This is a genomic window from Legionella parisiensis (assembly GCF_001467945.1).
In the GTDB taxonomy this organism is placed as follows: domain Bacteria; phylum Pseudomonadota; class Gammaproteobacteria; order Legionellales; family Legionellaceae; genus Legionella; species Legionella parisiensis.
Window position 1 is genome coordinate 1623431 of record NZ_LNYQ01000013.1, and the last position, 57671, is coordinate 1681101.

Below are 57671 nucleotides of genomic sequence, written 5' to 3' on the forward strand. Positions count from 1 at the left end.
AACAAAGAAAGATATGAACTCCTTTTTACATTGGTTTACTGAATCAGGTATTCCACAAATAACAGTTACAGACGAATACGATGCAGAAGCAAAACGCTACACTTTAAAATTTAAAACTAAAGGCGTAAAAGGAAGACCAATACCAATGGTTGTGGGGTTACTTAATAATAAAGGTAAGGAGATTCAAGGCGATACCATGTTAATAGTTAATCAATCTGACATGGAATTTCATTTTAATAATATTGATTCCCGCCCTATCCCTTCCTTACTACGTAGTTTTTCTGCTCCTGTAAATCTTGAGTATACATACAAGACAGAACAATTACGGCTGCTCATGCAACATGATAGTAATATATATAACCGTTGTGAAGCAGCAAATAAACTGATCACCCAAATGGTCAAAGATTATTGTTCTGGTAAGATCATTACATTTACCCCCGAGTTTTTTAACGCATACCGAAGCATTCTCAATGAGAAAAATGGTTCTTTAAACTATTGGTTACTTGCTGAACTCATGGCTATACCCTCAGAAGAAGTCTTATTTTCCAGCCTGCAAAATCAGGATTTTGAAAAAATAGCAGCAGCACGTCAATTGATTCAAAGTCAGCTAGCAATAGAGTTAAAACAAGATATATTTAGTATGCTAAAAAATCTGGATATAATACCTGTATCTCAGTGTTCTCCCTTTGAATCGTTTGATATCTTATCTGCGGGAGCACGACGTTTAAAGCAAGTTTGCCATGCTTATTTAGCTGCGATACAGTTCGAAAAAATAAAGCAACAATTGGTTGAGCAATTCAATAACTCATTAGGAAAAAATATGACGGACTGTATCTCGGCACTCAACCTGCTGCTAAGTGATAACTACAGTCAATCAGGCAAACTATTAGCATCCTTCTATGACCTCTGGCAAAATGATTCAAGTGCTATAAACTATTGGTTTAATGTTCAGGCAGCAGCCCATTCAGAGGATGTAGTGAACTTGGTAAAACAATTAATGCTACATCCTGCCTTTGACTTGTCTAACCCCAATAAAGTGAATGCTTTATTGGGAACATTCATTAATAATCCTTACGGATTCCATTCTATATCAGGAAAGGGTTATCAATTAATCGTCGATGCAATTTTGAAGTTAGAAAAAATTAATCCGACTTTAGCTGCCAATTTGACAGAAAAATTCAATAGTTGGGATAAGTACGATGAGAAAAGGCAAAAACTAATGCTAAGCCAATTGGAATTTATGAGTACAAATGCTTTATCTGCAGATGTGAGAAACATGGCAAAAAAGGGGTTAGAGAAGAGGAAGTTTGATCGGCCTCCTCTCATGCATTTCTAACTGCTACTTCGTCGGTTCTATCAACAATAAGAGGAGAAAAAGCGTAGTATTTTATCAGCTTTTCTAACAGTCATTTGTGTGAAATCATGCCTTTTTAATGTAAAATTAGCACTAATTTACTCAGATATGTAATTAAATGAATAGATATGTACTTTACTTAAACGGGAATGGAGATGGCTTCATTTGTAAGGTGTTTGAACATGGACTATTAAAACATCAAATACTAGAAATAAAACAAAGAACAAAAGCTTTATCATTAGTAACCGATTTTATGGGGCTAAGTAAAACCGGTGAAGATTTTTTCCTTGAGTTTTCTTTTTATAAAGATTTTGTGTTAGCTAATGAACAGGTTAAGCACAAAGTGAATTCTAATGATGTTCCTGAGTGTATAAAACAGGCCTTATCCTGTAAAAGCCGTAGGGAAGTAGAATCATATGTTAAAAGTTTTTTACTAGGATCTAAATTAAGTTCCCCAAAAAACCAATACTTAATTGAAAACTCTAATGGAACGCAGACAGAAATAGCTTTATATCATTCTCATTTTCATGAAAAAGAACCGGGATTGAATCGTCATTTCAGCATCAAGGGAGCTGCACACGAAGAAACTCCAAAGGAAATGCTTCAATTTGTACAAAACCGCAGTTCATTTTTCTTGAAAAACTATAAAACAGGTCGTAATTACCAAAATACTTCATGGATTAATCCTTCTTGGGTAGTCACTTGCTTAAACTATTATTTAGAAACTTTTAAAAACAGTTTGGCACATACATTAATTGGTAGTTTTGTATTAGGGATTGAGCCGACGAGCTTTTGTGAGGACTTTAATGCAGGATGTAAATCTTCCATTGATCTTGAGAGCAATGAGATAAATACATCGTTAGCCTTGTAGCTGTTTCAGCACGCTTAGATAACTATTCGTATAATAATAATCATGCGAACAGTTTTGTTCATAAAACCTCTTATATATAGGTGAATATAATCATTTTTTAAAGAAATTTTTAGTTTGATAAAGTTTGGGGTATCCTGGTAATAGCGATCTTATTTTATACAAAATTAGAACCCAAGTTCGCATATACCCCGTTTATGTAATTTAATCCAATGCTTAACTTCCTATTTACCTGTATTTGCTCTATCAATTGAATAAAAATTAACTTTTGCTATTCGTGCTCAGGATGCACTACAAAAATACCTGGTGCATTTCTTAGATATTCGTTGTAATCCATTCCATAACCAAATATATAATGATCTTCTACTTGTAAACCTACAAAATCAGCTTTTTTTAAGCCGTTAGGGACACGTTTGCGATATTTATCAACCAGAACAGCGCTGTATACTTTTTCTGCTCCTAAATTTTTTAGAGCATCAATAATTGCTGCCAATGTAATACCACCATCTAGAATATCGTCGACAACAAGAACTGTCCGTCCTTTCAAATTAGCGGATGGCTTCACTTTCCAAACAATATCTCCACCCGTTATATCACCACGATAACGCGTTGCATGGACATAATCGACCTCTAGTGGAAAATCCAGGCGTGGGAGTAAATTACCTAGAAGGACTAATCCTCCTACCATAACACAGACAAGCACTGGATTTTGATCTTGCAATTCCTTATGTATGTTAATCGCCATTCTATCGAGAGCGGCTTCAACTTCGTTAGTAGTAAACAAGCAAGTTGATTTTTCGTAAACTTCTTTGATTTTATCTGGAATCGTCATTATAAATCCTTGGGACAAAGGAACGGGTTATTGGGAAACATTCATTTAATCTTTTATTTTTCCTGTTCCAGGAAAGGGACTAACTTTACTTCCATAGCCCGGATTATCTTTTACTTTAGCAGTTCCTTGTTTTGTAACTTCATCAATACGATAAATTGAATGCATGGGAATAAAAGTCCGCTTTACACCATTAAACTCAATTTTTAATCGCTCTTCAGAGGGGTCGACAACCAATGCAGTTTGTTCACCAAACACAAGTTCTTCAACTTCGAGAAATCCAAATATCTCACTCTCTTTAACAGAACGTGCATAAACTTCATAAATTGCTTCTTGATTGGCAAAAGTGATTCTGAATATCGTTTTTTTATTCATAAAATTAACCTGTTCTTATGGCAGAACAAAGTATACAAAAACAAAGGGTAACTATTCAAATTAAAATTGGTAAGAATTGCTTCCTAACTCGCATTTCATGCCATAACTGCTAATCTTTAAACTATTAGGGTTTGCTAACAACCTTTGTGTATATTGAGTTAACGAGGAAATGTATCATGTCACAAAATAAACAGGAACAAGCTCCTGTTCAATTAGGCAAAATGATTTTTTTTCAAAATCTGGTTCCCGGTCAACAAAAATCTCCATTAATTGACCATTTTAGGTTGGAATGCATTGATACAGAAAATAATGAGTCGCTAAAAAAGCAACGTGAAGCCTTACTAATGGAAGCCCCCCCTATTCTTTCTTTTGTTAGTAAGAAACAGAAAGAGCAGTTTTATGAAAATGAAGCGATAAACTGTAAACAATTTTGTTGTGGTGGGTTGACGCCTATTAGCCCTTCATTTGTAAATGACATTGCTTTTACACCTTCAGATCACTATGTATTTTCTCCAGGGAGTGGCCAACTTTATGAAGGAAACCAGAAAACGATAGGTAACACTATAAAAGATGATATCGGTCAAGAACAATTTGGCAGCTTAAGCCAAAAAGCCTTGATGGATGGCTTGGCAACATTTGATAAGGCAGTTACTGAGCGAACCCAATCATCAGCTACAATCGAAGTAGAGTCCCCATCATTAACGGAAATGAAAAGTCCCAATCCATTTGATATGACACCCAAACCAAAGGAGTAGTAATGTCTATCTGCAATACTACTCTTTTGGCTCAAGATAGCCCCTAATACCTATTATTTTTTTTATCTCATGGCTTTGGGAAGAAAAAATAACCGGTTGTAATGGAGCTTCATAATCTTTTATTGAATCATCGGAGTTAATTTGCAGTTTAGGTTCTATAACTTGATACTTTTGGGCAATATAACAGTAAAAACCGGAAGGAAAAGGCCAGAGCATCTTGCCTATTTCATCCAGAAAAGTAAATTTTTTAATTAATGATGAATTATTTACTGGAGGTATATAACAAAAACTACTTAGAGAATACTGTCTATAACCTCTTTGCAAAAAAATTCGATTTAAATTGAATGCAGTACGCATTTTAACATTTTGATCACTATAACAATGCAACAACCCGATTTTCATTGCTCCACCCCAAAGGCTCCAAGGATTAATACTTAACAAAATAACAAAACCCATGGGGTTAAGAACCCGATCGATCTCATCAATCAAACTAAGACTGTTAGAAAAAGGCTCCAGCGTGAGGGGTGCTATAACACAGTCCACACTATTACGATCCAGTGGAAGCTGGTTTAAAGAACACTTAATTTGAATTTTATTAGCTAAAGAAAAAGGAGATGCGATCCATTTATGGATGTAATTAAATTTTTTTAACCAGATATTATCACCACAATTTCCTAATTGTAGCAGTGTTTCACCATGTAAATATTCGCTTTCATGTTCAAGATTAACTAAAAATTCATGGGCAGTAAAAAGCCCCAAGGGTGATTGAAACCATTTATTCAGGGCACGATATTGTTTTAATTGCCGTTCAATCAACAAAATAATACCTTTAGATAGTTAATCCTGAATTAAACTACAATACAACGAGTTTCACATACATACAATCCATTTTTTGAGTTTAAATAGCTTAGAAATTCTAAATAAAAGAATTTAAATCATTGCTTGCATAAATTCGCACATCTAAAAGGAAAATTAGAAACACTGATGTACATAAAACACGTGATTTTATGAAATAGATTAACTATAGTTACTATTATGATCAAAGCTGATTGGAACTTATGTTAGGAAGCAACGAATTTAAATTACATGGAATAGGACAGTTGTTTGTTCTTGAAAAGCTTTTGGATAAACCACAGGCGATAGAGTTCTGTAAGAATGCTTCTGCGGAAAAAATATCTCTGGTTCAATACCTTGTCAAAAACAACATTTTATCAGCCACACAAATTGCATCGACAGCCGCACAAAATTTCGGCGTTCCCATGCTTGATTTGGACTGTATTGATATCGATTCCATTCCTATGAGTTTGGTCAATGAAAAGCTAATTCGTCGTCACTCAATGGTTCCTGTGTTTTATCGTGGGAATAATTTATATCTTGCAACTGACGACCCAAGTAAACAAGCTTCTCTAAAAGAAATCCAATTCCATACGGGACTCAATACGCATGCAGTTATAGTTGAGGCAGATAAACTTAGTACACTAATTGATCATTTGCTCTCAGTGCAGGAAACTCAAGGGTTATCCGAGTTTGTTGGGGATGCTACGGAGTTTGATGGAATTATTATTAATGAGGAAGAGGAGCATGAAACAAGTATTGCGACCTCAATAACAGAAGATGCTCCTATAGTTAAATTCGTCAATAAAATACTTCTTGATGCAATTAAACAAGGAGCTTCAGATATCCATTTTGAACCTTATGAAAAAGAATATCGCATACGCTATCGACAAGATGGTATTTTACATGAAATCGCCACGCCTCCTGGAAGCTTAGCGACGCGCATTACGGCACGAATAAAAATCATGTCTAATTTGGATATTTCAGAAAGACGAGTACCACAAGATGGTGGTTTTAAGATGAAACTATCCAAAACAAGATCCATCGACTTTCGCGTAAGTACCTGCCCTACTACCTCAGGTGAAAAAGTTGTGATGCGGATATTAGATCCTGGTTCAGCAAAATTGGGTATTGAAGCTTTAGGTTTTAGTCCTACTCAAAAAGAGCATTTTATCCATGCAATTGAGCGTCCTCAAGGAATGATCCTGGTCACCGGACCAACAGGTAGTGGTAAAACCGTAACCTTGTACACTGCATTAAATATACTCAATACTAAAGAAGTAAATATTTCCACTGCTGAAGATCCAGTTGAAATTAAAGTACCAGGAATTAATCAGGTGAATATCAATCCTAAAGCTGGATTAAATTTTTCCAATGCCTTGCGGGCATTTTTACGTCAAGACCCTGACATCATCATGGTTGGGGAAATACGTGATTTGGAAACAGCTGAAATAGCGGTTAAAGCAGCACAAACAGGACACTTGGTACTCTCAACCTTACATACGAACAGTGCTGCTGAAACATTAAACCGGTTGGTTAATATGGGAATCGCAACATTCAATGTAGCCAGTTCAGTAACGATTATTATCGCACAACGCTTAGCCCGTAAACTATGTGAACATTGTAAGGTCTTAAGAGATGACTTCAACAAGCCGGGGTTGTTGGAATTAGGTTTTACAGAAACTGATCTAGAGGGAATTAAATTATATAAAGCAGGAGGATGCCCCAAGTGCACGAATGGATACCGAGGGAGAATAGGATTGTTTGAAGTATTACCTATGACTAAAAAACTTGGTCAAATCATCATGTCAGGTGGAAACTCCTTGGATATATTAAAAATTGCTCAAGAAGAAGGCATGATTACTATTTATCAATCGGGACTTGAAAAAGTGAAACAAGGCATTACCACTATAGAGGAAGTCAATCGGGTAACCGTTGATTAACCGCGAAAAAATGAAAAAAAATGCCAATACGACCTTAACCTTTCATTACACAGGCGTTAATAAAGCAGCCCAAAAAATAAATGGGGATATTGAAGCCAGAAGTCTTGCTTTAGCCAAAGTAGATTTGCGCAGACAAGGAATCATCGTTAGTAAAATTGCTAAAAAACGTGAACCTCTTCTCAGTTTGAAAAACAAAAAAATAAAGTCTGGAGATATTACGATATTTAGTCGTCAATTAGCGACAATGATTGAATCAGGAATACCTTTAGTGCAATCTTTTGACATCGTTGCAAAAGGACAATCCAATAAAAGGTTTAAAAAATTAATTGAAAATATTAAATGTGATGTTGAAACAGGATTAACGCTTGCTGAGGCACTGAAGAAATATCCCGCCCATTTTAACGAATTATTCTGCAATCTGGTAGACGCTGGCGAAAAATCAGGCTCTCTTGATATCATGTTGGATAAAATCGCTACTTATAAAGAAAAAATCGAGACGATAAAAAAGAAAATCAAAAAAGCCTTAACCTACCCTATGGCTGTATTGGTAGTTGCTTTTATTGTTACAACTGGCTTACTTATTTTCGTTGTCCCTCAATTTGAAGCTTTATTTAAAGGTTTTGGCGCAGACTTGCCTGCTATGACTCAAGCAGTGGTGAGTATGTCCAAATTTTTTCAATCCTATTGGTATTTTATTTTTGGAGCTTTGGCTGTTGGTATTTATGCGTTTATTTATGCGCTGAAACACTCACCTCAGTTTGCGCAAAATGTAGATAGAACTTTATTAAAACTACCTGTAATAGGTCCTATTATTGAGAAAGCTGCGATAGCTCGATTTTCAAGGACGCTGTCAATTACTTTTGCAGCTGGCCTGCCTTTAGTTGAAGCACTTAAATCTGTAGCAGGTGCTACAGGAAATATTATTTTTGCTAAAGCCACTGACATAATTAGAGAAGAGGTATCTACAGGACAACAAATGAATAAGGCCATGGAGAATACCCAACTATTTCCCAATATGGTGGTCCAGATGGTTGCCATTGGTGAAGAATCAGGAGCATTAGAGAGAATGTTAACTAAGGTTGCTGATTTTTATGAAGAAGATGTTGATAATGCTGTCGACTCGCTCAGCAGTTTATTAGAACCTGTTATTATGACTCTTTTAGGTGTTTTGGTCGGCGGACTTGTAGTCGCCATGTATCTACCTATCTTTAAACTGGGATCTGCAATATAAATACTTACATCTTTCAGCAGGATCATTCAATGATATACGACCTCATCACGAATCATATTTGGTTTATGTATACCGCGATCGCCCTATTCTCGCTTGCTGTGGGCAGTTTGCTCAACGTTATTATTTACCGCTTGCCCATAATGTTGGAAAGAGAATGGAAGCAACAATACAATGATTTGCTTGGAATCAAGAAAGACGATCAACATCCAATTAACTTATTTTTTCCAAGATCTTTTTGCCCATCGTGTAAAACAACAGTTAAGGCCTGGCAAAATATTCCAATCTTAAGTTATTTGTTGTTACATGGGCGCTGTTACCAATGCAAAGCCCCTATTTCTATACGCTATCCTTTAATCGAATTAGCTACAATGCTACTTTCATTATATGCGGCTTGGCATTTCGGTTTCACAATACAATTGATTTTTGCCATTATTGCAATTTGGATTTTAATTTGCTTAATTTTCATTGACTTAGACCATCAAATTTTACCTGACAGCCTAACTTTAAGTTTATTGTGGATAGGGCTTATTGCTAATACTGAATACTTGTTTACTCCCCTGCCCCAAGCAGTGCTTAGTGCTGCAGGGGCTTATATGGGGTTATGGATATTTATTAAAATATTTTATTTGTTCACTGGAAAAATTGGTATGGGCAATGGCGATTTTAAATTGTTTGCTGCATTTGGCGCTTGGTTTGGCTGGATATTTTTACCGTTAATTCTACTTCTTTCTTCAATTAGTGGTACAATTATTGGCCTATTGTATTTACGTTTACAAAATAAATCCAAAGATACCACGATTCCCTTCGGTCCATTTTTATGCATAAGCGGGCTAATTTCTTTATTTTGGGGACATAGTATAGTGAATTGGTACTTACATTTTTGGATATAAAATGAACAACAGGATTCATGAATGCCCTATCAAGTTATTTTATTTGATCTAGATGATACACTAATCGATTTTGCTTATTCTCAAAGAATGGGTTTAAAGAATATTTATGAAAAATTCTACCCCGCAATGGAATATCCTGTTTTTGAGCAGATTTATAAGGAAATTAACACCCTTTTATGGAATCAGGTTGGAGCCAAAGAAAACGCACTAATGCCAAGTGACGTGAGATTGCTACGATTTGTGCAATTAAATACAAAGCTTTCTTGCACTGTATCTGCGGAAGAAGTCGCAAATGAGTATGATAGGAATCTTTGCATCCATACTCATTGGATACCTAAAGTCAAAACTGCTATTGAGTTTTTACACCAAAAAGGACATATTTTAGGTATTATCACAAATGGTTTTGTCGAAGTTCAGGAGAAAAAACAGAAGCGGCTGCAATTAAATGATTGGTTTGATTGTTATATTGTTTCTGATGATGTTGGCGTAGCTAAACCAAATATAGAAATTTTTAATATCGCTGTGCAAGAAATTACGAACAGGCGCAAACATTCTATTGAGAAGCATTCGATGTTAATGGTAGGTGATTCCATTATTAGTGACGGTTATGGAGCAAGAGATTTTGGAATCGATTACTGCTTTGTTAATCCCCAAGCGTTAAATAATACATCCTCAGAAATCCCTGTTAAATATACCATTAGCTCTGTTGCCCATTTACCTGCTTGCATGGGATATGAAACTGAATTCATCAATTTTTTAAATTCATACGAGTTTGACGAAGTAAATTAAGTATATAGAGTAAAAAATCAGAGTTAAAATATGGAACAACTGATATAGAAAAAATAAAAAAGGAAACGCCAGGATGCGAGTATGTTTTGCATCTGTACACTATTACAATACTGAAACTGAAATTGAAATTTTTTGCTCAGAGCTTCACAAATTCTTAAGTTCATAGCGAAAATACTTTAAGCCCACATTTAAACTTTAAAAAATTGGTAAATAATAATTTCAGGATTTACAATCTAAATATAATCGAAAGAAAATAATAGTTATTTTGTTCAGCCTGAGTTAAAGGATTAATATGGATATTAGTTTAATAGTATTTGCTGCGCCTATATTCTTGATTTTAATAGGTATTGAGTGGACTTTCGCCTATTATAAAAAATCAAATGTATATCAATTCAATGATTCTATAAATAATTTCACGACCGGTATATTTGAGGAAATTGCCACTTTGCCGGTAAGAGGGCTCGTAATATTCGGTTATTATTATTTATACGAACACTTCGCTTTTTTTTCTATTGACCCGCATTCGATTAGTTCATGGTTTATACTGTGGCTTAGTGCTGATTTTTGTTACTACTGGTATCATCGAGCAAGCCACCGGTGTACTTTTTTTTGGATAGGTCATTCTGTTCATCACCAAAGCGAATGTTTTAATCTATCGGTCGCGTTAAGACAGGGATATTGGCAAACACTAACGTCCTGGATTTTTTATCTCCCTCTAGCCTTAATTGGTTTTCCAACTTGGATGTTTGTCATCGTTTCTTCGTTAAATACTATTTATCAGTTTTGGATCCATACTGAATCGATTAAGCGCATGGGGTGGTTTGAAAAAATATTTAACACGCCGTCTCATCATAGAGTACATCATGGGAAAAACCCGCAATATATAGATAAAAACTATGCAGGAAGTTTAATTATTTGGGATAAGCTCTTTGGAACCTTCGAACCAGAAAACTCTCCTGTAGAATACGGAGTAACCGAGCCTTTAGATTCATGGAATCCCTTTTATGCCAACATTAAAGTGATTAAAGATGTAGTGTATTACGGGAAAAATCTAAAAAACAAACTAGACATGATTAAAGCTTTTTTTATGCCCCCAGAATGGATAATTTATCATTTACAAAACCAAAATCAAAACATCCCAAAAAGAAATGTTAACTCTAAAAATCGCACCTCTCCAAAATTGTATATGCTATTAAACTTAGGACTTGCAATCATCTCATATGCTTATCTTTCGCTTACATTCACATCGAATACACTAATTTCTTGGTTTTTAGGTTTATTTATCCTGTTTACCCTTTACATACTTGGCTCAGTCGCCAATGGCAAACAGAAAATCTTAATTCCTGAATTAATACGCTCCATTTCAGCATTATCAATTCTAATTCTATTGGGAGTTAATTTGTTTTTTTCTTTGGGCTTAACACTATTATTTTTACTGGTTAATCTTTACTTGTTTCACTATAAAATCTTCAAAAATCAACCACATATATCTTCTATATCGGCATAAAAAAAAGACTAATTCGATTGAATCAACTCGGGTTCTGGTTTTATATACTATACTAAAAACAAATAATAAAATTTATTTAACTTTTCGTTTTCCCTGCGGTCAATTCGTAGTTCGACGTAGTGAATATGGAGTGCTTTTCTTTTTAGTAAAGTACTTTGTTTATGAAGCAAAACTAGTACAACTATTATTTTGGGAGACCTTTATGAGAGTTGGCGAATACTGTAACCGAAATGTAGTTGTTATCAATGGAAATGAATCAGTAAAAAATGCTGCAGAACTCATGCGCTCGTATCATGTTGGTGACTTGATTTTACTTGAGGAACAAGAGAATAAAAAAGTGCCTATAGGCATTGTTACCGATCGTGATTTGGTTATTGAAGTCATGGCAGCTGGAGTTAAGCCTGACTCTTTGTTAGTCCGAGATATTCTCACAGAACCCTTTACTTGTATTTTTGAAAATGACAGCCTTTTTGACGCACTTGACATGATGCATTCAAAAAAAATCCGCCGTTTACCAGTTGTTGATAATGAGAACTCCCTCATAGGCATAATTACCCTAGATGATTTTATTGAAATTTTGGCTGAAACAATGGTCAACGTAGTTGATGTGGTTAAGCTTCAACAAAAAAAAGAAGCAAGACAAAGAACATAGCTTTAAAACGATATTGATGTATACGATATAAGGAGCAAACAATGAAAAATTCAGCACATTTTCCTATACAAATAGTATTTAATAATCTAAGGCACTCTCAAGCTATAGAGGATAATGCACGCAAACATGCTGAAAAATTAGCGAAGTATTTTGATGGAATTATAAATTGTAATGTAAGTATTGAAACGCATAGACATCATAATAAAGGGAAAATTTATCATGTACGTATTGATCTTATGGTTCCCAATGCAGAGTTGGTAGTCAATCGAGATCTTGCAGAAAATCATGCTCATGAAGACGTTTATGTTGCAATCAGAGATAAATTTCTTGCTATGACTCGACAACTTAAAAAATACGTTCATAAACAACGGGGGGAAGTAAAACATCACGAGCAACCTCCTGAGGGATTTATCCGCGAAATCGCCCCTATTGCTGACTATGGTTTTATTGAAACAATTGATGGTAGAAGACTTCGGTTTACCAGTAAAAGTGTCATCGACTATGATTTTAATAAATTAGAGGTTGGAAAAAGAGTGTCTTTTGTTGAAGCAAAAAGTAATGATGGTCCAGCCGCCAGTACTGTGTATGTAGAATAAATAATGTTTGATGAAAAAGACTCATTGTCTTTTTCATCAGCATCAAATCTTATAGATTTATGGTTCATCCTATTTAAACTTTAGATAATATTTGATTTTTAAAGTTCCCTGTAGGGATAAACTTTAAGGTAGTAAATAATTAAAAAATATATATCCAATTATTTAATGGCTTGTAATATAGCAGAAAAATAGTCTGGTTGTTCAGGTCTTGGATACCACCCTAAGGAGAGATTATTAGTGTATGATTTATGTTCATTAATGACGAGTAATTCGCCTGAGTCAATATAGGGATCGGCAAATTCTTTAGATAGAACACCATAACCTAATTCACTAATAAATAATTGCGCAATACTTTCTGTATTATTGACAAAATGTCTCTCTGTTTGAACGAATTTTAATAAATCATATTTTTTCAAATAAGAAAAAGTCATTTGATCATCTTGTCCAAAGTCAATTATTTTTTCCTTGGAGATGATATCTGTAAGTCTACGATGTTTCCATTTCGCCGAACAGACTAACAAATAGTGCTCTGGCTGTAATGGTTTACTTATCATTTCCTGCGTCACTTGCTCTGGCGACAATACTACTAAATCAAAGGTACCAGACTTGAGTTGATGACTGATATCCATACTGTCATCAATTAAAAATGACAGATACAATTTAGGAAATGTTTTCATTATTTCCCTGCATTGAGGGATTATACGTGAGCGCATCACACTTGTTGGGCCTGCAATTTTGATTCGTAAATTCGATAAAGTTCCAGCACCTTGAATACTTGTTAATACCGAACAACCCATTTCTGCTACGCGCTGACAATAACGATGCAACTGCTCTCCTTCTGGAGTTAATTGCATACCACGACGGCTACGGATAAATAATGTAATCTTTAGTTTTTGTTCTAACTGACGTAATCGTTGGGTAACTGCTGTTTGCGTTAAAAAAAGTGATTCTGCGGCAGCATGCACTGTACCTTCGCGAACAATCGCTTCAAAAGCAATCAATTGAGGATCGAGCAATATCAAAATAATTTATCAATTTATTAAAATAATGAATTATACATATCAAAAATCTCAAATTACAATACCCCCTTTATTTAAAATCTTAACCTCGGGAGGTACAAAATGGCCCAGTTGAATTATGCTACTTGCTTGGATTATGAAAAAGCCAAAGCGGTAATTTTTGGGGTAAATACACAATGTGCAGGCACAGCACCAACTTTTTCTTGTAAGTCAAAACAAACTGAGTTTTCAGCAGATTTTATTCGTACAATTGATAATAGGTTGTATTCACTTCCAGAAAACTTCAAATCTGGGGATGCGCTTTGGGATGCAGGAAATTTGGAAATAACAGATCATACTTTAGCAAATGAAATCGAAATCGTATCAACATGTTTTTATGAATTAATCAGAAATAACAAGAAGCCTATCTGTTTAGGTGGCGATCATATTATTAAATATGCTGCGATGAAAGCCTTAGATCAAGTGATACCAAAGGAATATGGAGTAATCTATCTCGATGCGCATCCTGATTGTGAAGCTCAAGATACGCTTTCATATAGCTCTATATTACATCATGGTTTTCTGCTGCCATCATTAACTCCTCGTCAAATTATGTTAATGGGTATCCGTCAATTTACTGAAAGTGAAGCTTCAGCATTATCTCACTACCATCCTGACATAGGAGTTATTATGGGAAGCGAATTTTACAATACCCAAATGGAAGTTTTATCACAAAAAATTATCACTCAATTTAGCGGACTAAAATACCTCTATTTGTCTATTGATCTCGATGGATTAAATCCTGCATGCGCGCCAGCTGTAGAGAGTCCTTACCCAGGAGGGCCTGACATAAATCAGATCCTTTATTTACTCCATATTTTGCACCAGCACTTCACTTTTATTGGAATGGATATAAGCGAACTCATTCCGGAGCTCGATCATACCCATAGCACTGCATTGTCAGCAGCACGAATTTTAAAAGAATTCTATAGTGTTGCTTAAGTTAAAGGACACCACCATCTACTACAATCACTTTTCCGGTAATATAAGCTGCCTTATCTGAAGCCAAAAAAACGATAGTGTGTGCGATTTCTTCAGGAAGACCCGCACGCTTTAAAGGAACTGACTCCAGAAAAGCAGCTTTGTTTTCTTCTGTACCTGTGAAGCGATCGAGCATATCTGTATTGATCGGACCGGGGGCAACCGCATTAACACGGACATTAGCAACTGATGCTTCAAGCGCCGCAACTTTTGTAAATCCTTCAACCGCATGCTTCGAAGCACAATAAATAGACGCCCCTGGGACTCCTTTTTGACCGGCAATTGATGAAAGATTAATGATACATCCGGAGCCTTGCGGCATCATCGCCTTTAGCTCATGCTTTATGCATAAAAAAACGCCAAATACATTTGTATCAAAAATGGAGTGATAATTTTCTATAGTCTGATCTATAAATGGCCCAGCTATACCTTCGGTTCCAGCATTATTAACCGCCACATCCAAACGACCAAAACGCTTTACGGTTCTCTCTATAAGCTCTTTCACCTCATTATCATAGCGCACATCAGTTCGAATAAACATCACATCCACACCAAGAGCGCTGAGGTCTTTTGCTAACGCCTCTCCTAACTCTTGCTTACGCCCAGAAATTACTATATTTGCACCTTCCTGGGCAAATGCAAAAGCGGTTGCTTTGCCAATTCCAGCGAGAGCCCCTGTAATAAGAACGGTTTTCTTTTCCATCTTTAATTCCTTTATTTTATATCCCTGCTTTAACCACATTCAGTATAGTACAAATGAGTCATAAATATTATTTTTACTTTTTTTATCTGCATGACTCGTTTCTCACAGGCTCATAATGGTAAAATATTTGCGCTTTTACACTAAATTTTAGATTCAATTTATGAAAAAAGAAATTGCAGCTGTCTATGTCATCAAACCGGAATTTCTTCCACTTCTTTCTGAAGAATTGGACAATGTTTCCTATGCTACAGAAGATTTAATCTTTTCTTCTCATAAAAAACGGGATGTCTGTTTTGCCCAAGATATTTGGTTGAAACCGCAAAAAGTAACATTTCAATCTATCTCTGAAGCGGTGAGAATTTTACGCCAAGCAGGGAAATTCTGGTACTTACACCCTATTTCTCATATAAGACGCTCACGATTAATCGAAGAACAATTACGTAAACTTCCTCCCCTCCTACGTCATTTCCCCATTGAGTCTGAAATTCCATCAATTGGTGCTTTCAGTCTGTTAGATAATAATACATTGATTTATAGCGCAAAACGCCAAAAAAAATGGCCTCAAGGAAAATGCGATTTTATTGAAGATAAAATAAATCCCCCCAATAGAGCCTACTTAAAACTTTGGGAAGCACTCACTCTTTTAGGGGAATATCCCAAACCAGGTGATAAAGCTCTCGATTTAGGTGCTTCACCCGGAGGATGGACGTATGTCTTGCACTCTTTAGGCGCGTCAGTAACTGCAGTAGATAAAGCGTTATTAGATCCTAAAATTGCACAACTACCGCGCGTTACCACCTTACAACAAAGTGCTTTTGCTCTAGAGCCGGCTCAATTGGCACAAAATTATGATTGGGTTTTATCTGATGTAGCATGCTATCCTGATCGTGCTTATGCACTCATTATGAAATGGATAGAATCTGAGAAAGCAAAGCAAATGATTTTTACTATAAAATTACAAGGTAAAATTGAGTTGTCTACACTAAAACAATTTCAAAAAATACCTAACTCTTTCCTTACTAACATGTTTTATAACAAGCATGAAGTAACATTTTTTTATCCTTTCATGAAGTAAAGCTGGGGCAGAGATCCTTTTCTTGACTGGTTTTGTTATCCCGCACCAGAATAATTAGTTATTTATATACAAAATTTTGACTCTTGACCTTATAAAGCCCTAACAACTTCATCAAGATCTGTGCCTGGATCAAGATAGAGGAAATGAGGATGGTTATATACCTTGATCGTATTTAAAAAGGAAATAACATAATCCTCTTCGCCTATTATAAGTTTTCAATACCTACTTTAGTGTAGGGTACTGTTCTGTAACATTGTGAAGACATTGATGGAACAAATAAATTTTTTTCACTCTCAGACCACTCATCATCTCAATAACTACGGTTTCCGGAATTAATTTTGTTTTTTACGACAAGATATAATAAAAATGAGAATCATTTGTGTGCGACACCAGCACCAATTTACCAGTCCTGGAACTCTGACTTTAATACATCCAGTTTGAAGAAATAAATTGTCCTAAAAAATACTGAACAATCGTAATTACTCCATTAATTTTAAAGACAAAAATGATCTATCACGATTAAAAAATACACACAATAAACTTTACTGTGAAGACATATTGACACCAATATAAATAGCACACTGTTCTTGCCCCATATATACTTCAAAATCTGTCTCATACGCTCTGGAAATATTGGATTGTGTATCAAAAAAACTCCAAACTGCCTGCCAGGTTTTAATAATTGTTTCTGGCATTGGACCAGTATTTTTAAAAATAAGATAATTCCCTTTTTTTATACTGACACTAGAACCATAACTTATTGTTTTCGAATCATTAATCTCTATCCCGGCAGTAACTGTATAAAACCCCTTATCATCTGATTCATAATCAGAATAAACCCCATAAATCAGTGAATTAGGTTTTTGAGCAGCTATTTGTGACTGATGGAATCTGTCCCAAAGCGCAGGTAATTTTGCTGTTTGAGGATTAAATTCATTGATATTTTTGGTCCTCTCTCTCAGTCCCACAACGTTAAATGCTTCGACTTTAATAAGTTCCGGTGTAATTTGTCTCATAAATGTACTCGCTTTTTTATTGTTATAAACCTTAAGCCAGCATGGCAGTAGCTATAATTAATTTATCGTTTTCGCTCGCTCTGGCCCATTGTACTTCTCGTCGAAAAGGATGAAAATTTTCATTTATTTTAACTTGATACGATTCGCCAGAGTTTACAATCCCTATCGCTGTAAAGAACTTCAATAGAGTCATTCGGTTGAATACGTTTTAAGGGGACAAGTGTTCCATGACAAACATGCACATATCCCATATGTTTACCTAAAAGAACATGCTCTGCTGGAGCAACAGCAAGTCAATTTTTATTCATAATACTTTATTAATTGCATTAGAGAAATTTCAGTCTAATCCAATTTGGTGACAGTTTTTGTCAGGAGAAATTAACTTTTGTTAATTTCTTCAATGAGTTTTACTACATCTGAAGAAAGTTCAAATGAATCCAAATCTAAGTCTTCTTTCATATGCTGCTGATTGCTTGTACCTGTCAAGGGCACTATCCCAATTTGCAAGGCAAATCGAAAAATAATTTGTGGTATTGATTTCTTATATTGGGTAGCAATCTCATGCATTTTATTAGTGAGTAAATAAGATTGATTTGCTGTCAATAAGGAAAATCCCTGATAAAGTATGTTGTGCTTTTTACAAAATGATCGAATGGAGAAATCCCAGTAACTGCTTGCAAAACATCGATTTTGTACCAGTGACGGTTTGATAACAGCCGCATTATAAAGGACTTTCAGTTGTTCCAGATCCACATTGGAAACACCAAGTAACCTGACTTTCCCTTCATAATACAAATCCTCCATAGCCTTCCAAATATCTAAATCATCTTGTACAACTTTAGAATAATAAGTGGGCCCATGAAGTATATAAGAATCAATATAATCAGTTTGTAAATGATCTAAAGAACTTAAAAACGATTGTCTCACTTGATTACTATAAGAATCGGTTTCATTGTAAGGTTTGTTATGATCTTGACTAGAGGCAGGAGTAAATTTTGTTTGCAAAAATAAATCACCCCGACTTTTCCCTGTGTTTTTTAAGAATTGTTGGATCCCAAGCCCAACACCCTCTTCAAAATAATGTTTCAGCTGATTTGCTGTATCAATCCCAAGATATCCATTTTCCAATGCCTGAAGAGTTAGCATTTGGGTTTTCTCTTTTTTCCAAGCAGTACCGTATATAAAAGGTGGAACGCTAACATGATTCAGGTTATGTTTAAATGATTTAAGCATGATATTTATCGCTAAATGTATGATTATAGAAATAGTTATATAGTATTCTTTAAGAAATAAATCAATTTGTACTAACCTTCCAGGGACTATTAGCAATTCTACTATCTTGGCTAAAAAGTGCGATTTTATGTGCTCCAATACCCACCTACTTTAGGGTATGCTGTGTTTCGGTACATCTTTTTGGCTCTGACAAATTGGCGACAGTCCCCTAATATTAATAAAAAACAAGGGGTAGTTATGAATATTACGTTAATTGGTCTAGGCAAAATGGGTTCAGTTTTAGCTCAGCGATTATTGGCAGCTGATTTTAAATTAACCGTATTTAATCGTACAGCCGAAAAAGCGATACCGATAGTTAAAGCAGGCGCCATAGGCGCAAATACCATTGAAGAAGCTGTAAAAGATGCAAAAATTATCATTACTTGCCTCCTTGATGATCATGCAGTTTTAGAAACAGCTGAAAGTTTTGTTCCTATGTTGTCCCCCCATGCTATTCATATAGGCACATCAACTATATTGCCCGAAACATCGAAAACATTAAGTGTGTTGCATAAAAAACAGGGTAGTACCTATATTGCAGCAAATGTTTTAGGTGTCCCTAAAGTCGCTGCTCGAGGAGAGCTCACTACGCTCGTTGCAGGTCAGAAAGAAATCATTGAGCAGTGTAAACCAATATTTGCGGCATACTCCGTCAAAGTTATTTCTGTAGGCTCGCATCCTTTTCAAGCAAATGTAATTAAAATATGCATGAATTATTTCCTTGTGACGGCAATAGAGGCAATGGGAGAGCTCTATGCATTTGCTGAAAAAAGTGAGGTTGATACCTCTATTCTTAATACATTGTTTCATTCTGTATTTGCTCATCCCGCATTTGAACTGTATGTCGATAAAATCAAACAACGTAACTTTGATGATGTGAATTTTGATATGAAGGGAGGCCTGAAAGATATAAACTTATTTCAACAGGCTTTTGCTCAGGTAGGAGTTGTTCCTGATATAGCCAACATTATCAAGAATAAATTTATTATCGCCTTAGCTCATCATATGGAAAACAAGGATTGGAGCGGGGTCACAGAAATAACACGTTTACAGTCAAACATTAAATAAGCAACCTACTCTATTTTTCTTTAAAATTGCAGACTTAGAGCGCCTTGGGTTTCTATTTTTAAACAAATAAATACAAGAATAAATAAGTTTTTATGATATATATTTTCATGATATAGGAAAATCACAGGGATATTTTATGGATATAATTCAAATTCCTAATTTACAGCAAAAAGCATCGCGAATTTGTTTAGGAACTTGGGCTGTTGGTGGTTGGATGTGGAGTGGCCGATACGTACCTTGCAACCGCCTTATCATCTTTTTGAGCGAGGTATTGAAGAGAAGATTCTTCCTTTTACTCAAAAACAAGGGATCATTACCTTGGCTTACGTTTCTGTGTGTCGAGGACTCTAAGTGGGAAAATGACTCCATATACACAATTTTCCAAGCGATGATTTAAGAAATAATGATCTAAAATTTCAACCGTCGCAATTGGCAAGGTATCTTAAAGCCGTTGCCGCACTGAACGAATTTGCTCAAGCAAACTTCCATAAAAAAGTATTGACCCTTGCAATTTGCTGGGTTTTGGATAAAGGTTCTTTGGGATGCGAGACAGTCCTGAACAATTTGCAAATGTCAATGAGTTAATGGGATGGACCATTGATTCGGATGCCATGCAGCAAATTGATACAATTCTTGAACAATTTATTGCAAACCCAATTGGTTCTGAATTTATGGCTCCTCCAAAATGAAAATGTATAAACGTGGCGAGGAAGAATAAATCTTAGTTTTGTTTCACTTTAAGCTTGGCTTTTAAGCCCGAGATATTCACATATTTTAAAAAGCTAAATATCTCTCATTCCCTACATCCCACTGACGAGTGCGGAACATTAAGGCTTACAGATTAAACAAATTATACCTCCGAGCTAAAGCCCAGCATCTATCGAATTATAGAGTACTCGAAGAACCATTGAGCGAGAAATTCACTAAGACACGAGTTATTCTAATACCACTTGTTAGGATACTTATTAATTGGACTTGTTCATAGTCAGCACCTTCCATTTTTTTAAAAGAGCCAGACGGCGTTCAGGATAATTCGTTTCTGTGAGATTTAATTCAATAAGGCGATCAGTTCGAAAGTGGCGAAAATCCTGTCTTAATTCACACCACGCTATAAGGATTCGGACTTGGTCAAAAAATCCCAATGCCAAGGGCCAAACGATTCGTTGCGAAGAATTTTCATTTGCATCTTGATAAGTCAACTGAAGTTTCTTCTCCAGTCGTATTGCTTTTCTAATCAAAATTAAATCTGCATCCCTGCTTTCAGTGATATTTCCAGGTGCAATGAGCAGCCCAGAGATATCTAATTGCTCACGTAATTCATTTGGAAGCACAGCTGCGATTTTAGCTAAGGCATTTTGGGCAGCAACTTTGAGTTTGCTGTCTGTTCGATCTACAACCCAACGAGAACCAAGAACTATGGCTTCGATTTCATCAGCTGTAAACATGAGTGGAGGAAGAGTAAATCCTGGACGCAACACATACCCCATACCCGCCTCCCCCTCAATTGGAGCTCCCTGGCCTTTCAACATAGAAATATCTCGATACAAAGTACGAAGACTAATCCCTAACTCTTGTGCAAGTGATACTCCGCTTACTGGAAAACGATGACGTCTTAAGAGCTGAATTAAGTCTAATAATCGTTCAGTTCGTGACATTGCCAACACTCTTTAATATTGCATCGTAATTGCAGAAGTTGTATTTTTTTCAGCACCGTTCAATACTTCTTCCTCTTTATCGAATTTTTGTAGTATGTTATCTGTTATTTTTTTTGCTTGTTTGTAGAGCGAAGAGGTAACATAACTCATCGGTAAATGGCTAAGCTCAGCCAAAAAGTGCTTGGCTGTAGTTAAATCATTCAATCCAGCACCCCTTAAGATTGATTCGATAGAATCACCTTGATAGGCATTATTAATCATGGCACCAGAGAACGGCAATAGTTTTTCTGCGACGAGTAAATTTAATAAAGCTTCTTGATAGTTATCCGCCTGATAATTGATGAGACAAAGAAGCAAGTAACCAGGGGTCCAGTATAATTCTGCAAGACGTAGTGCATAAATTAAAGCCTGATCCAATTTACCCGCCTGAAAAGCATCTAGATACATAGCATTGAGTGCAGGAAAATAACCAAGTTGTGCGGCACATTTTAAATAAGCATGAGCATAGGACCTATAACGAGAATTCTCTGAAGTATTGTTAAACTTGTATTGAACATAAATATAAATTCCTTTGAGCAAATCAAAAGTAGGTAATGTTACTTGTGGCTTATACTCATGTGGTTTTGCTGGTTCATCATCGTTTATATCTTCTTCATCTATGGGGTTATGGCCTCGACCACTTAAGCGCCATCGTTCATTCCAAAAAGGAGTTAAAACTGGCAGTTTGCAAAAGTCATCGAGTTTTGGATAGGTAAAAGTCGCTCTGATTAATACACCCAAGTCAATATTTTTAATAATGTTTACCAGAACTGCGGTATATGCCTCCGTTTCAACCTTATCTTGCTGTTGTTGCTCAATTAATGCCAGTATGGGATTGAGCGCTATAAGCTCTTCTTTACTTAATTTTACAAATTCAGTGAACGGTATATGTTCCATAAAAATACCTTTATATTTGAGCGGTATTGATTATAAAAAAAAGAGATATTTGTTTCCGGATTGTTTTTAAATGTAACTTTGCTAAGTAAATATCTCTTAAACCAATTCAGCCCAACATTCGATTAAAAAGTTTGCACTGAAACGAGAGGCAGAACTGTCTCCTCAACTTTATTTTTCTCAGTTGATTCTACCGTTTTTTTAACAATAACAGGTAACCGGATATTTTCGTCAACTTTTGGAAGAAGTCGAACCGCCTCGCTAAACGAATCTTCCTTAGCCGTATTATTCTGGGAGACAGATTTATTAAAAAATCTAAATAATGGACTTTTCTTAAGTACATCAACTGCTTCAGATGTACAGTACTCGTCTTGTGCTTTTTTCACCATTCCTGTTTTTGGCTCCGTCGTAAGTTCTGTAATTTCTATCCCCGTTGCTTTAGGTTTACTAATTTTTTGAGTCATCGTTTGACAATACTCAGGATTTGGAAGAGCTCCAAAGCGTTCATAGAGAAACTCTTCAAATCGTTCTGGGGATAAACCAAAATCTGTGTTCGATCGCTCATTGACTAGATCCATAACAGTTTGATTAATTTTTTCAGGTGAAGCAGAAGGATAGCTCACTGTAAAAAAGACTGCAAGTTGCGTTGCATTCATTACATTGACATTAAGACTGGATACAGTTGCTTTTAGTGTAACGGGATCTTGAGAAATCGGCATATAGTTTGTCAATGCACATACAGACGAAACAACACCTCCGATAGTAATAGGTACTTGACCGCTTCGAGGTAAAAAGCTAGAAACAGTAGGAGACGTTGGCGTGGTTTTGCTTTTATTATAATAAGTGCCTTGTGCTGCTCCGATAATAAATAAATCATTTTTTGCGGTAGACCATCCTAATTTACACCCTTTTTCACCGGTAACACAATTTTTATCGAAATAAGGAGTAATCTCATCTTTAAGGCCGTCAGATATAATTTCAGGAAGCCCGCCTAATTCGTAGGGTTCTTGACCAATACAGTTGAATAAATAATCCACTGTAAACTTATGCTTAGGTGGTTCATTTTCTTTTTCGGAAACTTCAATCAAAAGTTTTCCATCCTGGTCTTTATCTCCAGCAACATAAGAAATAGATGTGATCACTCCAGTGAGTTGCACTGAGCGACTGTTCACGATAATTGCATTAACCCTCGGGCCTGCCTCAATAGCTAATTCAAAACCACTACGGCCTACCCAAGCCACTGGTTTCGCAGTAAGCGCAGCAACTTCCATTGCCCATGCAGCAGTTGCACCTCCTCCATAAACAAGAACAGTTTTATCTTTACACTTTTCCACACCGGGCGTAAGAATATCGGTATAGTTTAACACTCTGGCCCTTGCATCAGGTGTGCTTAGACCTTTTTGTAAATTTTCCTCAAGCGTCCTTGCAGGACCAGCACCAGTTGCAATGATAATTTTATCTACGTCCAAAGAATGGCCACTTAGAGTTTCTATTTTTAAATGACCATCATCTTTTTCTCTCTCGATATTTTTCACTCTTTCTTTGCTGGCAATGAATACCTGCTTTCCTTTAGTGCGCAGAGACTCTACTGTCGCTTTCTCAAGTTCGATCAGTCTGGACTGGTAATCGTGAGAGTGTACATAAGCTGACATAGGCTGATGTGGTAAGACCTTTTTTGTCTGATCATGCTCAGCAGGATCAATAAATTCGTAACTTGGTTCATGGGGCATAGCAAAAATATGATGAGGTTGGGCTAGCCTGTGCGCGGCAGTACCCCAATATCCTCGGTCACCTAATATCAGTACATGAGAATACTCTTTTTCAATATCTTGGGTGTAGAGATAGGTCAGTGCAGCGGTACCTCCACCTATGACTACTAATACCTTACCGGTTTTCGCAGACATCTGAAAATCTTCTATAGAACCTACTGTAGTTTTACTGCTTGTGCTAATTTCTGTTTTACCATCTTTGGAAGCGGTAGATTTGTCAGTAGAAAGAAGGGTTTTAATTTGTTCATGACTTTGCATAATTACTATCCTGAAAAATACATGTGGGCAAAATAAAGCCATTTTGACATAAAATTATTAATGAAATATTAAGCCAGTTTCTTTCGCTGATTTTTTTATCTTATGTGCTTATTGCTGAAGCAATGAAGTAGTTAAAAATAGGAAACCCAGTATAGGACTAGAACATTATGAGTGCTGTTCAGAGGATTGCTGAAAAATATGTAAACTACTTTCGATGTCTCTGATATTTATTCAAAATCCCCTCTATTTTCCTTATAAGGCAAATGGTATTGTACAGGTCTATAAAATTTAGGATTGCTTTAAGATCAGAGGCATTCGTCTGATTGTAAGGAAAAAAGGGATGATAGATAGTATTCATAATTTTCAGATTAAGAAACTTCATTTTATTTCTCTTTTATGCCTTTTTTCGTTTTTGTACTCATTTTCTGCATTTGCAGCACATAAAGTCATCAATTTAAACATTGCTTATAAAACAGTCTATTTTGCTAAGAAGCCAGCCCAAGCTATTGCTGTAAATAATCAAATTCCTGCACCTACCTTACATTTTAAAGAAGGAGATCAAGTAACGATTAATGTTTACAACCACCTTGATAAAGGAACTGCCTTGCATTGGCATGGTGTATTGGTGCCTTGGCAAATGGATGGTGTGGAAGGTGTATCTCAAACTGAAATTCCGCCAGGTGGTGTTTATCACTATCAATTTACTTTAAAACAATCCGGTACGTATTGGTACCATGCTCACGCCGGCCTTGAGGAGCAACAGGGTTTATATGGAGCATTTTTGATTGATCCCAAGGAAGTACCCCCATATACGTATACTAAAGATTATGTGATCGTTTTATCCGATTGGATTAATACCAAGCCTGATCGGGTTTTAGCGAATCTCAAAAAGGATGGGGATTATTATGCTCCTCGTTTTCCACTACAACCATCACTAGTCAAATTTATTCATGATTATCAAAAAGCATCTAAAAAAGAACGACAAAGCCTTCTTGATGATTATAAAAGCATGCAGCAAATGCGCATGAGCATTTATGATATCAGTGACGTCGCTTTTGATGCTTTTCTAATGAATGGCCATACTAACGCGGATCCATGGACCGCCCCGGTGAAAGTTGGCGATATCGTACGCCTGCGATTTATTGATGCTGGCAGTAGTACGATTTTCCGCGTCAAAATACCTGGATCGATGATGAAAGTCGTACAAGCTGATGGAAATAATGTAAAGCCTTATTCCCTTGAAGAATTAATCATTTCGCCTGCTGAGACTTATGATGTTTTAATAAAAATAGAAAAAAATGAACCCTATATTATTTACACAGGTTCAAAAGATACTGTAGGCACCGCATATGGTGCTTTAAAAACAGTACCAAATCAAATCGTTGACTACAGCCAAGTAAAACCTTTTCATGAGCCCATTCCTGTCACTCGAGAAATGATGAACATTATGATGGGCGGGATGTATCACGGTACCTTACCTATGAATCAGCAAAAACCGCACCCATCAAAGTCCTCAAGGCAGCAAAAGCACTCCATGAAAATGGACCATAACATGCCTATGAGTCATTCCATGAATATGAAAATGAACCATCACATGCCAACAGAGCCAACTCTCTTTAAAGATACGATATCCCCTTCTGATTCATCCTACATGACTTCGTTGGAAACAAATTATCGCGATTTAACTGCTGCAGTTCCAACCAATGATCCGAATAAACCTGTTGAAGGAGTGATTAATTTGGAGTTATTTGGTTACATGGGGCAATTTATTTGGTTTATTAACGGAGTTCCCGGTTATAAGGCTAAGCCCATCTCCTTAAAACCGGGCAAACGTTATCGTTTTGTCTTTACGAATACGTCCATGATGCATCACCCGATGCATATTCATGGTCATTGGTTTATTCTACGCACAGGAAAGAATGCCTTTGATCCTTTGAAGCACACGCTTGATATTCCACCGGGCGGTACCATAACTGCTGATGTAGATACTGATGCAAGCGGCCAATGGTTCTTCCATTGCCATATGCTTTATCACATGATGGCTGGAATGAACCGGGTCTTTCAATATACCACCATAGTTGAAATCGTTGAACATAAAGCTAAGCCAGAAGATATTGAGAAAAATACTGATTATTATAATCGTCCCATTATTCGGGTCGATGAGGCAATCAGACCAATTAACTTGCATTTAGTAAAGCATCCGATGGCTCATGGTGGAGGCTTTTGGCTTGCTACTTTTTTGGATGTAGGTGCCGATCCTTTCCATAATGCACAACAATTTACTTACAAAGGGATGTATGGTCCTGACTATAATAAACTGGAGTTATTTATCAATGACGCTGAAATTTATAGGAACACTGTTGAAAACGCTGATATTGATATATTTTACTGGCATTTAATCACTCAATTTTGGGCGGTTAAAGGAGGAATAAACTATTTTAATCAACCTGCCACGCGACCTTATTGGCAAGCTGGTCTTGGCCTGGAAGGGTTAATGCCATTTTTCATTGACACCGATATAAGAACTTATTTTTATGGTGGCAGTGCTAAATTTGATATTGAATTATCACGAGATACCCAAATTACCAATAATTTCTTTATCAGAACAGGTATTCGCAGCATTTTAGCAACCAAAACGGTGGTTAACGCTCAAATTGGCAGTGGATTGAATCAAATGCGTTATACTTTAAGGCCCTATTACCGTCTGATACCCGGCATAAATTTATTTGTTGAATATGAAAATGAACATGATTATGGTGCGTTTAAAACCTTTGAGGATACAAGTACTACTCCAGATATCTCCAATACAGTTTCTTTAGGAGCCTCGTTCCTTTTTTAAAACATGGGTGAGAAGTTAGGATAACGGTTGTTCCATAATATCACCCAAGCTACACTACATTTAAAAAATTGGAACTACGGATGTCTACATTGAGGAATACAAAAGGAGCACCTATTGAAAAAGCAAATATACTCGTCGATATTCTGAGTCAGCTAATCCTTTTAATTATAATTATATGTGCCTTTGTTCCTCTATCCCCCAAAATGCCTGCCTCGGGGATTGATCCTTCATGGGCATTAGGTTTAAATCAAGCAGTTGCTCAAGGGTTGGCTTTTGGTAAAGAGATAATATTTACTCTGGGTCCCTATGCATCTCTTTATACAAAATCTTATCACCCAGCAACTGATCTTTTGATGATTACTGGATGTCTATATTTAGCTCTATCTTACTGGATTTATTTTCTTTTTTTAATCAAGCCAAGTCGATGGTACTGGACTCTAATTTATTGTGTACCATTTTTGGGTATGATGTATGCCCGAGATTCTCTATTTTTTTCTTACCCCCTACTTGCAGGATTGATCAGTTTTAAGATCCTCTTTTTAAAAAGCAAAATTGAAAGTCATTATCTGCTGGTATTTACTTTTTTTCTCTTTGCTCCATTTGGTTTAATGGCATTAATCAAGGGCTCAATGCTCATTATTTGCCTTCTAATGCTCATTATTTGTTTTATTTTTTTTATCGCCTACAATAAAAAAGAGCTGGCCTTGATTTGCCTGGTAGCCCCATCAGTTTCAATCGTTATTTTTTGGCTTACCGTAGGACAACCTATATCTTCTTTGCCTAAGTACCTCTTCAGTTCTTTCATTATAGCGTCAGGATTTACTGAGGCAATGTCTTCTGATGGCAATATGAAAGAGGTCCTTTTTTATTTATTTACTTGTTTATTAATTTTCTTAGCCATTTCATGGCGAAAACAAATACCACGAGGTGAAAAAATATTTTTACTAAGCGTGTATTTTGTATTTTTATTTGTTTCTTTTAAAACAGGTTTTACGCGTCATTCAGGTCATGCATTTATACCGGGAACCTCAATCTTGCTCGCAGCACTGTTTCTACTCTTTATTCTTAATTCATGGGTCAACTATTTACTTATTTTTGTATCATTAAGCAGCTGGTATTATATTAATAGTCAGCATACCCATATATCAATTCGCGATAACTTCATTTCTACATATACCAGTGCATGGCATGGTTTAAAAAGCAGAATACAAGACTCATTCTGGCTCGAAAAAAACTTTATCTTTACGATGAACTTCTTACGCGAGCAAGCTGGTATCCCTATTTTACAAGGAACTACCGATATTTACTCATACAACCAAAGCTACTTAATCTCCTCACAAAATATTTGGTCACCACGTCCAATCTTTCAGAGCTACTCTGTTTTCAGTCAAGGCTTAGCTGAGGACAATAAAAAACACCTACAAGGAAAACATAAGCCCGATAACATCATTTTTAAGATTGAACCCATTGATCAACGAATACCCTCACTGGAAGATGGTGCAAGCTGGCCCTTGCTACTCACTTATTATCAACCTGGTCATTCAGCTAATAATTTTTTATTACTTCATAAAAATGATAATCCTTATCAAACAAACCTCGCTTTATTAAAAAGAGAATCCCATGTTCTCGGTGAACAAGTTGATATACCTAAAGAACAGCTGTTGTTTGCTGAAATTGAATTAAAACCAAAAGTTTTGGGCATTTTGGCAGTCATTCTTTTTAAACCACAACAATTGCAAATCACTTTGAAGTTAAACAATGGCACTACAAAGCAATATCGATTTGTGGCAAATATGGCAAAATCAACTTTTCTGCTTTCGCCCCTGATTGAGGATACTTTAGAGTTCTCATTACTTTATAAGAAAAATAATGAATTAGATGCAAAAAGAGTAAAATCGATGGTCATTACCACAAGTCAGAAAAATAATTGGCATTGGAATAATGCGTATACTATCAATTTTAAACATATTACTGATTAGAGGAAATCTTCTGACAAGAAAAATACCCCTCATCAGAGAGGCAGGAGATTTACTCGTTTTTATACCGATCAAAGTACCTAACACTTGCTTATTTTTACAAAGAATAACCCTCATCAAGCCAGCCTTGTAAACCGGTTTCCAATGAGGAAACATTGGTATAGCCCATTTTTTGTAAGTTATCTGCAGCAAGAGCACTCCGAAAGCCACCACTGCAATATACAATCACTTGAGTATTCAAATCCGGAATCTTCTTTTCAATATCGCGCTCAATAACTCCCTTGCTTAAGTGGATTGCTGTTGGGATAGAACCTGCTTCCCATTCATTAAGCTCACGTACATCAACTATCTGCATGGGTTCATGAAGGTCAATTTTTTCTTTTAATTTTTGGGGACCAATTTCTTTAATACGTTTTTTGGCTTCTGTTACCAATGCTAAAAATCCCGGTGAATGGTGTTTCATTTGCATCTCCTTTTTTATTTTCCCGTAATTTATAACAATTTTCATCTGCATTTACTAACTTCTCATCTTATTAAAGTATTAAAGTGTTTGCATTAGTTTTAAACTAATTCAGTTGGAGTATTCATCATGACATATAGAAAATTAGCATGAACCTTTTTATTGTAGGTAAATCAGTTGCAAAACGCCCCCCGCAACGTAAGCAGCCCCCCCCAAAAAATGTTTAATCTATTGAAAAGATGTTCACTGTCATCGAAGAGCAATTTCCTAAAATTGCAAAATCGATAGAGGAGCAAGGTTAGTGGCGGCTTATGAGCTTCAGGGAATTGAGAAACATCCTATCTAAGGCTAACAAAACCATTATAATATTGCTGAACCTGTTACTGTTAATAATAGCTCGTGAGATAGGGCTTATTCCCTCCCGATAGTAGAGTAATTACTATGCATGAAGCAAAATACTTAGCGCAGTCGAACCTATTTGATTTACTTAAACGACATGTACGATACTGGGGAACATATGTATTTGCACATATTCCCAGCAGTATTCCAGTTAATGATAAAGAGGCTCTTATGGGTTATATGATTTAAACCATTGAATCATTGCCCAATGTTTCGAAAAAGCAATCTGGAGTAGAGATGATTAGCGATGAACCATCTCAGAGTCCTAAAACTTTGTAAATTTAGTTTTTATGCGGCCGTTATAAACATATGGGAGTGATTTTCGCAAAATTGATTTAAATCACTTCTTGCGGAATCGCTTATACCAACTTTTCAGCTCAGGCCAAAAAGCAATTGCACTTATAATCAGGGTAAACAAGATAACAGCTATTACCATTTGGACAACTGGGAACCTCAGTTCCTCACGCCCAACAAACCAACTGGCTATGGCTCCTGATATCACAAAAAGCAATCTTAAAAACCACATATAATTCTCCGAATGGATTAATGTGTTTAAAATTACATTCAATATGTATGTTTAAAAATCCTATTCATTTGATAATCCCCAAAAACTCTGTTTTGATGATGTCTGATAATTAATTTATTTTTCACTATTTTTTTCTTCGTGCGTATAACAAAGCCATGACACATGAAGCTTTACGCGATAATTCATCGCTGCCTCTGCTTGTAAGAATAATGGGAACATGAGCTCCTAATACCATACCAGCAGCTTCAATATGTGATAAGTAAGTCATTTGTTTGTAAAGCATATTACCTGACTCAACATCAGGAACTACTAAGATGTCTGCATTACCAGCAACTGGAGAAAAAATACCTTTTGTACGTGCTGAATCCATAGAAATTGCATTATCAAATGCTAAAGGACCATCTAAAAGTCCTCCAGTGATCTGTCCACGCTCAGCCATTTTACACAGAGCAGTAGCATCGAGTGTAGATGGAATTTTTTCATTTACAGTTTCAACTGCTGAAAGGATTGCAACATTGGGAGTACCTAATTCGAGTGCATGGAAAAGGTCAATTGCATTTTGCACTATGTCACATTTCTCTCTGAGATGAGGAAAAAGATTAATTACTGCATCAGTTAAAAAAATAGGTTTGGAATAGCTAGGAACTTCCAGAGAAAATATATGACTCATACGGCGCCCAGTCCGTAAACCATTTTCCTTGGCAACAATTGGCTTCATCAACTCTTCCGTATGAAGTTTACCTTTCATTATTGCTTCAACTTTTTGTGTCGCAGCAAGTTTTACTGCTTTTTCGGCTGCTTCCGTGCTGTGTTCTGTTGGAATGAGCTCATAGTGCGAGATATCGATATTAGCTTCTTTTGCAGCATCAAGAATTTTTTGCTTCGGTCCAATAAGAACAGGAGTAATTAAACCCTCCTCAGCGGAAGCAATTGCACCTTTAAGTGACAATACATCTACCGGATGCACTACAGCCGTTTTAAGCGGTTTTAGCGAATTTTTCGTTGTAATTAAGCGATGATACCAATGCTCTTGTTTTGGTTTTAGTTCTACTGTGGGCAGTTCAATACGTTTTCTTTTTATTTTAGTTGTTGGGGCAATGACTGTTGCAAGGCCACTGATCACTGTTTTCCCTAATTGATTGACGCACTTACAATTAAGCTCAACAATATGATTTTTTTGTATTTTTTTTACTACTTCAAGTGTTGCGGTTATTGTGTCTCCTACACTAACCGGGTATTCGAATTTTAAAGTCTGATCCAGATAAATGGTTCCAGGTCCAGGCAGTTGCGTTCCTAAAACGGTAGATAAAAGTGATGCCCCCCACATTCCATGAGCAATAATTTTATGAAACATGTCATTTTTAGCATATTCTGCATCAACATGCGCAGGATTGACATCACCCGACATGATTGCAAAAAGCTCAATATCCTCAATGGTTAATGTACGGATTAATTGCGCTGATTCACCGATCGTTAGATCGTCAAAGATATGATTTTCAATATCGCTCATCTTTATGCCTGCAATAAATAAAAATTGGTGCAACAATCTGAAAAATTATCGCATTTAAAAGGAATCATCATGCCTCATCGTTTGAGGCATGATGAAGTATTTATTTAATATGGTCGATTTTTATGTCTCGAGACTTACCTTTAGCTTCTGTTTTTTTTGGTAGCTCAATCCAAAGCATTCCTTTTTTAAAAGTTGCTTTCGCTTTATCAATATCTACTGTTGAAGGTAATGAAATTGAACGTTCATATTTACCATAACCAATTTCACGAAAAATATATTTTTTATTCTCATTTTTTTTAGAAATCGATTTCTCACCGGTGATAGTAAGTACATTTCCGCTAAAAGACACACTAATGTCTTTTTCACCCATACCAGGCATTTCCATTTGAATAGTAAAATGATCCTTATCCTCAACAACATCCATTGAAGGCATAAGATTCAGACTCTCAAATTGTGATAGATTCTTATTTGACGCAAACATATCATAAAAATCATGGAATGCTTTATCAACTTCCTGTTGAAGGCTCAAAAAAGGATTATCATGATGTTCGATTGAAAAAGGATTTCCTTTTTTCCATTTTAATAGCGTATTCATATTATTGCTCCGTCTAATGTAGTTTTGTTCCATTAATATGATTTGAAAAATACACCAAATACAGTTTGATATACAAAAGTATTTTGTCAAGTCCAATAAACTACATTATTTAGTCTACAGTTTAAGCAATATATCTTATTTATCATTCAAAATGAGGGAGGAGATGATTATGATGCACGCTATGGTTATGGAAAAACCAGGACAAAATTTAATCTTTAAAGAAGTAAAAAAACCTGCTCCCAAAGAAAATGAAGTGCTTATTAAAGTGCAAACCTGTGGTATTTGCCGAACGGATCTGCATGTCCTAGATGGAGAATTAAAAAACCCCAAACTTCCCCTTATTCCGGGTCATCAAATTGTAGGTATAATCGAAAAAACTGGTGCTTTAGTCACTCATTTTGAAATTGGGCAGAGAATTGGAGTTCCCTGGTTAGGTGGAAGTTGTGAGAAATGTTTATTTTGTTTATCAGGACGTGAAAACCTTTGTGATGAGGCTCGTTTTACTGGTTATCAAATTGATGGAGGATTTGCGGAATATTGTGTAGCGAACCAACAATTTTGTTTTCCCATCCCCAATGGTTATTCCGACGAGCAAGCCGCCCCTCTTTTCTGTGCTGGATTAATCGGTTATCGTGCTCTATTGAAAACAAACAATGCCCAACATTTGGGGGTATATGGTTTTGGTGCAGCAGCACATATTCTTATTCAAGTAGCACAAAAACAAGATCGAAAGGTATACGCCTTTACGAGCCCTGGAGACGTAAATGCTCAAGAATTTGCTTATAAATTAGGCGCAGCTTGGGCAGGAGATTCAGACAAACCCACGCCACATCTATTGGATGCCGCCATCATTTTTGCTCCTGTAGGGGATCTTGTTCCACTTGCACTTCGCAATACAATCAAAGGTGGAATCGTAGTCTGTGCTGGAATCCATATGAGCGACATCCCTAGTTTTCCTTACAGCATTCTTTGGGGAGAGCGAACTCTTTGTTCTGTCGCGAATCTCACTCGAAATGACGGTGAAGAGTTTTTAACATTGGCTCCGAAAGTTCCTGTTAAAACGGAAGTTCATACTTATCCACTAACTGAAGTGAATCAGGCACTTGCAGATCTACGTCATGGGAGGTTTACTGGGGCAGCAGTTATTACGATCTAAATTCAGCAAAATATTCTTCAATTTAAAAACAAGCATATGTCTTGATTTGATTCATAAGATTTGGGACTATCCAGGACAGGATCTCTATTTTTTATTAAAGGGAATAAATATGTTTCAACAAGCAATTGTACGAATACCATCACCCAAATTAATTCATGGATTAACATCTACAAAGGATTTAGGTCAACCTGACTATCTAAAAGCTCTTGAACAACATCAAAAATATATTAATGCACTAGTTCATTGTGGTCTAGAAGTAACTGTTTTACCTGCAGCAGACACTTTTCCTGATTCATGCTTTGTTGAGGACGCTGCACTTCTTACAGAACAATTCGCACTCCTTACGCGTCCTGGGGCTCTATCAAGACAAGGGGAAGTTAATCTAATTGAACCATACATCCAAACTATTTATAAAGAAAAAATCCATAAAGTAAAAGCTCCTGGAACATTGGAAGCAGGAGACGTCTTGCAAGTAGAAGATCATTTTTATATAGGTATTTCAAAGCGCACTAACAGAGAGGGTGCGAACCAATTATCTGCCCTATTGGCTCAGTATGGCTATAAAAGTACATTAATAGAACTTAAAAAATTTCTACATCTAAAAACAGGAGTTTCCTATGTGGGAGATGGATGCTTGCTGGTCAATGGTGAATTAGTGAATCATCCTGCTTTTAACCCATATAAACAATTAATTATTGATGATGGTGAAGCTTATGCAGCCAATTGTATTAGAGTCAATGACATCGTGATTATGCCCCAAGGCTACCCTCGTTCCGGAGAAATGGTGCAGAATTCAGGTTTTCAAGTGTCCTTTGTAGATGTTGGTGAGTTTCGTAAAATTGATGGTGGTTTAAGCTGTTTATCATTAAGATTTTAATGAATAAAAAGCTAACCATTTTTAGTTTAACTCTAATGACTGTTGGCTCCGTAGACAGCATTCGTAATTTGCCTGCTGCAGCATTAGTTGGAGCAGAGATTTTCTGGTATTTTGGCCTAGCCTTTTTTTTCTTTTTATTACCCAGCGCAGTTATTTCAGGATGGTTTTCCTCTAAGTCTCACGAGGGAATTTATGGATGGGTAAGAAGTAGTCTAGGCAAAAAAACGGGTTTTATTGCCGTTTGGTTCCAATGGATGCAAAACATCCTTATTTATCCTGCGTTTTTTAGCTTCATAGCAGGAGCATTTTTGTATTGCATTAACCCCAATCTCATTGAAAATAAAATGCTCCTTTTTATTATGATCAATTTTCTTATTTGGTGTTTAACTTGGATCAACATAAAAGAACTTCATTTATCCAATCGATTAACGGTGTTTTGTTCCATAGTCGGTCTTTTACTTCCCTTCATTTTAATTTTAGTTATAGGAATTATTTGGATCATTTCACATCCTGAATCCCTAAAACTTATCACACATTCTCATCAAGATTCATGGGCTTCGCTAACAGCAATCATTCTTTCTTTTTGTGGTATTGAAATTGCTGGTGTTCATATTCAAGATAGTAAACCCGGTGCTTTCCCAAAAGCCATTGCGCTCTCAGTGATTATTATTTTTTCTACGATGCTTTTGGGCTCATTAACTTTAGCGTTATTGCTATCCCCTCAACAATTGAATTTTATTAGCGGCATACCTGAATTATTCCGAATCTTTTTTACCCAAATCCAATTCGAAAAGCTAAGCTTGCTCGTCAATTTATTAATCGTTCTGGGGTGTATTGGTTGTGCAAATAACTGGCTTATCGCTCCTCTGAAAGGCTTACTATTTGCGAGTAACGAACTCCATAATTCATCAAGTCAATTCTCTACTAAATTTTTGGTTATGCAGGCATGTGGTGTATCCTTTATTAGCACAATTTTTGTGTTATTACCTAGTATTAATACCTCCTATTGGTTCATGATTACTTTGGCCACACAAATGTATTTATTGATGTACGGGCTCATGTTTGCAAGTGCAATACGATTAGCCTGGCAAGAAAAAAAGCATTTTTTTGAGTACATTATTTTATTTTCTTTTATGGGTTTAATTGGCATCATCATTTCATTTATAGTGACCTTTATCCCCCCCGCTTCACTAAAATATGGTTCACTAGTGCATTATGATTCGTTAATTATTGTATGTTTGGTGTTTTTTACTTTCCTATCAATTTTATGGAAAAAAATTCTTTTTCATAAAGTTATGGACAACTCACTACCAAAAACCAGTTTGGCCGGTCATGTATCAACTCGCTAAATTAACATCTTGATTTCTCTGATTATTACTAAAGCAATTACTTTACTTTAAGTTCAAAAAAGTTTATAATTTGAACAGCACTTACTATACTGGAGTTTCTCGTGGCCAATGCATCACAACCTGCCCCAATAGCTTTGACTTCAAGCCAGCTTGAGAAATGGTTTGCAAACATAGAAAAAGGCAATGGATCGACTACAACCGAAACAAATTCTTCTTTAGCTGCTCGATTTGTTGCTCGTTTCGGACTACAAAACGCCACACAGGTAATCGAGTTTCTTAAAACAGCCGGCGGTAACGAAACCGTAAATATGATTGTTAAAGAAATCATGAAGGAAGAAGCACAAATTCAATTCATTAGGGAAAAGAATGCTGAAGAACAGCTCCGGCAACAACTGCTACTTTTCCTTCTTATGTCATTAATTGCAAAGAATAAATCACAAGCCGAACATGTGAGCGAACAAACGCAACAACAAGACAATCAAAAACTTAAAGAAGCAAGAGTTGAATGGAACAAAGAAAGCCGCTCCATTGCAGCGAATCTGGCTGACGCCAATGCACGTGCCAATATGCTGCAAGAACTTGATAAAGAACTCAGACAGCTAGAAACTGACTTACAGGAAGTAGAGAAAGAGTTAGAGGACATTGAAGAAGCAGTATTATTAATGGAAGATCACCATGCTTATATCACTGATGATTTGGATCAGCTTACTGCTTATCTGCAATTACCTCTTGTTAATAATCAGCCAATAACTCATGCTCATGTACATCAGCAAATAGCGACCTTGTCCTCACAGCTCACAGCGCTTAGAGCACAGCACGCAATACCAATTCCTACTACTACGAATGATACCACACAACTACAGCTGACTAAATTACGTATTGATAGAAAAATTCGCATGTTGGAAGATCGACTTTCCTTTCATAAAGCTCAGCTCGAACAGCCTCCCCAGACTTACGAGCAAGTACTCCAACAATTACTTGATCGAGTCAAAAGTCGATTAAATCAACCAGAAACTGTATATGAATCACCCACACACCGTGAACGTGAAGAAGAAAGTTTAAGATTGCAAGAGCGCGGACTTTCTCAAGCGCTGCAAGTGTTGAGAAACGAAAGAATTCTTCTTAACTCTCAGTTGGAACGAGTTTACGATTTCAGTCAAGCACGATTAATTGTTGATCCCAGCCATATGTCTCGCTATCGACGATATGGAGATTCGTATGCCTATTTTTCAAATGATATAACTCATGAGCACCAATTAAGCGAACAAGATTGGTTGCAAGCAAAGCTAAATTATGATGAGTCACGATCTAATATTTGTACCATTAACTTTTTCCACAATGATCACATGAGCCGTGAAGTAGAATCACTCAGAGGACGAACTCAATTTTGCCAAACCCGAGCACAAGACTTGATGAGTCGCATAGAGAAAGTTCAAACAACTAAATTGCAGCTTCTACCAGAAAAAACGTCTTTTAGCATGACACCAAAACCACAACCCAAAAGCAGTTATTCACTCATGTTAGAACGTTTAGTACCATCTCATGCACCTGCTCCACGTCCGCAAGATATTATCAGGGCACATAAAGAACTTGAGGCAGTTGTTCCACCTTATAACAAAGATGCATTACATAAACTAATAGATGAAGTGAGACCTGATGAAATTATGGCACCAGAAATAAGATTTAGTTGGTTCAACAGATTTAAGCGACTGATGCCTGACGTTCCCGTACCAGAAGCTGAAGATGAATCAAGATTAAAACATAGGAAATGATAATTTTCGAAACAATGCTAAGCAGTTGTAATCAACATGTTTAAATTAATCCGAGACATTTATGTCTCGGATCCCTACATAAACTCTTATTTCATATTCCTTAATCATTTTGTGATTTTTAAACAATACATTCTTGTTTGCCGGTTACTCAATTCTTTTTGATGATTTGTTTGACAAGAATTAACACTAATTGGTATCATCAGGATAATTAACAATTTATTCTTCACTCTGCAATATATATGAACAATAGCTCAAACCATTCAATTTTTCTTAGCAACTCTACTGGGTTGGTGAGTTCTATTGTTTCTATCGTTTCAGTTGTAGTGGTGGTCGTGGTGTTCCTCTCCTCGCCCTAGAGTTGTGTCTTTGATTATTCAGCCTCTCTAGGGGAAGGCCGAATAATCAAGTGATACGATTTAACAAATTGAGGAGATTCATCATGGGAAACACACTTGATGCAGAAGCATCACAACAACAAAAAATAACCCACCGCGCTCTTTTTATCATTAGTTTATGCGCTGCATTTTTATTTTATAAATACATCCTCCAAAATTTTCCCAGCGTAATGCCCCAACAACTGATGGACGCATTTAATCTAAAGGGATTGGGCCTTGGTGTATTATCCGGTGTTTATTTCTGGACGTATCTTATCGTACCTTTATTCGTAGGAATCGTTCTCGATCGATATGGCACACGCTGGGTTACAACGGCAGCAATTTTTTGCTGTGCCTTTGGAATTTATATTTTTTCTCAGGCTCAAGAATTAAATATCGCTATTTGGGGCCGTGCTTTGACTGGAGTTGGCGTTTCTTTTGCTTCCATCGCTTATTTCAAATTAGCAGCAGTATGGTTTCCCCAAAAATATTATGCTTTGCTAACCTCTTTACTTGTTACTGCTGCAATGGTGGGAGCAATTTTTGGACAAATGCCGCTTGCATGGTTGGTGAGTCAGGTAGGATGGAGAAGCAGTCTACTTTATATGGCTTGGATGGGTATCATATTGGCCTTCTTGTTCTTTTCTATTGTTAAAGATAAACCGTCTTCCTCTATTGAGTGTACAGAGTCCAAAGCTAATCCTGAGCCTAAAAACCCGCATTTATGGCAAGATATTTTATTAATTGTAAAAAGTAAACAAAACTGGTTATTGACTGGATATAGTGGCTTAGCCTTTTCTCCCATAGTTATTTTTTGCGGTTTATGGGGAAATCCTTTTTTACAAAAAGCGTATCATTTAGATAAATTAGTTTCCCCCTCTCTCATTTCTTTAGTATTTGTAGGATTAGCAATTGCATGCCCAGTCTTCGCTTTATTGATTAATCGCATACAAAATCGTTGTGCATTTATTTTTTATAGCACTTTAATTTCTGCTATATCTATTAGTTTGGTCATCTATGCGCATCCTATGCCAATTTGGTTATTGAGTGTATTGCTTTTTCTCTTTGGTTTTAGTTTAGGAGCATTTCCAATAGTATTTGTGATTGGAAAAGAATCAAATCCATTATACCTTGCAGGTACAGTAACTTCCTTAATCAACGCAAGTGACGCTTTCCTTGATGCAATTACTGAACCTGCGATAGGAAAACTGCTGGATATTTTTAGCAATGCAGGTACTTCTCATGATTTTTCATTATCTGGTTATCATATTGGTTTGGCAATTTTACCTTTATATCAAATAATCGGGGCATTTTTGATGAGATGGGTTAAAGATGAACATCGTATTGTACATTAACATTTATTAATGAAACTTTTGTTGATGAATCCTCTCAATGTATTTTTTAATCTCGTCCCGCGCAAGCGGGAATCCATTTTGCTCAATGTTTTATTCTACACTTTCAACATGAACATATACCCAGGCAAATATACCTGAAACTAGCTTCACTTTGACCCGTTTATAGTCTGCAACTTCATAAGAATCTGCTTTATTTAATTCTTCAGGACTCACATCAAATACCATACCTTCTATGCGGTCTGCAGATTTTCCAGTAAAAGTGATAATGGGGTGTTCCTCCTCACCACTTGTAGTAATCACATCGCGATCCTTGATCTTTATTTTAGAGATGCCAAATCCTGGTAGGCTATCAGATGTTCCATGCAGTTTTCGTCCGAAGTTACTCAGTTGCACTGCCTCATAACGTAATGTGCCATAGGAAAATAATTTTTCAGTCTTCATTGCTTCAACTCATTAAAATAAAGGACGATTATCCAGACTTTTTAAACAATAACAAGATAGAGCTGAACATGGTTAGCATCCATTTAATTATTGTTTTTTATTTTGATGCATACTAGAACTTGCTACGACTTTATTACGTCCCATTTTTTTTGCCTCATAAAGAGCTTCATCGGCTTTTGATATCAACTCATCTACCTTTTTACCATCATAAGGATAAAAAGACACTCCAATTGATATGGTAATTGAAATAGGTTTTTCCTGATTCACTTCAACTGAAAACTTCTCAATAGACTCACGAATTACTTCTGCTTTTAATTTAGCGGCATCCAAATTAGCAATTCGTAAAAAGACCATAAACTCTTCACCGCCCCAGCGAGAAATTAAATCTTCTTGTCGACATATTTGTCTAATTTTTGCAGCAAACTCAAAAAGAACCTGATCACCCACCAAGTGACCATAGGTATCATTGACTTTTTTAAAATAATCAATATCGATTAATAAAAGAGCAAATGTAAATGGATGATTTTTGGCTTTTAAAATTTCTTTTTGCAAGTACTCTTCAAAAAAGCGTCGGTTATAAACACCAGTTAAGCTATCTTGAGTAGATTGGGTTTTTAGAACATCACGAAGCTTAATATTGTATATGCTTAATGCGGATTGTTCAGAAATAATTTGTGCCAACGCAATCAACCGTTGATTATCAGTATTTAAGCCAAATTCAACATAAAATAGCCCCAGCATTTCATTTTGGGCAAATAAAGGTAAACATACATAGCCTATAGGCTTTTTTTCACCCTTTTTTATATGGTTACACAAAACACCTTCCGTTGTATCAGAGATATAATAAGATTGATGTCGTAGTAAAGAGAGGCAATCTTTAGGCGTAAATAGGAATAAATTAGAAACTGGCTCTCCCCAGATCAGCACCCTGCTAATGAGATTTAAATTATCTGAAGAAATAAGATAAACAATCCCCGAAGTTCCTGATAAAATTCGTTTGCTATAATTTTTAATTATTTCAATCGCGTCATCCATAGAGAGACTTGATTGCAATAAACTCATTAACTCTTTCAACAACTCCAACTCTTTATTTTGAGTTTCAAGACTTTTTACCACATTTTCCAGCTCGACTTTTGACTCTTCAAGTTTTCTTTCACTTTGGATACGTTGATGAACATTAATTGCAAAATGGCTCACACCAATAAGTTTGCCCTCCGAATCATGGATAGGATTGTAATGTATTTCAAAATCTAGCCCATCATGTCGTTTGTCTTTAAATGATTCGATTACTGTGAATCCGGTGCCTTTCATTGCTCTTTCCCAATACGCCATCGCTTTTGTTTGATTTTCAACACTCATTTTCTGTAAAAGCACCCTAAAACTCATGCCGACTTCCAAATCAATTTTGAAAATGCGATATACTTCACATTTATACATCGTATTAAACGCAATAAAATCATAATTCAAATCAATTGCAGCCACTAAATCACTACTGCCTTCAATGATTCCTTGCAAACGTTCGCGGGCATTTGCTAGTTCAGTTTGTGTTCGCTTTAATTTATCAGAATTCTCTTTTATAAACTGAAGTGTATGAATTAAAAAACCGGAAAGCAAAGCAATCATTATTCCAATGATCAAGATCATAGTTGGGAAAAATGAGGTAATAACCTGATTGTGCAATACAATAGAAGGCCAAATAATGATCTTCCAATTTTGCCCGTATAAAGGGAGTGTAATGCTATGCTTCCAACTCTTGTAATACTTATGGTCACTAGGAGCATTCGTATATAAAAGCCCGGAAGCATCGTAAATGCCCAAATTATATCCTTGAATATCAATCTTTTTTAAAATATCTTCTAAAAATACCTCTGTATTTATAATCCCGACCATAAACCCTTGGAAATAATTTTCTTTCAACATGGGGCTTAATAGTAAAATCACTTTATTTCCCTCAACCCAATAAAACTGAGAGCTTATTTGCAATTCATTTTTCGCTAGACTTCCTAACATTTCTCGACGTCGGTCAGGATTATCGTAAAAGTTATATTCTTTAATTAGCTCACTACTTTCTTCGGGAGCAACCCAACGTATCTGATATTTGTTGTCGATCCATAAAATGGCGTTATAACCTGGCTGATCATGAATATGGTGCATCATATCCGCTTGCCATTCACTTGCAGGTGTAGCGTCTCGATTCAGCCAGCGATAAGTAATTCTCGAAAAGGAGGAAGCGAGTTCTGCTGTGCGCGACTCAATCACATCCTCTACATTTTCAACTTTCAACTGTAACAACATATTTAACGAGTTTTCCTGATTTTTTTTAGTGAACTGCCACCCAAACACGGTGATATTTAAAATCACGAAAACTGCTATTAGCGGCAGAGATACAAGAGAATGTTTTACATTTTTTGAATTAATATAAGAAATGATTGCCAAGCTTAAAAGAATTAACCCCAACGAAGTATAAATTGAAATCTTCATCCATGGTCCAGCACCAAAATGTGTTGTGAACTCAATAAAATGATTGGTTGTTGCAATAAATCCTAAACTTAAGGTAAAAAAAACACCAAATAAACACATCCAAAGCCAATAATTTGAAAACTGAAATGATACGATAAGGAAACAAAGAGCAATAACTATAAAACTTAGAGCGACACTCGATGCCATAGGACCTGGATAGTGATGAACATCTAATGAAAAAATTCTAATAAATAATTCATCAATACCCACGTTAACATTCAAAATGTATTGACTTAATATAACTCCGGAAAATAATAAGAGAATACTACTTAAAACTCTACTGAACTGGACAAATTTTCTATTTAAACAAATTAATGACAGTCCTGCTAAAATAAAGCTCAAAGCGGTAGTTGGTCTCATAAAGATATCTATAGGTAACTCAGCGGATAAATGAATATTGAAATATCTGACGGATAAATCTAAAAGACCTGTAAGAAAACAAATTATTCCGATTAAATTTGTAAAAGCTTTATAATATGCTTTTTCATCCATATTTTTTTCCTTAGCTTATAAATTTAGTATAAGCTAGAAAACGATATGATTAAAACTCATTTTTTATTAGATAGTTACAGTAAAAATATTGAGATATTAACTAGGAGTTGCCTCTAAACTGTATTCATCTAAAGCCAATAATATTTTTTCCTCAAGTGACTTAGCTTTTACTAGAGGTTTATTTACTCCATTGATAATAATGGAAAAAATGAAGGCCTTGTCATGCGGATTAATAATAAAACCAGATAATGAAGAAATATCATGCATTGAACCTGTTTTAGCATAAACCTTTTTCTCGAGCATGGTTTTCTTCATTCTATCCTTTAGAGTTCCTGAAACACCTGCTTGCGGTAATGCTTCAAAGAAAATTGTTTTCATATCTTTATCATGATAAAGGTCATTAAGCAAAATCACCATTTGCTCTGGAGTCACCAAGTTATAGCGTGTTCCTTCTCCATCAACGATCTCTATTTGCGATAAATCCAGATGTGTATGCTCAGACAATATTTTTTTGATGGCATAAGCCCCTTCTTTATGAGTTCCTTTTCCAGTTAAAGTGTAACCTAATTTTTTTGTAAGGCTGTTTGCATAAAGATTGTCAGATTGTTGTAACATGTGTGTAATCAATTTACTGAGCATTTTTGACTGAAAACTGGCTATAAATTGCGTATCAGCTGGCAATATTCCTGTAATAATTTTTCCTTTCAAAGCAATACTGTTTTTATCAAAAGTTCTTTGGATCACTTGTTTTACTAATAAAATAGGATCGGGAATAGCAAGTTCTATTAATTTTGGATTTTTATCCTGAGTCTTGCACCCATATAAGCGAATAATATTATTTGGTTTAACCTCAAGATTCAGACTGCAATGATTCTTTTCCTCTTCTTTACTCACTGTAACGACTTCATTAATGAGTGTCAGGGCTTTAGGCTGATTTTTCTTTAGATTGATTTTTACAGGTTTATCTAATTTTTTTGCGCTAATTAATTCATAGGCCACTTTGTTTTCATTTAATATTGCTGCTGTATCTGGAGCAGCATAATACCAGCCTAAATCATCATACGACGTACCACTTGGATAATATGGATCCTGATATTGTGAACTATCAATTATCACATTTCCTTTTATCGTGCTCGCATTATTTTTTTTCAAATTGAGTAATAAAGAAGTTAAATTATCAATGGTAAAAGATGGTGAGCCTGTAAAATGAATAAAATAATCTTGTTTTTTTTGAGAGAGTGTTGTTATAAAACGATAGTCTGGTTTTAATTGATACAGGGCTGCTGCTGCAGTAAGTAACTTTATACCACTGGCTGGAGAAAGTAATTTATCTGCGTTTCTACTGTAAACCACTTTGCCAGTTTCTGCTTCTTTAATGAGAATACCGACGGTTGCATGCGGCAACTTCTGTGCAATAATTTCATCTATTTTCTCTGAAAGCGTTTGAGAATTTCCTACTTCACTCAAGAAAAAAGCAGCAAAGAAACATAAATAATTAGAATAGCGCACGACATTTACCCTAATAAGAAACATAAAACATAGCTTCACCCATTCAGAGACGAAGTGCAACCCCTAATTAAAGTTTGGCAACCTCACGTGTCTGGCTCTTCGTTTTATTTTTTCCCTAAAACAGCTACTCGATATGTAAACATACGGATGTTTCTCCTTGTCCAACCAATAAAGGAGTTTTAAGAAATGAGATTCTTCCATAGCAATGCATCCATGAGTTCCAGAATGGATTGATCGCCATAAAATGGATGAAAATAGCACTTCCTGCTCCTGAGATTACAGGATTCATATTGTAATTGACCACTGCACTTATTCTATATACATCGATTAGCATAGATTCGTAACTTTTGGCATTTGTATTACCTTTAACCCATGTGTTATATAACCACTATCGAAATTTATCATCAGCAGTAATGTATTTAAAATCCATTTTAAGTGCTAAAGGCTCTGAACTAAAAGTATCACCCAAAGGGTATAAACCGGCAGGAGTTCTCATATCACCTTCCTTTTTTTCTCCTACAGGAGCCACCCATCCCTTACCCAGCATGGCAAAGAATTCCATGCTTGTATCCATAGGTTATCTTACTTCTTACAAACAGTTATCACGGCTTCAAAACCTTTTATATGATTTACCAAAATTAGTTGTGATGAAGAATCAGGGATATTTTGTAAATGAGCAACACTACAATGGTCAATAGAACTTTTAGTTATTGGCACAAATAAATAAATTAAAAAGAAAAAAGTACAAAAAAAATATATGCTAATTTAGATTTTATCCTTATAAAAATAAACGGGGGCTATCAGGTTTTATAAAACTTCGTGAAAACGCTTCTGGTGTGGTGCCTTTTTTTGTATTTAGCTCATCAAGATATATCATCTTAAAGTACGATTTATTTGCTAGCGAACTTACATCCGGATTTTCTGGATAATATTTAAGCAATGGAAAAAATAATGATTGTCCAATGATATAACGTTTATCTTTACTTTCAGGAGAAAGCCCCCAAACATTCTGATAGGTCATTGCAGCTATATCATGATTATTTATAGACTTATTTCCTAAATAAAGCATTACATGGCCGCCAATATAAATGAGCGTCATCATAGGATGACCGTGAATTTTCAAAGCGCTTATTCTTTCATCAACTGTATTTTGGGTTAAATCAATACCCGAACTTATTTTTGCCTGTTGTGTCGAGTTACGCGGTAGCCAAATACCAAAAGGAGTAAATATGCTCTTTAACTCCTGTGAGCAATCATTAAAAAAATAAGCCCCTCCCCATCCATAAGGACGATTTTGTAATTGTTTCATAATATTAGCCATATTTTTTTTCGAGGCCTCAAGAGGCATCAGACTTGCAGATTGTGATGTCACAATTCCAGTTTGAATTAGTGCTTGATGATGTATATTTTTTACTGGAACTAAGATAGAAATAGAATTTTCATTGCGATTAAGTAGTGGAAATACAGCACCTATATAACCTGCAAACAGAAATTGATGATGTTGATTCACAATGCTCGCTTCTGTTTCAGTGATTGCCACAAGCCCCTTTTTTGCTGCGCTTTTCCACTCCTCTATAAATCTGCTTGAAGCATATGCAATTTCTGAGCTTTTTACCCAGGCAAAATAGGCATCTGGAGTTAGTACTAATGACCAGGATTTATCTTGTGATACGATGAAAACATAGAGAGGTGTTCCCGCCCAAATCACTGATTCTTGTAAATTATCAAACGGGAAACCTTGTCCGGGCATAGTGAAATGAAAAAAATCCGGCGCTTGATCCGGAAGCGCGCGTGCAAAAGTATTATTTACTGCAATAGCCCTGTTCTTTTCGTTAAATCCTAACCCCTCAATAGCAGGTAAGTCCATATTGTTTTTGATCCGATTTAGCCAAACTGTATCATGTTCTTTAAAATTTTCCGCAAAGTGCCGTTCTTCATCGGACTTATTTTGATTGTCAAATTCCTTTAATAATTCCAATTCAATTTTTTTAACCACAGGGAGAACAGAATTTACCATCTTCTCGTTCCAAGGAGAAAGCCCATCAACACTATCAGAATAATAATGATTATAGAACTGTTGTAGCTGCCCCTCTTGATACTCTCGCTTTAACAGAGGAGTACCATAGTCATCACTGTCTGGAGGCAAATAATCATTGATATTTTGAGAATAAGATTTTATTGAAAAATCATATATTGGTACTTCAATTGCAAAAGAAACTGACAAAAAGCAAATACCTAAAAATAAGAAAGCTCGCCTGCTAAAATATCTGAAGTCAAATAATCCCAGCCACATACAAAAACCAAAAAACACAAATAACAAACAATTGTATCATTAAATAAACTTTAAGTTAGAATTTTATCCTCTAATATTTCAGTTGACTCCTCTACTATAGAGCTAACATGCTCATGTCGCATTGGACTGAGTAATCGTTGAGACGAATGGAGAATAAAAATACTTAAGGGTAACAAACTTAAAAGATCAAAGGGAAACTTTAAAACACCAATGCCGCCAAAAGCACCTATATAAGAAACACTAAGTATGGAAACCATATAAAATAAAAACCAATATAAAAGCGCGCTATTATCCCAGGAGCTTTTACGATGATAGACACAATAAATTAGAATACCAATAAGTAAAGCAATATCCAGCTTCCATATAATTGAAAACCCACACCAATACAGCATTAAATTACAAAAATAAAATGCGATATGCGAGCAAACCAGAGCTCCTGAAAGTCTAAAAGGTCTTGGAGTTAACGGCTGCAATTTCCGCATCGCTAAAAGACATATTGGTCCAATACTATAAGACAAAATACTTGCAGAAGAAAGAAAAGCTACTAACTTCTGCCACCCGGGAAATGGAAGAAAAGACAACATTCCCACTAATAAGTTTGCATAAAGAGTAACATAGGGAATTTTATGGCGATTCACCTTCAAAAAGATTTTGGGTAAATGATCATTTAATGCCATTCCATATAAAATTCTCGAAGTCGCAGCGGTATAAACTAAAGTTGTACCAAAAGGAGAAAAAGCAGCATCAATCATAAGGATGGTTGCCACGAAACCCAGACCTAAAAGCAAAGTCAAACCCACTAAAGGTCCACTATCTCCTGGGTAACTTAGGGCATGCCAACCCTGAGTTAGAAATTTCTGAGGCACAGCTGCGAGAAAGCTCAATTCCAACATAAAATACAAAACAAAACCAATCAGCACAGCACCTAAAATAGCAATAGGAATATTGCGTTGTGGATTTTTTACTTCTCCTGCAAGTACCAAACCGTTTTGAAATCCAGTAAATGCAAAAGCAATACCCCCTGCAGAAAGTGCAGTAAAAATATTTACCCAACTTTCTTTATCCGACAAACTAATCGTAACATTATCCATGGTCGGTGCAACATGAAGCAATGAAACAATTGCAATACTGGGTAATATAAATTTAATGATACTTGCATATTTATTACACTCAACAAGCAACTTAATCCCATAAGAGTTCAATACGACTACAAAGAGCATGATAGCCATTGCCGCAACATAACCATATCCTGAAAGAGTGAATGTTGTTGAGTCGTTGAGAATTAATATTGGAAAAAAATGACTTGAATACTGCAGAATTGCTTGTATTTCTATTGGAGTCATAACAACGTAGGACAACCACGATGTCCATGCGAATAAGAAACCAACCTCTTTCCCATGGGTAAAAGTTGGATAATTAGACATGCCTCCAGAAATAGGAAACATTGTTCCTAACTCACATAGGGGCAAGGCAATAAAAATCATAAAAACAGCAGCAATAACCCAAGAAACCAATGAATTGCTGCCTGCCATTTGCGCACTAATAAACGGGCTAAACAACCACCCTGATCCAATCATTCCCCCTGCAGAAACAATTAGAATGTTAGTCGTTGATATATCGCGTTTTAACATGAAAAAAACCTATAATCAGGCGTTATTCTCATTTAGCCAGAAAGTTGCTAATTATACAAGTTTTAATGAGTCTATAGGTGCTATATGCCTTAAAGTTTTTTACTTGCCACTGACTGAACTATTTCTTTAATTATTCATCGACTATCATATCCCACTGATGGATAAATTAGTGATTTTTTTGCTCGATTGCTTCAATTTCCTTAATAATCTGCTCACCATCTTCATTAGTTTTAGTATTAAACCAGGAATCTAAAATTTCTTTTGCTAAATCTTGGGTTAACAGCCGATTGGATAAAGCTAAAACATTTGCCCGATTCCATATTCTTGCACCTTTCGCCATTTGAGCATCCATACATAAAGCTGCTCTTATACCAGGTATTTTATTCGCTACAATTGAAATTCCCGTTCCAGTCCAACAAAAGAAAATACCTTCATCACATTCGCCTTGACGTATTGCCTCAGCGGCAATTTCAGCTGTTTGAACCCACGATTCATTTTGCCGTGATTTAATCGCACCAAATAGGGTAACCTCATGCCCTAACCGCTTTAACTCTTCAACGACATAATCATTAACGGGATAGAGTGTATCGCTACATACAGCTATTTTCATTGAGTTGCTTCTCCTTTTATATAAATTTCTTGGGTAACGTAAAAAACTCTAATACTCAAACTGATACTACTTCCATGCTGTGAGACTCGGAAAATCAAATTCCGTATAGCTTGAATCAAGGACTCACCCATACCCAAAACAGTCTATTGAATACCAAACCAGCCTCCGGTATCACCTCCGGCCCAACATGCATTATCTTTACATGCCTTAAATTTCACAGCGCAGAGAGATTTGAATTTATCTGCCTTACTGATATCCATCCCTTTATACCCTTCAGGCTGGCAAATTCGTGCTTCATACTTACCCTGAACACGAATTTGTCCCATTACATATATATCATCAGTAACAGAATAGATACCATGGGTATTATGCGAATAACATGCAATATAGCATCCAGGTGCCATAGTGTAGGTATTATCTGTTGGTAAAAGAGCACGCTCCGCACCAGGATATGGATAATTAACAACGCCATGGTTGCCTAGAATATAGACAGGAAAAGGCGATGGTAACAAGGATTTATTGACATCTGAGTTTACCATCGGTGGTGGAAGAGCAAGCGCCTGTGTGACAAAGATAAATCCAATACTGCCCAATAGTATTTTTTCCATTTTTGATTTCCTTTAAGGTCGGCTATTTTAAGTATAGGCAATAAAACACTTTCCCCATTTACTTTAACGTAACCTCTTTTTTGCAAAAATCAAAATGATTTAAAAGATTTACAGATTTTCAACTCCATTAAAATCAATGTCATAAGTTGAGGCAGGATAAAACCCCTTTTTAACTCTCACCGCCCTAAAAAGCACATTAAGCATCATTAATGTGCTTTTTAATCGAAACCAAGGATAAGCTTTATGTTTCAATACATCATGTGCTCTTTGATAGTCTTTAATAAATTGGCGTGGATTTTTGGGTATATACTTCAAACAATGAAGCATCATCCCTTGACCCAGCATATAAGGCTGCATATGTTGCATATTGGGTATGTCATATTGTCTTTCTCCTCTTAAAATAGTATACCAATCGATTTTATCTGTAAGCAGATGGAACCCACTGGTTACTCTTGGATTACACTCCAATGCATAAGCTTTATTATTTCCCAAGATAAAATCAAAAGCAATTTGGCCACTGAAATGGAAGCGTTTGCAAAAAGTCTTAATAAATTCAATGATTGGTTTAATTTCCGCAGGCTCAAAATAAATTCCAGTTGAACGACCTGCTTGATATTTAGAGTGGTAACACGATTGAATCAGCACCTCACCTTTATGGGCAATAGCATAAGCACTGTATTCTTTTCCGTGAATAAAGTGTTGGGCAATATAAGGTTCATTAATAGCGAGTACTGAAATGTTTTCCTTCGAAGGTTTAATTAGCGTGTGCGTACCAAAGCGGGAAAAAACAGGTTTTAAAACAAGTGCTTCCCCTTCAGGAAGCGCTTGTTTGTCCTTATCGGTGTTCATGAGCCAACTTTGCGGGGCACTCAAACCATATTCACTGACAAGCTGGTTAAAGGTATACTTATTATGTAATTGACTCAAGCGTTCAAAAGGCTCACAGAACAACCTGGTATGCTGAGATAACTCCTCGTAGCCCTGGCTGATATGAAAAATTTCTTCACATGTAGGAATAAGCAGATCAATTTTATATTCAATCACTATTTCTTTAATTGCTTTTAAAAATGCAGCTAAGTCATAATTTGGTTTAGGAATAATAAAATGCTTTTTTACTCCTTTGACAAATCGAGCAAGCGGATAAAGCATACTCTCAGCACTATAAACTTCATATCCCTGATTAATGAGGCTACGCATAATATCCATGGTAGCAGGAGCTCTGCCTCCGGTAACTAAAATGTTCATTTACATCATTTCCTTAAAAATCAATTAATCTATTCCTCAAAATCATTCAATCCATGAAGAAGCAAGAGCGTTACAGCACTATTAAATAATTTTTGACAGATGCTCATAAAAATTATGCGGCGTTGGACAAATTAGCAACTGCTCCAATCCATTGGCAAAAGCAACATGATGCTCAGGAGCAATCATTTTTGTAATCATTTCATTAATCATATAAGCCATTTGCATGGAGTTGCCGCCCATATCGCCAAAAATAACATGATTATCAATAACTTCAAGGGGTAAAGATAAGACGTTTGCAAATAACTGCCGAATTTGGATTAATAAATTCTTATGTTTGCTTGACTGCGGAGTAGTCAATATGGAGGCAGGTTTTGGTAATTTTTTATAATCTACTTTTCCATTGGAAGTTAGAGGTAATTCAGTCAAAAAAATAAAATACTTTGGCACCATGTAATATGGAAGTGTCGCAGATAGTTTTTTTTGTAAATCAACTGTATTCTCTTTTGAATACGATACTACATAGGCAATTAATTCATTATTTTCTGCCCCTGAAGCGTACTCCAGTTTTATAAAAGTTACTACAGCTTGTACAATACTATCAATTGCCAATAAAGCATTTTCAATTGCAGGTAATTCAACACGATGGCCGCGAATTTTTATCTGCTGATCCTTTCTTCCTAAATAAATCAATAATCCATCTTCTCGATGCTTCGCTAAATCCCCACTTTGATACATACGTTGCCCAGGGAAAAAAGGATCACTCATAAATCGTTTGTTCGTTAGCTCAGGCTGGTTCAAATAACCCATCCCCACGTTGCTCCCAGCAATATAAATTTCTCCTTCCTCCTCAAGTCTGACTGGTTTAAGCGTGCTATCTAAACAGTAAATACGTGTGTTTGCGGCAGGAATACCAATAGGCACACTGCCTTGAAAATCATTTTTAGCGTCATATTGATGAATCATACATCCCACAGTAGTTTCAGTAGGACCATATTCATTAAATATTCGCGCATTAGATAATTTTCCAATAACTAATTGAGCCAAGCTACAAGGCAAATCTTCGCCTCCAACAACTAAAGTAACTTGATGCTGGGCGTTTATGGGTAAACTACTTATCATTCTCAAATGCGACGGAGTGAGCTTCAAAAAATTAATCGATTGATTTGTAAGTATTTCCTTTAATGCTAGAGAATTAATTGACTCAGGAATGAGCATTATACTGCCGCCTGAGAGCAAAGGTAAGTATAGTGTTGTCACTGTTAAATCAAAGGCGATACTTGTAAACAACGCTGTATGATAAGCTTGATTATTAGTTCGGTATATCTCGACTGCCCAATATATATAATTCAGCAATTGGCCATGATGAATCATTACCCCTTTTGGTATCCCTGTGGTACCTGATGTATAGATGATGTAAGCTAGCTGAGAGAGCGAATTCTCATTTCGCTTTGGCATAGTCGTACTCATGATTTTTAAAGGAATATGAGAACATAGTCCCGAATAGTTTTGCCTTAATGCTTCATGCTGCTCGTCAATCACTAAAGCAGGTTGAGCATCTTCTAATAAAGCCAAAACCCAATTGACCGGGGATTTTATATCAATAGGAATATAAGCAGCACCTAAATACCAACATGCCAGTATGGAACAAACCATATCTTCATTTCTAGATAAATAAATAGCTACCTTATCTCCGCATCGTATACCCAAATCAGAGAAATAACCGGCAATTTCTAAAACACGCTGATTCAATTGTTTATAGGTTAGAACCTTGGTTTTTGAAATTAGAGCTTTCTTATGGGAATATTCAGTTGTTTTTTCCCATATCCCCGTGAAAATTGTTTTTTCTTTAGGATAGTCAACATATGTATTGTTATATACAGGCCATAGCGTATCGCTATAAAGTAAATTACTCTCTGAAGCTAACTTAGGCTCATCAATCATTTTTTTCAATTGGCTCGCCAAATGAGCACATTCTTCGCGTGTTGCATGGGCGTTTGATACAGAAAAACAAATTGTCGTCGCATTGTTATGCTCTGTCACAATAAGCACAATAGGCGCAACAGGCACATTAATGGGTAAAAAATAACCATTTATGGCGCAGCCGCCCTGATTTGACTTAAAATCAGATAAATTAATCGATAATTTAGATACAATTCCAGAAAACATATATCGATTTTTCTTTTTTTGATAATAAATCAATGCACTAAGAAGAATTTTTAATAAAGCCACGGGTAAATGGCGTAAACACGCGTCATACTTTCCAATCTGCAGTTCATTTTGACTACTGAGCTGCTTTACAATATCACTGTAAATGAGAGACCAATTTGCCTCTTTATCAACTTCAATAAAAATGGGGTTTGCAAAATTAGCTGTAGTATTGGTATTAGGGAGATGGGAACGCAAGTCTACGGGAATCATAAAGCGGGCTTTTTTACCACACCGATCCGCACTAACAGCCGCCAATATTTGGCAAACCTTGGCAGTTACCCCATTGATTTTTCCAGGTAAAGTTACTTTGTGCCATAGATAGTGGGTATGAGCAAAACCTGTATCACCTGTGGGCGCGATACAATCCAATGGGAAATTCGGGCGGTATTTAATCTCTCTATTTTGTCTTAGAAACTCATAATCGGTTAGCGTCAAATTTGTACCAGTTAAAGGATGCTTTCTCCAGGCACGAAAAATATCACTCACCCAATGATATAAGCCCATACCATCCATTAGCCCATGAAAAGCACGAAACACCAAAAAATGGCGTTCTCCTTTTATGTAAGTAACTTGCATCATAGAATTCAGAGGATCAAATTTATGCCCATGAAAAAATGACGCACTTTGAATATCATGACCATCCCATTCCCTCTCTAATACTTGAATAGGCACAAAATCTTCAGGGGTTTCAAACGAGTCATACCAAATTGCGTTGAAGCTTCTTAAATTTGCACGCAAATGAACATAGGGATTGGAAAGTTTCGTTTGAATAACTGCTCGATTAAGGGAAGGTACATCTACCTCTGCATCCATTTCAAGAATTAGCTGCAGTGTAAAGGAATGATTGATCGAATCGCCAGCAATATATAATTTTTCATTAAGCGTTATAAGGCGGTGCGCTTTTTTCTTATATTGGTATGGCATATATCAAGTATAATATGAACCAATTTTGTTCATAATCAAGAAAGATAGACCAACAATCATACATTAAAAAACATTTTAATACCACATGATGTTTTTCCTTCTTATTAAGGAGCAACAGATTACTCTCGAGATAGAGGATTTAGCACATTAATATCGCCTGGACGACTGTTTTTCCACACATCCAGGCTATAAAATGTTTATGATGATTTTCTACGTTGCATAATTTGTGAAAAAAACTCAGGTTTATTCAGTCCCATTGATGCAAAGATTTGGGGTACTCTATCCCAGGAACCTTCTTCCTCAATACTTGCAACAATTAACTCAAAACCAGTTTTCTTATCAGCTTCTAATCCCCAGCCGTTAATGAAACTAAGTCCCCTTAATCGTTTTGCAGCAATATGGTTTAATGCTATTGCAGCTGATAAATAAGCATGAGCCTCTTCAAAAAGCTGATTGCATTTTTTCAAATTAGATTCGCTTTTAAAAACACCCTCTTTTTCTAAATTCTGTCTGAATTTGGCTTCCTCCAGAATCATTTGCCCTAATTGATAGTTCGCTTCTGCATCATCAAGCATTGCAGCTGCTCTATAACACTCCATATACATTAGATATGCATAGGGAAACTTTCTATTTCCTTTCAATTTATTGTAAATGGTTGCCAATTCAAAATAGTAGGCAATTTCCTTTTTGAGCATTTCATCACCGGGTTGATTATTTACCCGATTTGCTTGCATGACTTTTATTTTCTTAATAATTCTTCTAATCTGCCAACGCTTTAGATAGGCCATAAACTCTCCTGCCACTTATTATGATGTTGATTGGATAAGATATTGTAATAAAAAAATCACGATTACAATGAGGATCATCAAACCAAGAATCTTTAGTCCAAAACCAGCGGACTCTTTTATTTCTTTACCAATTTGTTTACGGGGGGCATTCTCTGACTCTTCCTCTACTCTCAATTCTGCTTTATAAATATTGTTATCAATATAATTAGATACAAAATAGGAAATCAGTCCGGTAATCACGCAGGGCACAAAAAATATTAACCAAACTATAAGTTTGCTTGCTCCCACAGTGTAATTATAATCATCTTGTAATGAACTCAACATAGTCAAAACAATGTCAGGAACATTATAGTTCAATCCCCAAGCAAGATACGGCAAAATATATAAACTATAGAAAAACAAGCCTAGACAAAGAACCAAGCAAATCATGCCTAAAATATAGAGCTTACTATTACTGCCGAATCGATCTTGTTCCATATTAACCCTATAATATCCTTTTCTTTAATTTAAGATAGCAGATGGATCTAAATAAGTACACTTACTGGTGATATTAACTAATTCATTTTAAAATAGAATATAGATCCTTTTTCTTACAAGGCAACTCATGAAACGTTATGTTTTTATGATCTCTGATGGTACAGGGATTACAGCTGAAACTTTAGGCCATAGTTTAATTACTCAATTTGAAAATACAAAATTTGAACGGATCACGATTCCTTATGTTGATTCATTAAAAAAAGCAGAACATGCCATACAACAAATTAACCAGGCTTTTAAAGAAAATGGAATTAAGCCACTAGTATTTATGACGTTAATTGATCAAGAAATTAGAAATTACTTCAAAAAAGCAGATGCTCGTGTCTTTGACTTATTTAGTACTTTTATTGGACCCATGGAAGAAGAACTAAACGAAAAATCCTCTTACACAGTCGGAAGAACTCATGGGGTTGGTAATAGCAAACTTTATTTGCACCGGCTTGAAGCAATAGATTTTGCATTATCTCATGATGATGGGGTGAAAACTCGTGGCTACGACAAGGCAGATATCATTCTTATCGGTGTTTCACGGTGCGGAAAAACTCCAAGCTGCTTATATATGGCACTTCAATATGGAATTTTAGCTGCTAATTATCCTTTTACTGAAGAAGATATTATTGGCTTTAAACTACCTGAAGTATTAAAGCCCTATAAAAATAAACTGTTCGGATTAACTATAGACTCACAACGTTTACAACAAATTCGTGCAGAACGAAGACCCCATAGTAAATATGCCTCAGCGGAACAATGTCGTTTGGAAGTTAATGAAGTTGAAGCCATGTACCAAAAGGAAAAAATTCCTTATATTAATTCGACAAAATATTCCATTGAAGAAATATCAACAAAAATACTGGCCGCATCAGGGTTACATCGTAAAATATAACAGGTAACTATTGTGTATCTCCGTAGAGTTCGGAAAGAGGACTAATGTAGCCACGATGAAGCGCAGCGAGATTCAGGCCCTGCTTGGTTAATCCAATTCTATTAAAACGATTTAGTTGGCTGCACTAGGAAAATTCGCATCACAATCATATCGGCTATCATTAGCTAAAAAGGTTTTGCAACTTTGACCAATAGTATATTTTACAGTAGTGGCATCAGGTACAACAGCATTTTGCTTAGAATACATTTGCCAAATAATGACCCCGTCACTGTCTTTTTGTTGATCAAGTATTATATTAACCAATTGATTTGTCAGTTGAAGTTGACCCTTAATATTTTTAGGATAGGCTGGTTGATTTACTTCAAAACCAAATTGTATTTTTGCATTAATATGATATTTGGCTGGCAAAAAGGTCACTTTTCCGATGCTATCAATTTTTAAACTGGGTTTGCTAGCGATTTCTGCTTTCAGCCAATTAGTATAATCTTTCATGTACGCACTGACCTGACCAGGTAAATCCAAAGGCCCATTAGCATAAGGGGCACATTCAACTGGACTATCTCCGCACAAATCATAGGTTATCAAACCTAAGCTATCGAAGCGTGAAACTAGTGCTTCATTTTTATTTACAAGGTTATACCATAACCCTTTCAAATTTCCTTTCCACCAAAGACCACCCTTGGTATATATATCAGGATACTTATCTCCAGTTACAAAACCTGTAATTGGACGAGCTCCGACAGTAGGTACGGCTGCGGAAAATTTGAGATATCTTGCCCCAGGATCATCCATTATTGCATGCAAAATTGCATCTACTTTATCAATTGTTTTAGGCATAACATAAGAGTAGCCAAAATTTGTCCCATACTTCATGAGATTTTCATATGTTGGTCCCCCTGCATTGAGTATACTTTGTGCAGCATCTGTTGACCATTCACCACTTGAGCTAGGCCCCCAAGAAACTGCATATTGATCCGCATGCCAAAACTCTTCATAGTAAAAATCAATACCATCCACTCCTAAATCATTCGCTAACTTGATTAAATTTGCATATGAGGTTTTTGCCTTAGACGCCTGCTCAGGATCAGTTGGATCAGGAAACCAATCATAAAAAGCTTGATTTATGTCAGAGGATGCAAGCCCACAAGCCTGATGCACTAACGCAAAGTTACAACTGTAATTCCAGCCTCCTACAGAAAGGAATGTTTGAATATTTTTCTCTTCAGATAACTTGATTGCTGCTTTTAACTGATTAAAAGCATGAGCACCTTTGCCATCATGATCCGTGAAATAACCAAGTATGCCCGAAGTAGCAAGATTACCAGTCTGATAATCGATCAAGGTGGGCCTAACGAATGAAAAAATAACACGATTAAAATTAGG

At 36.0% G+C, this 57671-nt stretch carries 50 protein-coding genes (2 of these 50 running past the window's edge); 24 read left to right on the top strand and 26 right to left on the bottom strand.

Translation table 11 applies throughout. From position 1 onward, the window contains the following. On the top strand, positions 1 to 1336 hold the 3' portion of the coding sequence (pepN, locus tag Lpar_RS13275) for an aminopeptidase N (protein ID WP_082650390.1). It extends 1265 nt beyond the left edge of the window; 1336 of the gene's 2601 nt are visible here — the last part of the coding sequence; its start codon lies beyond the left edge, outside the window; the stop codon is at positions 1334 to 1336. Positions 1337 to 1472: 136 nt separating this feature from the next. Then, entirely contained in the window at positions 1473 to 2225 is a 753-nt protein-coding gene (locus tag Lpar_RS13280) for a hypothetical protein (RefSeq protein ID WP_133133947.1), read from the top strand. 268 nt (positions 2226 to 2493) lie between these two features. Here Lpar_RS13280 and Lpar_RS13285 read toward each other — a convergent pair whose 3' ends face one another. Continuing rightward, on the bottom strand, positions 2494 to 3054 hold the full coding sequence (locus Lpar_RS13285; RefSeq protein WP_058518380.1) for a hypoxanthine-guanine phosphoribosyltransferase: 561 nt from the start codon (positions 3052 to 3054) through the stop codon (positions 2494 to 2496). Between the two features lie 45 nt (positions 3055 to 3099). Beyond that, positions 3100 to 3426 (bottom strand): DUF1820 family protein, encoded by a 327-nt coding sequence (locus Lpar_RS13290; RefSeq protein ID WP_058518381.1) that lies wholly within the window; start codon positions 3424 to 3426, stop codon positions 3100 to 3102. 176 nt (positions 3427 to 3602) lie between these two features. Here Lpar_RS13290 and Lpar_RS13295 point away from each other — a divergent pair, with 176 nt between their 5' ends. Continuing rightward, on the top strand, positions 3603 to 4181 hold the full coding sequence (locus Lpar_RS13295) for a hypothetical protein (protein WP_058518382.1): 579 nt from the start codon (positions 3603 to 3605) through the stop codon (positions 4179 to 4181). A gap of 18 nt (positions 4182 to 4199) precedes the next feature. Here Lpar_RS13295 and Lpar_RS13300 read toward each other — a convergent pair whose 3' ends face one another. After that, on the bottom strand, positions 4200 to 5000 hold the full coding sequence (locus Lpar_RS13300; RefSeq protein WP_058518383.1) for a methyltransferase domain-containing protein: 801 nt from the start codon (positions 4998 to 5000) through the stop codon (positions 4200 to 4202). A 239-nt stretch (positions 5001 to 5239) separates the two neighbouring features. On the opposite strand from Lpar_RS13300, the gene pilB reads away from it, so the two are divergent. From pilB to Lpar_RS13335, 7 genes are all read left to right on the top strand, one after another. Next, positions 5240 to 6958 carry a type IV-A pilus assembly ATPase PilB gene (pilB, locus tag Lpar_RS13305; protein ID WP_058518384.1) on the top strand — a complete coding sequence of 573 codons (1719 nt, stop codon included), beginning with the start codon at positions 5240 to 5242 and terminating at the stop codon, positions 6956 to 6958. Between the two features lie 10 nt (positions 6959 to 6968). After that, positions 6969 to 8189, top strand: coding sequence for a type II secretion system F family protein (locus Lpar_RS13310; RefSeq protein ID WP_058518385.1), 1221 nt, complete (start codon positions 6969 to 6971; stop codon positions 8187 to 8189). A 29-nt stretch (positions 8190 to 8218) separates the two neighbouring features. Continuing rightward, positions 8219 to 9079, top strand: a complete 861-nt coding sequence (locus Lpar_RS13315) for a prepilin peptidase (protein WP_058518386.1) — start codon at positions 8219 to 8221, stop codon at positions 9077 to 9079. A 21-nt stretch (positions 9080 to 9100) separates the two neighbouring features. Continuing rightward, positions 9101 to 9868, top strand: coding sequence for an HAD family hydrolase (locus Lpar_RS13320; protein ID WP_058518387.1), 768 nt, complete (start codon positions 9101 to 9103; stop codon positions 9866 to 9868). Positions 9869 to 10160: 292 nt separating this feature from the next. Next, entirely contained in the window at positions 10161 to 11375 is a 1215-nt protein-coding gene (locus Lpar_RS13325) for a sterol desaturase family protein (RefSeq protein WP_058518388.1), read from the top strand. A 202-nt stretch (positions 11376 to 11577) separates the two neighbouring features. Continuing rightward, the gene (locus Lpar_RS13330) at positions 11578 to 12027 is read left to right on the top strand and encodes a CBS domain-containing protein (RefSeq protein WP_058518389.1); all 450 of its coding nucleotides are present in this window, start codon (positions 11578 to 11580) and stop codon (positions 12025 to 12027) included. Positions 12028 to 12068: 41 nt separating this feature from the next. Then, on the top strand, positions 12069 to 12623 hold the full coding sequence (locus Lpar_RS13335; RefSeq protein ID WP_058518390.1) for an HPF/RaiA family ribosome-associated protein: 555 nt from the start codon (positions 12069 to 12071) through the stop codon (positions 12621 to 12623). A gap of 158 nt (positions 12624 to 12781) precedes the next feature. Here the strand turns inward: Lpar_RS13335 and Lpar_RS13340 are convergent, their stop codons facing one another. Beyond that, positions 12782 to 13645 carry a LysR family transcriptional regulator gene (locus Lpar_RS13340; protein ID WP_058518391.1) on the bottom strand — a complete coding sequence of 288 codons (864 nt, stop codon included), beginning with the start codon at positions 13643 to 13645 and terminating at the stop codon, positions 12782 to 12784. A gap of 99 nt (positions 13646 to 13744) precedes the next feature. Here Lpar_RS13340 and Lpar_RS13345 point away from each other — a divergent pair, with 99 nt between their 5' ends. Beyond that, positions 13745 to 14623 carry an arginase family protein gene (locus tag Lpar_RS13345; protein ID WP_058518392.1) on the top strand — a complete coding sequence of 293 codons (879 nt, stop codon included), beginning with the start codon at positions 13745 to 13747 and terminating at the stop codon, positions 14621 to 14623. Position 14624: 1 nt separating this feature from the next. Here Lpar_RS13345 and Lpar_RS13350 read toward each other — a convergent pair whose 3' ends face one another. Then, entirely contained in the window at positions 14625 to 15365 is a 741-nt protein-coding gene (locus tag Lpar_RS13350; protein ID WP_058518393.1) for an SDR family NAD(P)-dependent oxidoreductase, read from the bottom strand. Positions 15366 to 15525: 160 nt separating this feature from the next. Between Lpar_RS13350 and Lpar_RS13355 the strand changes: the two genes are divergently transcribed. Further along, positions 15526 to 16440 carry an SAM-dependent methyltransferase gene (locus tag Lpar_RS13355; protein WP_058518394.1) on the top strand — a complete coding sequence of 305 codons (915 nt, stop codon included), beginning with the start codon at positions 15526 to 15528 and terminating at the stop codon, positions 16438 to 16440. Positions 16441 to 16982: 542 nt separating this feature from the next. Here Lpar_RS13355 and Lpar_RS19415 read toward each other — a convergent pair. Continuing rightward, on the bottom strand, positions 16983 to 17456 hold the full coding sequence (locus Lpar_RS19415) for a GyrI-like domain-containing protein (RefSeq protein WP_065236074.1): 474 nt from the start codon (positions 17454 to 17456) through the stop codon (positions 16983 to 16985). Between the two features lie 378 nt (positions 17457 to 17834). Next, complete coding sequence (locus Lpar_RS13365; protein ID WP_058519276.1) at positions 17835 to 18689, bottom strand: aldo/keto reductase family protein; 855 nt, start codon at positions 18687 to 18689, stop codon at positions 17835 to 17837. A 237-nt stretch (positions 18690 to 18926) separates the two neighbouring features. On the opposite strand from Lpar_RS13365, the gene Lpar_RS13370 reads away from it, so the two are divergent. From Lpar_RS13370 to Lpar_RS18895, 3 genes are all read left to right on the top strand, one after another. Continuing rightward, a complete protein-coding gene (locus Lpar_RS13370) occupies positions 18927 to 19796 on the top strand; it encodes an NAD(P)-dependent oxidoreductase (protein WP_058518395.1) in 870 nt (289 codons plus the stop codon). A gap of 183 nt (positions 19797 to 19979) precedes the next feature. After that, on the top strand, positions 19980 to 20147 hold the full coding sequence (locus tag Lpar_RS19030; protein ID WP_162264348.1) for a hypothetical protein: 168 nt from the start codon (positions 19980 to 19982) through the stop codon (positions 20145 to 20147). Positions 20148 to 20338: 191 nt separating this feature from the next. After that, entirely contained in the window at positions 20339 to 20485 is a 147-nt protein-coding gene (locus tag Lpar_RS18895) for a hypothetical protein (RefSeq protein WP_156416207.1), read from the top strand. Positions 20486 to 20761: 276 nt separating this feature from the next. Here Lpar_RS18895 and Lpar_RS13380 read toward each other — a convergent pair whose 3' ends face one another. The 3 genes from Lpar_RS13380 to Lpar_RS13390 form a co-directional block, all read right to left on the bottom strand. After that, complete coding sequence (locus Lpar_RS13380; RefSeq protein WP_058518397.1) at positions 20762 to 21451, bottom strand: helix-turn-helix transcriptional regulator; 690 nt, start codon at positions 21449 to 21451, stop codon at positions 20762 to 20764. A gap of 12 nt (positions 21452 to 21463) precedes the next feature. Further along, positions 21464 to 22387 (bottom strand): DUF5630 domain-containing protein, encoded by a 924-nt coding sequence (locus Lpar_RS13385; protein ID WP_058518398.1) that lies wholly within the window; start codon positions 22385 to 22387, stop codon positions 21464 to 21466. A 122-nt stretch (positions 22388 to 22509) separates the two neighbouring features. Beyond that, positions 22510 to 24411, bottom strand: coding sequence for an FAD-dependent oxidoreductase (locus Lpar_RS13390; RefSeq protein ID WP_058518399.1), 1902 nt, complete (start codon positions 24409 to 24411; stop codon positions 22510 to 22512). A 340-nt stretch (positions 24412 to 24751) separates the two neighbouring features. Here Lpar_RS13390 and Lpar_RS13395 point away from each other — a divergent pair, with 340 nt between their 5' ends. Both Lpar_RS13395 and Lpar_RS13400 read left to right on the top strand, forming a co-directional pair. Beyond that, a complete protein-coding gene (locus Lpar_RS13395) occupies positions 24752 to 27250 on the top strand; it encodes a multicopper oxidase domain-containing protein (RefSeq protein WP_058518400.1) in 2499 nt (832 codons plus the stop codon). A gap of 80 nt (positions 27251 to 27330) precedes the next feature. Further along, on the top strand, positions 27331 to 29229 hold the full coding sequence (locus Lpar_RS13400) for a hypothetical protein (RefSeq protein WP_058518401.1): 1899 nt from the start codon (positions 27331 to 27333) through the stop codon (positions 29227 to 29229). Positions 29230 to 29323: 94 nt separating this feature from the next. Here Lpar_RS13400 and Lpar_RS13405 read toward each other — a convergent pair whose 3' ends face one another. Then, on the bottom strand, positions 29324 to 29689 hold the full coding sequence (locus Lpar_RS13405; protein ID WP_058518402.1) for a rhodanese-like domain-containing protein: 366 nt from the start codon (positions 29687 to 29689) through the stop codon (positions 29324 to 29326). A gap of 438 nt (positions 29690 to 30127) precedes the next feature. Between Lpar_RS13405 and Lpar_RS18900 the strand changes: the two genes are divergently transcribed. After that, entirely contained in the window at positions 30128 to 30274 is a 147-nt protein-coding gene (locus Lpar_RS18900; protein WP_156416208.1) for a hypothetical protein, read from the top strand. Positions 30275 to 30735: 461 nt separating this feature from the next. Here the strand turns inward: Lpar_RS18900 and Lpar_RS13415 are convergent, their stop codons facing one another. After that, entirely contained in the window at positions 30736 to 32121 is a 1386-nt protein-coding gene (locus tag Lpar_RS13415; protein ID WP_058518404.1) for a bifunctional enoyl-CoA hydratase/phosphate acetyltransferase, read from the bottom strand. Between the two features lie 100 nt (positions 32122 to 32221). After that, on the bottom strand, positions 32222 to 32716 hold the full coding sequence (locus Lpar_RS13420; protein ID WP_058518405.1) for an Hsp20/alpha crystallin family protein: 495 nt from the start codon (positions 32714 to 32716) through the stop codon (positions 32222 to 32224). Between the two features lie 172 nt (positions 32717 to 32888). Here Lpar_RS13420 and Lpar_RS13425 point away from each other — a divergent pair, with 172 nt between their 5' ends. From Lpar_RS13425 to Lpar_RS13445, 5 genes are all read left to right on the top strand, one after another. Further along, on the top strand, positions 32889 to 33872 hold the full coding sequence (locus tag Lpar_RS13425) for a zinc-dependent alcohol dehydrogenase family protein (protein WP_058519277.1): 984 nt from the start codon (positions 32889 to 32891) through the stop codon (positions 33870 to 33872). 109 nt (positions 33873 to 33981) lie between these two features. After that, the gene (locus tag Lpar_RS13430) at positions 33982 to 34749 is read left to right on the top strand and encodes a dimethylarginine dimethylaminohydrolase family protein (protein WP_058518406.1); all 768 of its coding nucleotides are present in this window, start codon (positions 33982 to 33984) and stop codon (positions 34747 to 34749) included. After that, on the top strand, positions 34749 to 36098 hold the full coding sequence (locus Lpar_RS13435; protein ID WP_065236075.1) for an APC family permease: 1350 nt from the start codon (positions 34749 to 34751) through the stop codon (positions 36096 to 36098). Before Lpar_RS13430 ends, Lpar_RS13435 begins: the two co-directional genes overlap by 1 nt. 101 nt (positions 36099 to 36199) lie before the next feature. After that, positions 36200 to 37870, top strand: coding sequence for a hypothetical protein (locus Lpar_RS13440; protein ID WP_058518407.1), 1671 nt, complete (start codon positions 36200 to 36202; stop codon positions 37868 to 37870). 439 nt (positions 37871 to 38309) lie between these two features. After that, positions 38310 to 39599 carry an MFS transporter gene (locus tag Lpar_RS13445; protein ID WP_058518408.1) on the top strand — a complete coding sequence of 430 codons (1290 nt, stop codon included), beginning with the start codon at positions 38310 to 38312 and terminating at the stop codon, positions 39597 to 39599. 90 nt (positions 39600 to 39689) lie between these two features. Here Lpar_RS13445 and Lpar_RS13450 read toward each other — a convergent pair whose 3' ends face one another. From Lpar_RS13450 to Lpar_RS13500, 12 genes are all read right to left on the bottom strand, one after another. Beyond that, the gene (locus tag Lpar_RS13450) at positions 39690 to 40040 is read right to left on the bottom strand and encodes a gamma-glutamylcyclotransferase family protein (RefSeq protein ID WP_058518409.1); all 351 of its coding nucleotides are present in this window, start codon (positions 40038 to 40040) and stop codon (positions 39690 to 39692) included. 87 nt (positions 40041 to 40127) lie between these two features. After that, on the bottom strand, positions 40128 to 43052 hold the full coding sequence (locus tag Lpar_RS13455; RefSeq protein WP_058518410.1) for a sensor domain-containing diguanylate cyclase: 2925 nt from the start codon (positions 43050 to 43052) through the stop codon (positions 40128 to 40130). A gap of 96 nt (positions 43053 to 43148) precedes the next feature. Then, positions 43149 to 44561: a D-alanyl-D-alanine carboxypeptidase/D-alanyl-D-alanine endopeptidase gene (gene dacB / locus Lpar_RS13460; protein WP_058518411.1), complete on the bottom strand. Its 1413-nt coding sequence runs from the start codon at positions 44559 to 44561 to the stop codon at positions 43149 to 43151. Positions 44562 to 44949: 388 nt separating this feature from the next. Beyond that, a complete protein-coding gene (locus tag Lpar_RS18910) occupies positions 44950 to 45123 on the bottom strand; it encodes a hypothetical protein (RefSeq protein ID WP_156416210.1) in 174 nt (57 codons plus the stop codon). A gap of 216 nt (positions 45124 to 45339) precedes the next feature. Beyond that, complete coding sequence (locus Lpar_RS13465; RefSeq protein ID WP_237759414.1) at positions 45340 to 46785, bottom strand: SH3 domain-containing protein; 1446 nt, start codon at positions 46783 to 46785, stop codon at positions 45340 to 45342. Positions 46786 to 46904: 119 nt separating this feature from the next. Beyond that, positions 46905 to 48485 carry an APC family permease gene (locus Lpar_RS13470; RefSeq protein ID WP_058518413.1) on the bottom strand — a complete coding sequence of 527 codons (1581 nt, stop codon included), beginning with the start codon at positions 48483 to 48485 and terminating at the stop codon, positions 46905 to 46907. Between the two features lie 166 nt (positions 48486 to 48651). Then, positions 48652 to 49095: an RpiB/LacA/LacB family sugar-phosphate isomerase gene (locus tag Lpar_RS13475; protein WP_058518414.1), complete on the bottom strand. Its 444-nt coding sequence runs from the start codon at positions 49093 to 49095 to the stop codon at positions 48652 to 48654. 143 nt (positions 49096 to 49238) lie between these two features. Then, positions 49239 to 49703, bottom strand: a complete 465-nt coding sequence (locus Lpar_RS13480; RefSeq protein WP_058518415.1) for a hypothetical protein — start codon at positions 49701 to 49703, stop codon at positions 49239 to 49241. A gap of 108 nt (positions 49704 to 49811) precedes the next feature. Then, positions 49812 to 50948 (bottom strand): ATP-grasp domain-containing protein, encoded by a 1137-nt coding sequence (locus Lpar_RS13485; protein ID WP_058518416.1) that lies wholly within the window; start codon positions 50946 to 50948, stop codon positions 49812 to 49814. Between the two features lie 81 nt (positions 50949 to 51029). Further along, the gene (locus Lpar_RS13490; RefSeq protein ID WP_058518417.1) at positions 51030 to 54080 is read right to left on the bottom strand and encodes a non-ribosomal peptide synthetase; all 3051 of its coding nucleotides are present in this window, start codon (positions 54078 to 54080) and stop codon (positions 51030 to 51032) included. A gap of 197 nt (positions 54081 to 54277) precedes the next feature. Then, positions 54278 to 54868 carry an SEL1-like repeat protein gene (locus Lpar_RS13495; protein WP_058518418.1) on the bottom strand — a complete coding sequence of 197 codons (591 nt, stop codon included), beginning with the start codon at positions 54866 to 54868 and terminating at the stop codon, positions 54278 to 54280. Positions 54869 to 54886: 18 nt separating this feature from the next. Beyond that, on the bottom strand, positions 54887 to 55345 hold the full coding sequence (locus Lpar_RS13500; protein WP_058518419.1) for a hypothetical protein: 459 nt from the start codon (positions 55343 to 55345) through the stop codon (positions 54887 to 54889). Between the two features lie 127 nt (positions 55346 to 55472). On the opposite strand from Lpar_RS13500, the gene ppsR reads away from it, so the two are divergent. Next, the gene (gene ppsR / locus Lpar_RS13505; RefSeq protein ID WP_058518420.1) at positions 55473 to 56288 is read left to right on the top strand and encodes a posphoenolpyruvate synthetase regulatory kinase/phosphorylase PpsR; all 816 of its coding nucleotides are present in this window, start codon (positions 55473 to 55475) and stop codon (positions 56286 to 56288) included. A gap of 111 nt (positions 56289 to 56399) precedes the next feature. Here ppsR and Lpar_RS13510 read toward each other — a convergent pair whose 3' ends face one another. Further along, positions 56400 to 57671, bottom strand: the 3' portion of a protein-coding gene (locus Lpar_RS13510; RefSeq protein ID WP_058518421.1) for a glycoside hydrolase family 18 protein. The gene runs 177 nt beyond the window's last position; 1272 of the gene's 1449 nt are visible here — the last part of the coding sequence; its start codon lies off the right edge, out of view; it ends in the stop codon at positions 56400 to 56402.

Bases quoted from the DNA above. Each gene is read 5' to 3' on its own strand.
- Lpar_RS13380 (WP_058518397.1), bottom strand. From the start codon at position 21,451: ATGTCACGAACTGAACGATTATTAGACTTAATTCAGCTCTTAAGACGT.
- Lpar_RS13330 (WP_058518389.1), top strand. From the start codon at position 11,578: ATGAGAGTTGGCGAATACTGTAACCGAAATGTAGTTGTTATCAATGGA.
- pilB (WP_058518384.1), top strand. From the start codon at position 5,240: ATGTTAGGAAGCAACGAATTTAAATTACATGGAATAGGACAGTTGTTT.
- Lpar_RS13370 (WP_058518395.1), top strand. From the start codon at position 18,927: ATGAATATTACGTTAATTGGTCTAGGCAAAATGGGTTCAGTTTTAGCT.
- Lpar_RS13430 (WP_058518406.1), top strand. From the start codon at position 33,982: ATGTTTCAACAAGCAATTGTACGAATACCATCACCCAAATTAATTCAT.
- Lpar_RS13325 (WP_058518388.1), top strand. From the start codon at position 10,161: ATGGATATTAGTTTAATAGTATTTGCTGCGCCTATATTCTTGATTTTA.
- Lpar_RS13335 (WP_058518390.1), top strand. From the start codon at position 12,069: ATGAAAAATTCAGCACATTTTCCTATACAAATAGTATTTAATAATCTA.
- Lpar_RS13345 (WP_058518392.1), top strand. From the start codon at position 13,745: ATGGCCCAGTTGAATTATGCTACTTGCTTGGATTATGAAAAAGCCAAA.
- Lpar_RS18910 (WP_156416210.1), bottom strand. From the start codon at position 45,123: ATGGAATTCTTTGCCATGCTGGGTAAGGGATGGGTGGCTCCTGTAGGA.
- Lpar_RS13310 (WP_058518385.1), top strand. From the start codon at position 6,969: ATGAAAAAAAATGCCAATACGACCTTAACCTTTCATTACACAGGCGTT.
- Lpar_RS13315 (WP_058518386.1), top strand. From the start codon at position 8,219: ATGATATACGACCTCATCACGAATCATATTTGGTTTATGTATACCGCG.
- Lpar_RS13290 (WP_058518381.1), bottom strand. From the start codon at position 3,426: ATGAATAAAAAAACGATATTCAGAATCACTTTTGCCAATCAAGAAGCA.
- Lpar_RS18895 (WP_156416207.1), top strand. From the start codon at position 20,339: ATGCGAGACAGTCCTGAACAATTTGCAAATGTCAATGAGTTAATGGGA.
- Lpar_RS13455 (WP_058518410.1), bottom strand. From the start codon at position 43,052: ATGGATGAAAAAGCATATTATAAAGCTTTTACAAATTTAATCGGAATA.
- Lpar_RS13500 (WP_058518419.1), bottom strand. From the start codon at position 55,345: ATGGAACAAGATCGATTCGGCAGTAATAGTAAGCTCTATATTTTAGGC.
- Lpar_RS13285 (WP_058518380.1), bottom strand. From the start codon at position 3,054: ATGACGATTCCAGATAAAATCAAAGAAGTTTACGAAAAATCAACTTGC.
- Lpar_RS13295 (WP_058518382.1), top strand. From the start codon at position 3,603: ATGTCACAAAATAAACAGGAACAAGCTCCTGTTCAATTAGGCAAAATG.
- Lpar_RS13280 (WP_133133947.1), top strand. From the start codon at position 1,473: ATGAATAGATATGTACTTTACTTAAACGGGAATGGAGATGGCTTCATT.
- Lpar_RS13425 (WP_058519277.1), top strand. From the start codon at position 32,889: ATGCACGCTATGGTTATGGAAAAACCAGGACAAAATTTAATCTTTAAA.
- Lpar_RS13390 (WP_058518399.1), bottom strand. From the start codon at position 24,411: ATGCAAAGTCATGAACAAATTAAAACCCTTCTTTCTACTGACAAATCT.
- Lpar_RS13385 (WP_058518398.1), bottom strand. From the start codon at position 22,387: ATGGAACATATACCGTTCACTGAATTTGTAAAATTAAGTAAAGAAGAG.
- Lpar_RS13490 (WP_058518417.1), bottom strand. From the start codon at position 54,080: ATGCCATACCAATATAAGAAAAAAGCGCACCGCCTTATAACGCTTAAT.
- Lpar_RS13475 (WP_058518414.1), bottom strand. From the start codon at position 49,095: ATGAAAATAGCTGTATGTAGCGATACACTCTATCCCGTTAATGATTAT.
- Lpar_RS13435 (WP_065236075.1), top strand. From the start codon at position 34,749: ATGAATAAAAAGCTAACCATTTTTAGTTTAACTCTAATGACTGTTGGC.
- Lpar_RS19415 (WP_065236074.1), bottom strand. From the start codon at position 17,456: ATGAGACAAATTACACCGGAACTTATTAAAGTCGAAGCATTTAACGTT.
- Lpar_RS13395 (WP_058518400.1), top strand. From the start codon at position 24,752: ATGATAGATAGTATTCATAATTTTCAGATTAAGAAACTTCATTTTATT.
- Lpar_RS13485 (WP_058518416.1), bottom strand. From the start codon at position 50,948: ATGAACATTTTAGTTACCGGAGGCAGAGCTCCTGCTACCATGGATATT.
- Lpar_RS13350 (WP_058518393.1), bottom strand. From the start codon at position 15,365: ATGGAAAAGAAAACCGTTCTTATTACAGGGGCTCTCGCTGGAATTGGC.
- Lpar_RS13445 (WP_058518408.1), top strand. From the start codon at position 38,310: ATGGGAAACACACTTGATGCAGAAGCATCACAACAACAAAAAATAACC.
- Lpar_RS13415 (WP_058518404.1), bottom strand. From the start codon at position 32,121: ATGAGCGATATTGAAAATCATATCTTTGACGATCTAACGATCGGTGAA.
- Lpar_RS13355 (WP_058518394.1), top strand. From the start codon at position 15,526: ATGAAAAAAGAAATTGCAGCTGTCTATGTCATCAAACCGGAATTTCTT.
- Lpar_RS13365 (WP_058519276.1), bottom strand. From the start codon at position 18,689: ATGCTTAAATCATTTAAACATAACCTGAATCATGTTAGCGTTCCACCT.
- Lpar_RS13420 (WP_058518405.1), bottom strand. From the start codon at position 32,716: ATGAATACGCTATTAAAATGGAAAAAAGGAAATCCTTTTTCAATCGAA.
- Lpar_RS13405 (WP_058518402.1), bottom strand. From the start codon at position 29,689: ATGAAACACCATTCACCGGGATTTTTAGCATTGGTAACAGAAGCCAAA.
- Lpar_RS18900 (WP_156416208.1), top strand. From the start codon at position 30,128: ATGCATGAAGCAAAATACTTAGCGCAGTCGAACCTATTTGATTTACTT.
- ppsR (WP_058518420.1), top strand. From the start codon at position 55,473: ATGAAACGTTATGTTTTTATGATCTCTGATGGTACAGGGATTACAGCT.
- Lpar_RS13400 (WP_058518401.1), top strand. From the start codon at position 27,331: ATGTCTACATTGAGGAATACAAAAGGAGCACCTATTGAAAAAGCAAAT.
- Lpar_RS13320 (WP_058518387.1), top strand. From the start codon at position 9,101: ATGCCCTATCAAGTTATTTTATTTGATCTAGATGATACACTAATCGAT.
- Lpar_RS13470 (WP_058518413.1), bottom strand. From the start codon at position 48,485: ATGTTAAAACGCGATATATCAACGACTAACATTCTAATTGTTTCTGCA.
- Lpar_RS13480 (WP_058518415.1), bottom strand. From the start codon at position 49,703: ATGGAAAAAATACTATTGGGCAGTATTGGATTTATCTTTGTCACACAG.
- Lpar_RS13450 (WP_058518409.1), bottom strand. From the start codon at position 40,040: ATGAAGACTGAAAAATTATTTTCCTATGGCACATTACGTTATGAGGCA.
- Lpar_RS13495 (WP_058518418.1), bottom strand. From the start codon at position 54,868: ATGGCCTATCTAAAGCGTTGGCAGATTAGAAGAATTATTAAGAAAATA.